This is a genomic window from Pseudomonas sp. IT-P260 (assembly GCF_949768395.1).
Taxonomy (GTDB): domain Bacteria; phylum Pseudomonadota; class Gammaproteobacteria; order Pseudomonadales; family Pseudomonadaceae; genus Aquipseudomonas; species Aquipseudomonas parakoreensis.
In genome coordinates, this window is record NZ_CATKPO010000004.1 from 1 (window position 1) to 53226 (window position 53226).

The 53226-nt window shown below is 59.3% G+C and carries 63 protein-coding genes and 1 pseudogene (1 of these 64 only partly in view); 40 read left to right on the plus strand and 24 right to left on the minus strand.

Annotated elements, in window-relative coordinates:
- The 31 genes and pseudogenes from ACM6HV_RS02880 to bfr form a co-directional block, all read left to right on the plus strand.
- Positions 1–157: pseudogene (locus tag ACM6HV_RS02880) on the plus strand (elongation factor Tu); the annotation flags it as partial.
- Between the two features lie 158 nt (positions 158–315).
- Positions 316–627, plus strand: coding sequence for a 30S ribosomal protein S10 (gene rpsJ, locus ACM6HV_RS02885; protein WP_003186070.1), 312 nt, complete (start codon positions 316–318; stop codon positions 625–627).
- A gap of 80 nt (positions 628–707) precedes the next feature.
- Positions 708–1343 (plus strand): 50S ribosomal protein L3, encoded by a 636-nt coding sequence (gene rplC / locus ACM6HV_RS02890; protein ID WP_003228738.1) that lies wholly within the window; start codon positions 708–710, stop codon positions 1341–1343.
- A 12-nt stretch (positions 1344–1355) separates the two neighbouring features.
- Positions 1356–1958, plus strand: coding sequence for a 50S ribosomal protein L4 (rplD, locus tag ACM6HV_RS02895; protein WP_003228735.1), 603 nt, complete (start codon positions 1356–1358; stop codon positions 1956–1958).
- Positions 1955–2254, plus strand: coding sequence for a 50S ribosomal protein L23 (rplW, locus tag ACM6HV_RS02900; protein WP_002555488.1), 300 nt, complete (start codon positions 1955–1957; stop codon positions 2252–2254). Before rplD ends, rplW begins: the two co-directional genes overlap by 4 nt.
- 14 nt (positions 2255–2268) lie before the next feature.
- Positions 2269–3093, plus strand: coding sequence for a 50S ribosomal protein L2 (gene rplB, locus ACM6HV_RS02905; RefSeq protein ID WP_003228734.1), 825 nt, complete (start codon positions 2269–2271; stop codon positions 3091–3093).
- Positions 3094–3109: 16 nt separating this feature from the next.
- Positions 3110–3385: a 30S ribosomal protein S19 gene (gene rpsS / locus ACM6HV_RS02910; RefSeq protein WP_003228731.1), complete on the plus strand. Its 276-nt coding sequence runs from the start codon at positions 3110–3112 to the stop codon at positions 3383–3385.
- 11 nt (positions 3386–3396) lie between these two features.
- On the plus strand, positions 3397–3729 hold the full coding sequence (gene rplV, locus ACM6HV_RS02915) for a 50S ribosomal protein L22 (RefSeq protein ID WP_003103908.1): 333 nt from the start codon (positions 3397–3399) through the stop codon (positions 3727–3729).
- 13 nt (positions 3730–3742) lie between these two features.
- Positions 3743–4429: a 30S ribosomal protein S3 gene (gene rpsC / locus ACM6HV_RS02920; protein ID WP_003176422.1), complete on the plus strand. Its 687-nt coding sequence runs from the start codon at positions 3743–3745 to the stop codon at positions 4427–4429.
- A gap of 12 nt (positions 4430–4441) precedes the next feature.
- Entirely contained in the window at positions 4442–4855 is a 414-nt protein-coding gene (rplP, locus tag ACM6HV_RS02925) for a 50S ribosomal protein L16 (protein WP_003228729.1), read from the plus strand.
- Positions 4855–5046 (plus strand): 50S ribosomal protein L29, encoded by a 192-nt coding sequence (gene rpmC, locus ACM6HV_RS02930; RefSeq protein WP_002555481.1) that lies wholly within the window; start codon positions 4855–4857, stop codon positions 5044–5046. The genes rplP and rpmC overlap by 1 nt, the downstream gene beginning before the upstream one ends.
- 2 nt (positions 5047–5048) lie before the next feature.
- Positions 5049–5315 carry a 30S ribosomal protein S17 gene (rpsQ, locus tag ACM6HV_RS02935; protein WP_003194644.1) on the plus strand — a complete coding sequence of 89 codons (267 nt, stop codon included), beginning with the start codon at positions 5049–5051 and terminating at the stop codon, positions 5313–5315.
- 23 nt (positions 5316–5338) lie between these two features.
- Positions 5339–5707: a 50S ribosomal protein L14 gene (gene rplN, locus ACM6HV_RS02940; RefSeq protein WP_002555479.1), complete on the plus strand. Its 369-nt coding sequence runs from the start codon at positions 5339–5341 to the stop codon at positions 5705–5707.
- Positions 5708–5718: 11 nt separating this feature from the next.
- A complete protein-coding gene (gene rplX / locus ACM6HV_RS02945) occupies positions 5719–6033 on the plus strand; it encodes a 50S ribosomal protein L24 (RefSeq protein WP_003186046.1) in 315 nt (104 codons plus the stop codon).
- A 20-nt stretch (positions 6034–6053) separates the two neighbouring features.
- Positions 6054–6593, plus strand: a complete 540-nt coding sequence (gene rplE / locus ACM6HV_RS02950; RefSeq protein ID WP_003210069.1) for a 50S ribosomal protein L5 — start codon at positions 6054–6056, stop codon at positions 6591–6593.
- Between the two features lie 13 nt (positions 6594–6606).
- Positions 6607–6912, plus strand: a complete 306-nt coding sequence (rpsN, locus tag ACM6HV_RS02955) for a 30S ribosomal protein S14 (protein WP_007955639.1) — start codon at positions 6607–6609, stop codon at positions 6910–6912.
- 209 nt (positions 6913–7121) lie between these two features.
- On the plus strand, positions 7122–7514 hold the full coding sequence (rpsH, locus tag ACM6HV_RS02960; protein ID WP_007966178.1) for a 30S ribosomal protein S8: 393 nt from the start codon (positions 7122–7124) through the stop codon (positions 7512–7514).
- 12 nt (positions 7515–7526) lie between these two features.
- Entirely contained in the window at positions 7527–8060 is a 534-nt protein-coding gene (rplF, locus tag ACM6HV_RS02965; protein WP_007966176.1) for a 50S ribosomal protein L6, read from the plus strand.
- A 10-nt stretch (positions 8061–8070) separates the two neighbouring features.
- A complete protein-coding gene (rplR, locus tag ACM6HV_RS02970; RefSeq protein ID WP_003186037.1) occupies positions 8071–8421 on the plus strand; it encodes a 50S ribosomal protein L18 in 351 nt (116 codons plus the stop codon).
- A gap of 3 nt (positions 8422–8424) precedes the next feature.
- On the plus strand, positions 8425–8925 hold the full coding sequence (rpsE, locus tag ACM6HV_RS02975) for a 30S ribosomal protein S5 (RefSeq protein WP_003176409.1): 501 nt from the start codon (positions 8425–8427) through the stop codon (positions 8923–8925).
- 2 nt (positions 8926–8927) lie between these two features.
- On the plus strand, positions 8928–9104 hold the full coding sequence (gene rpmD, locus ACM6HV_RS02980; protein ID WP_003176408.1) for a 50S ribosomal protein L30: 177 nt from the start codon (positions 8928–8930) through the stop codon (positions 9102–9104).
- A 3-nt stretch (positions 9105–9107) separates the two neighbouring features.
- On the plus strand, positions 9108–9545 hold the full coding sequence (rplO, locus tag ACM6HV_RS02985; RefSeq protein WP_003228720.1) for a 50S ribosomal protein L15: 438 nt from the start codon (positions 9108–9110) through the stop codon (positions 9543–9545).
- Positions 9546–10874: a preprotein translocase subunit SecY gene (gene secY / locus ACM6HV_RS02990; RefSeq protein WP_003228718.1), complete on the plus strand. Its 1329-nt coding sequence runs from the start codon at positions 9546–9548 to the stop codon at positions 10872–10874.
- Between the two features lie 27 nt (positions 10875–10901).
- Positions 10902–11018 (plus strand): 50S ribosomal protein L36, encoded by a 117-nt coding sequence (gene rpmJ / locus ACM6HV_RS02995; RefSeq protein WP_002555468.1) that lies wholly within the window; start codon positions 10902–10904, stop codon positions 11016–11018.
- Positions 11019–11148: 130 nt separating this feature from the next.
- On the plus strand, positions 11149–11505 hold the full coding sequence (gene rpsM / locus ACM6HV_RS03000) for a 30S ribosomal protein S13 (protein ID WP_008374135.1): 357 nt from the start codon (positions 11149–11151) through the stop codon (positions 11503–11505).
- 30 nt (positions 11506–11535) lie between these two features.
- On the plus strand, positions 11536–11925 hold the full coding sequence (gene rpsK / locus ACM6HV_RS03005; RefSeq protein WP_002555466.1) for a 30S ribosomal protein S11: 390 nt from the start codon (positions 11536–11538) through the stop codon (positions 11923–11925).
- An 18-nt stretch (positions 11926–11943) separates the two neighbouring features.
- Complete coding sequence (rpsD, locus tag ACM6HV_RS03010) at positions 11944–12564, plus strand: 30S ribosomal protein S4 (RefSeq protein ID WP_003176404.1); 621 nt, start codon at positions 11944–11946, stop codon at positions 12562–12564.
- Between the two features lie 22 nt (positions 12565–12586).
- A complete protein-coding gene (locus ACM6HV_RS03015) occupies positions 12587–13588 on the plus strand; it encodes a DNA-directed RNA polymerase subunit alpha (protein ID WP_003186012.1) in 1002 nt (333 codons plus the stop codon).
- A 42-nt stretch (positions 13589–13630) separates the two neighbouring features.
- Positions 13631–14017, plus strand: coding sequence for a 50S ribosomal protein L17 (gene rplQ, locus ACM6HV_RS03020; protein WP_003176402.1), 387 nt, complete (start codon positions 13631–13633; stop codon positions 14015–14017).
- Between the two features lie 239 nt (positions 14018–14256).
- The gene (locus ACM6HV_RS03025) at positions 14257–15711 is read left to right on the plus strand and encodes a catalase (RefSeq protein WP_414903484.1); all 1455 of its coding nucleotides are present in this window, start codon (positions 14257–14259) and stop codon (positions 15709–15711) included.
- A 150-nt stretch (positions 15712–15861) separates the two neighbouring features.
- A complete protein-coding gene (gene bfr, locus ACM6HV_RS03030; protein ID WP_003228714.1) occupies positions 15862–16326 on the plus strand; it encodes a bacterioferritin in 465 nt (154 codons plus the stop codon).
- 65 nt (positions 16327–16391) lie between these two features.
- On the opposite strand, the gene uvrA is transcribed toward bfr, so the two are convergent.
- Positions 16392–19226 (minus strand): excinuclease ABC subunit UvrA, encoded by a 2835-nt coding sequence (gene uvrA / locus ACM6HV_RS03035; RefSeq protein WP_003228713.1) that lies wholly within the window; start codon positions 19224–19226, stop codon positions 16392–16394.
- 191 nt (positions 19227–19417) lie between these two features.
- On the opposite strand from uvrA, the gene ACM6HV_RS03040 reads away from it, so the two are divergent.
- Both ACM6HV_RS03040 and ACM6HV_RS03045 read left to right on the plus strand, forming a co-directional pair.
- Positions 19418–20815, plus strand: coding sequence for an MFS transporter (locus tag ACM6HV_RS03040; protein WP_086794949.1), 1398 nt, complete (start codon positions 19418–19420; stop codon positions 20813–20815).
- A gap of 9 nt (positions 20816–20824) precedes the next feature.
- On the plus strand, positions 20825–21343 hold the full coding sequence (locus ACM6HV_RS03045) for a single-stranded DNA-binding protein (RefSeq protein ID WP_007966163.1): 519 nt from the start codon (positions 20825–20827) through the stop codon (positions 21341–21343).
- 80 nt (positions 21344–21423) lie between these two features.
- On the opposite strand, the gene ACM6HV_RS03050 is transcribed toward ACM6HV_RS03045, so the two are convergent.
- From ACM6HV_RS03050 to ACM6HV_RS03080, 7 genes are all read right to left on the minus strand, one after another.
- Entirely contained in the window at positions 21424–22581 is a 1158-nt protein-coding gene (locus tag ACM6HV_RS03050; protein ID WP_414903487.1) for a glutathionylspermidine synthase family protein, read from the minus strand.
- A 2-nt stretch (positions 22582–22583) separates the two neighbouring features.
- The gene (locus tag ACM6HV_RS03055) at positions 22584–23270 is read right to left on the minus strand and encodes a DUF1190 domain-containing protein (RefSeq protein WP_198758951.1); all 687 of its coding nucleotides are present in this window, start codon (positions 23268–23270) and stop codon (positions 22584–22586) included.
- Between the two features lie 17 nt (positions 23271–23287).
- Complete coding sequence (locus tag ACM6HV_RS03060; RefSeq protein ID WP_041074455.1) at positions 23288–23713, minus strand: DUF350 domain-containing protein; 426 nt, start codon at positions 23711–23713, stop codon at positions 23288–23290.
- Positions 23714–23727: 14 nt separating this feature from the next.
- Positions 23728–24375, minus strand: coding sequence for a DUF2491 family protein (locus ACM6HV_RS03065; protein WP_041074457.1), 648 nt, complete (start codon positions 24373–24375; stop codon positions 23728–23730).
- A gap of 200 nt (positions 24376–24575) precedes the next feature.
- Positions 24576–25274: a PspA/IM30 family protein gene (locus ACM6HV_RS03070; protein WP_414903490.1), complete on the minus strand. Its 699-nt coding sequence runs from the start codon at positions 25272–25274 to the stop codon at positions 24576–24578.
- 17 nt (positions 25275–25291) lie between these two features.
- Positions 25292–25960 (minus strand): YjfI family protein, encoded by a 669-nt coding sequence (locus ACM6HV_RS03075; protein WP_041074461.1) that lies wholly within the window; start codon positions 25958–25960, stop codon positions 25292–25294.
- 151 nt (positions 25961–26111) lie between these two features.
- Complete coding sequence (locus ACM6HV_RS03080) at positions 26112–26660, minus strand: cysteine hydrolase family protein (protein WP_145598391.1); 549 nt, start codon at positions 26658–26660, stop codon at positions 26112–26114.
- 99 nt (positions 26661–26759) lie between these two features.
- Between ACM6HV_RS03080 and ACM6HV_RS03085 the strand changes: the two genes are divergently transcribed.
- The 3 genes from ACM6HV_RS03085 (at position 26760) to ACM6HV_RS03095 (ending at position 29831) form a co-directional block, all read left to right on the plus strand.
- Entirely contained in the window at positions 26760–27740 is a 981-nt protein-coding gene (locus ACM6HV_RS03085; RefSeq protein ID WP_414903491.1) for a GlxA family transcriptional regulator, read from the plus strand.
- Positions 27741–27973: 233 nt separating this feature from the next.
- Entirely contained in the window at positions 27974–29083 is a 1110-nt protein-coding gene (locus tag ACM6HV_RS03090; RefSeq protein ID WP_414903492.1) for a DUF3182 family protein, read from the plus strand.
- Positions 29073–29831 carry an alpha/beta hydrolase family protein gene (locus ACM6HV_RS03095; RefSeq protein ID WP_047296890.1) on the plus strand — a complete coding sequence of 253 codons (759 nt, stop codon included), beginning with the start codon at positions 29073–29075 and terminating at the stop codon, positions 29829–29831. Before ACM6HV_RS03090 ends, ACM6HV_RS03095 begins: the two co-directional genes overlap by 11 nt.
- Before the next feature lie 26 nt (positions 29832–29857).
- Here ACM6HV_RS03095 and ACM6HV_RS03100 read toward each other — a convergent pair whose 3' ends face one another.
- The 5 genes from ACM6HV_RS03100 to ACM6HV_RS03120 all read right to left on the minus strand — a co-directional run bounded on the left by ACM6HV_RS03100 (position 29858) and on the right by ACM6HV_RS03120 (position 35239).
- Positions 29858–30829, minus strand: coding sequence for a lysylphosphatidylglycerol synthase domain-containing protein (locus tag ACM6HV_RS03100; protein ID WP_145598388.1), 972 nt, complete (start codon positions 30827–30829; stop codon positions 29858–29860).
- Entirely contained in the window at positions 30826–32100 is a 1275-nt protein-coding gene (gene clsB / locus ACM6HV_RS03105; RefSeq protein WP_414903493.1) for a cardiolipin synthase ClsB, read from the minus strand. Before clsB ends, ACM6HV_RS03100 begins: the two co-directional genes overlap by 4 nt.
- Positions 32097–32894, minus strand: a complete 798-nt coding sequence (locus ACM6HV_RS03110) for an endonuclease/exonuclease/phosphatase family protein (protein ID WP_414903494.1) — start codon at positions 32892–32894, stop codon at positions 32097–32099. Before ACM6HV_RS03110 ends, clsB begins: the two co-directional genes overlap by 4 nt.
- Positions 32891–33817 (minus strand): DUF72 domain-containing protein, encoded by a 927-nt coding sequence (locus tag ACM6HV_RS03115; RefSeq protein ID WP_414903495.1) that lies wholly within the window; start codon positions 33815–33817, stop codon positions 32891–32893. Before ACM6HV_RS03115 ends, ACM6HV_RS03110 begins: the two co-directional genes overlap by 4 nt.
- Positions 33818–34036: 219 nt before the next feature.
- On the minus strand, positions 34037–35239 hold the full coding sequence (locus tag ACM6HV_RS03120) for an MFS transporter (protein WP_222018111.1): 1203 nt from the start codon (positions 35237–35239) through the stop codon (positions 34037–34039).
- A 339-nt stretch (positions 35240–35578) separates the two neighbouring features.
- On the opposite strand from ACM6HV_RS03120, the gene ACM6HV_RS03125 reads away from it, so the two are divergent.
- Complete coding sequence (locus ACM6HV_RS03125) at positions 35579–37672, plus strand: mechanosensitive ion channel family protein (RefSeq protein ID WP_414903496.1); 2094 nt, start codon at positions 35579–35581, stop codon at positions 37670–37672.
- Between the two features lie 112 nt (positions 37673–37784).
- On the opposite strand, the gene ACM6HV_RS03130 is transcribed toward ACM6HV_RS03125, so the two are convergent.
- Positions 37785–42218 (minus strand): DEAD/DEAH box helicase, encoded by a 4434-nt coding sequence (locus ACM6HV_RS03130; RefSeq protein ID WP_414903497.1) that lies wholly within the window; start codon positions 42216–42218, stop codon positions 37785–37787.
- Positions 42219–42538: 320 nt separating this feature from the next.
- Here ACM6HV_RS03130 and ACM6HV_RS03135 point away from each other — a divergent pair, with 320 nt between their 5' ends.
- Both ACM6HV_RS03135 and ACM6HV_RS03140 read left to right on the plus strand, forming a co-directional pair.
- Positions 42539–43423 carry a sugar nucleotide-binding protein gene (locus ACM6HV_RS03135; RefSeq protein ID WP_041074483.1) on the plus strand — a complete coding sequence of 295 codons (885 nt, stop codon included), beginning with the start codon at positions 42539–42541 and terminating at the stop codon, positions 43421–43423.
- Complete coding sequence (locus ACM6HV_RS03140; protein WP_414903498.1) at positions 43416–44345, plus strand: NAD-dependent epimerase/dehydratase family protein; 930 nt, start codon at positions 43416–43418, stop codon at positions 44343–44345. The genes ACM6HV_RS03135 and ACM6HV_RS03140 overlap by 8 nt, the downstream gene beginning before the upstream one ends.
- Before the next feature lie 250 nt (positions 44346–44595).
- Here ACM6HV_RS03140 and ACM6HV_RS03145 read toward each other — a convergent pair whose 3' ends face one another.
- From ACM6HV_RS03145 to ACM6HV_RS03180, 8 genes are all read right to left on the minus strand, one after another.
- Positions 44596–45294 carry an OmpW/AlkL family protein gene (locus ACM6HV_RS03145; protein WP_041074487.1) on the minus strand — a complete coding sequence of 233 codons (699 nt, stop codon included), beginning with the start codon at positions 45292–45294 and terminating at the stop codon, positions 44596–44598.
- Positions 45295–45516: 222 nt separating this feature from the next.
- On the minus strand, positions 45517–46035 hold the full coding sequence (locus tag ACM6HV_RS03150; protein ID WP_123588906.1) for a DUF3299 domain-containing protein: 519 nt from the start codon (positions 46033–46035) through the stop codon (positions 45517–45519).
- Between the two features lie 11 nt (positions 46036–46046).
- A complete protein-coding gene (locus ACM6HV_RS03155; RefSeq protein ID WP_047296874.1) occupies positions 46047–47312 on the minus strand; it encodes an ABC transporter permease in 1266 nt (421 codons plus the stop codon).
- A 1-nt stretch (position 47313) separates the two neighbouring features.
- On the minus strand, positions 47314–48024 hold the full coding sequence (locus ACM6HV_RS03160) for an ABC transporter ATP-binding protein (protein WP_003228669.1): 711 nt from the start codon (positions 48022–48024) through the stop codon (positions 47314–47316).
- Between the two features lie 132 nt (positions 48025–48156).
- Complete coding sequence (locus ACM6HV_RS03165; RefSeq protein ID WP_414903499.1) at positions 48157–48756, minus strand: DUF2796 domain-containing protein; 600 nt, start codon at positions 48754–48756, stop codon at positions 48157–48159.
- A 156-nt stretch (positions 48757–48912) separates the two neighbouring features.
- Entirely contained in the window at positions 48913–49479 is a 567-nt protein-coding gene (locus ACM6HV_RS03170) for a hypothetical protein (RefSeq protein ID WP_414903500.1), read from the minus strand.
- Positions 49476–50435, minus strand: a complete 960-nt coding sequence (locus ACM6HV_RS03175) for a CHAP domain-containing protein (RefSeq protein WP_145598378.1) — start codon at positions 50433–50435, stop codon at positions 49476–49478. Before ACM6HV_RS03175 ends, ACM6HV_RS03170 begins: the two co-directional genes overlap by 4 nt.
- Positions 50432–51013 (minus strand): PAAR domain-containing protein, encoded by a 582-nt coding sequence (locus ACM6HV_RS03180; protein ID WP_414903501.1) that lies wholly within the window; start codon positions 51011–51013, stop codon positions 50432–50434. Before ACM6HV_RS03180 ends, ACM6HV_RS03175 begins: the two co-directional genes overlap by 4 nt.
- 125 nt (positions 51014–51138) lie before the next feature.
- Between ACM6HV_RS03180 and ACM6HV_RS03185 the strand changes: the two genes are divergently transcribed.
- Entirely contained in the window at positions 51139–51495 is a 357-nt protein-coding gene (locus ACM6HV_RS03185; protein ID WP_145598377.1) for a hypothetical protein, read from the plus strand.
- A 103-nt stretch (positions 51496–51598) separates the two neighbouring features.
- Here ACM6HV_RS03185 and trxA read toward each other — a convergent pair whose 3' ends face one another.
- Entirely contained in the window at positions 51599–52471 is an 873-nt protein-coding gene (gene trxA, locus ACM6HV_RS03190) for a thioredoxin (protein ID WP_047602506.1), read from the minus strand.
- Between the two features lie 170 nt (positions 52472–52641).
- Positions 52642–53226, minus strand: the 3' portion of a protein-coding gene (locus ACM6HV_RS03195) for a class I SAM-dependent methyltransferase (protein ID WP_414903502.1). The gene runs 72 nt beyond the window's last position; only the last 585 of its 657 coding nucleotides appear in the window; its start codon lies beyond the right edge, outside the window — the gene reads right to left on this strand; the stop codon is at positions 52642–52644.

Consider the following 53226-nt stretch of genomic DNA (forward strand, 5'->3'; position numbering starts at 1 on the left):
GCTGCCAGAAGGCGTTGAAATGGTAATGCCAGGTGACAACATTCAGATGACTGTTACCCTGATCAAAACCATCGCGATGGAAGACGGTCTGCGTTTCGCTATCCGTGAAGGCGGTCGTACCGTCGGCGCTGGCGTCGTAGCTAAAATCATCGAGTAATTCTCTTTTATAGAGTCTGCTTGATGAATTGAAAAAGCCCCCGCTCAGCGGGGGCTTTTTTATTGGGTTGACACCTATCTGGGGCGTCTATAGAATTGCGCCTCCTTTTAACGGGCGTATTGCGCCCGGTGGGAATAGCAGCCGGAGTCTGAAATCCAATGCAAAATCAGCAAATCCGTATCAGGTTGAAGGCTTTCGACCATCGCCTGATCGACCAATCAACCCAGGAAATCGTGGAAACCGCGAAACGTACTGGTGCTCAAGTGCGTGGTCCAATTCCACTGCCTACCCGTAAAGAGCGGTTCACCGTTCTGGTTTCCCCGCACGTCAACAAAGACGCGCGTGACCAGTACGAAATCCGCACTCATAAGCGCGTTCTGGACATCGTCCAGCCAACGGATAAAACCGTTGATGCACTTATGAAGCTTGATCTTGCGGCCGGTGTGGAAGTGCAGATCAGCCTCGGCTAAGACTCGGTCTTGGTCGTGTAACGCTCTGAAATGGGCGGCCATAGCGGGTGAAAGCCCCGTACACTCATGAGGTTTACAACATGACTATTGGTGTAGTCGGTCGTAAATGCGGTATGACCCGTATTTTCACCGAAGAAGGTGTCTCCATTCCGGTCACGGTCATTGAGATCGAGCCGAATCGCGTCACCCAGTTCAAAACTGAAGAGACCGATGGCTATCGTGCAGTGCAAGTCACTGTCGGCGAGCGTCGCGCTTCGCGTGTAACAGCAGCTCAGGCTGGCCACTTCGCTAAAGCGAACGTTGCCGCTGGTCGCACCACCATGGAATTCCGCCTTGAAGAAGGCGAGTACCAGGCTGGCGATCTGATCAACGCTGAAATCTTCGCCGCTGGTCAACTGGTTGATGTAACCGGTCAGTCCAAGGGTAAAGGCTTCCAGGGTACGATCAAGCGTTGGAATTTCCGCGGGCAAGATAACACCCACGGTAACTCCGTATCCCACCGCGTCCCAGGCTCTATCGGCCAGTGCCAGACTCCTGGTCGTGTATTCAAGGGCAAAAAAATGTCCGGTCATATGGGCGCTGAGCGCGTGACCGTGCAGTCCCTGGAAGTAGTGCGCGTGGACGCTGAACGCAATCTGTTGTTGGTCAAGGGCGCTGTTCCTGGCGCTACTGGCGGCAACCTGGTTGTACGTCCAGCAGCCAAGGCTCGCGGTTAAGGGGAAGCTGACATGCAATTAAATGTAAATGACGCTCAAGCGATCGAAGTTTCCGAACTGACATTTGGCGGCGAATTCAACGAGACGCTGGTTCACCAAGCAGTCGTGGCCTACATGGCCGGCGGCCGTCAAGGTAGCAAGCAGCAGAAGACCCGTTCCGACGTTCGTGGTGGCGGCAAGCGCCCATGGCGTCAGAAAGGTACTGGCCGTGCTCGTGCCGGTACTATCCGTAGCCCAATCTGGCGTGGCGGCGGTACCACTTTCGCAGCTCGTCCACAAGATCACTCCCAGAAGCTGAACAAGAAGATGTATCGCGCAGCAATGCGTTCCATCCTTGCTGAGTTGGTGCGTACTGATCGTCTGGTCGTGGTTCAGGATTTCGCTGTTGAAACTCCGAAAACCAAAGATCTGCTGGGCAAACTGAACAACATGAGCCTGACCGACGTTCTGATCGTGTCGGACGCTGTTGATCAGAACCTGTACCTGGCTGCTCGTAACCTGCCACACGTAGATGTACGTGACGTGCAAGGTTCCGATCCAGTTAGTCTGATCGCATACGACAAGGTGTTGATCACCGTGTCGGCCGTGAAGAAATTCGAGGAGCTGCTGGGATGAACCAGGAACGCGTATTTAAAGTTCTGCTTGGCCCGCACGTTTCCGAGAAGGCTACGGTTCTGGCAGACAAGAAAGGCCAGTTCGTTTTCAAGGTTGCTACTGATGCAACCAAGCTGGAAATCAAGAAGGCCGTCGAAAGCCTGTTCAGCGTGAAAGTAGAGCGCGTCACTACCCTGAACGTTCTGGGTAAGAGCAAGCGCACTGCTCGCGGTCTGGGCAAGCGTAATGACTGGAAGAAGGCAGTTATCTCCCTTCAGCCAGGCCAAGATCTCGATTTCAGCAGCAGTGCTGAGTAAGGAAGGGGTGCATCATGGCAATCGTTAAATGCAAACCGACTTCCCCTGGCCGCCGTTTTGTGGTCAAGGTGGTCAACCAGGAGCTGCATAAAGGCGCTCCTCACGCACCGCTGCTCGAGAAAAAATCGAAGACTGGTGGTCGTAACAACAATGGCCGTATTACCACTCGTCACATCGGTGGTGGTCATAAGCAGCATTACCGTATGGTCGATTTCCGTCGCAACGACAAAGATGGCATCGTCGCCACTGTCGAGCGTATCGAATACGATCCAAACCGTACTGCTCACATCGCACTACTCTGCTACGCAGACGGCGAGCGTCGCTACATTATCGCCCCTAAAGGCGTGAGTGCTGGCGACCAGCTGATCGCAGGCGCTCTGGCTCCAATCAAGCCAGGCAACGCTCTGCAACTGCGCAACATTCCAGTCGGTTCTACCGTACACGGCATCGAACTGAAGCCAGGTAAAGGCGCACAGATCGCTCGTTCCGCTGGTGCTTCGGCTCAGCTGATCGCTCGTGAAGGCGTGTACGTTACCCTGCGTCTGCGTTCCGGTGAAATGCGTAAAGTCCTGGCTGAATGCCGTGCGACCCTGGGCGAAGTCTCGAACTCCGAGCACAGCCTGCGTTCGCTGGGTAAAGCTGGTGCCAAACGCTGGCGTGGCGTTCGCCCAACCGTTCGTGGTGTTGCCATGAACCCGGTTGACCACCCACATGGTGGTGGTGAAGGTCGTACCTCTGGTGGTCGTCATCCGGTATCGCCATGGGGCTTCCCGACTAAGGGCGCGAAGACTCGTGGTAATAAGCGTACCGACAAAATGATCGTCCGTCGTCGCAAGTAAATAGAGGGATACGACAGTGCCACGTTCTCTGAAAAAAGGTCCTTTTATTGATCTTCACCTACTGAAGAAGATCGAAGTGGCGGCGGAAAAGAACGATCGCAAACCAATTAAGACTTGGTCGCGTCGTTCGATGATCCTGCCACAAATGGTCGGTCTGACCATTGCTGTACACAACGGCCGTCAGCACGTCCCAGTTCTCGTGAACGAAGACATGGTTGGCCATAAACTGGGCGAGTTCGCCGGTACCCGCACTTATCGTGGGCACGTGGCTGACAAGAAAGCCAAGCGTTAAGGGGTAAGGAAATGGAAGTAGCCGCTAAGTTGTCGGGCGCTCGAATCTCCGCCCAGAAAGCCCGCTTGGTCGCCGACCAGATCCGCGGGAAGAAGGTGGGCGAAGCGCTCAACCTGTTGGCTTTCAGCAGTAAGAAAGCCGCCGAGATCATGAAAAAAGTGCTGGAGTCGGCCGTAGCCAACGCCGAGCATAACGAAGGCGCAGACGTTGATGACCTGAAGGTCAGCACCGTTTTCGTCAACGAAGGGCGTTCGCTGAAGCGCATCATGCCACGTGCCAAAGGCCGTGCTGATCGCATCGTCAAGCGGTCTTGCCATATCACTGTCAAGGTTGCTGACAAGTAACGGAGTCGAAGAGATGGGTCAGAAAGTACATCCCATTGGCATTCGCCTGGGAATCGTCAAGGAGCACACCTCCGTCTGGTACGCAGACGGTCGGACTTATGCGGACTACTTGTTCGCAGATCTGAAGGTGCGTGAGTATCTCCAAGACAAACTAAAAAGCGCGTCCGTAAGCCGTATCGATATCCATCGTCCGGCTCAAACTGCACGCATCACCATCCACACCGCTCGTCCAGGTATCGTTATCGGGAAGAAGGGTGAAGATGTTGAGAAACTGCGTCAGGACCTGACCAAGCAAATGGGTGTGCCTGTGCACATCAATATCGAAGAGATCCGCAAGCCGGAGCTCGACGGTATGCTGGTTGCGCAGAGCGTAGCTCAGCAGCTGGAGCGTCGTGTAATGTTCCGTCGCGCTATGAAGCGCGCAGTACAGAACGCCATGCGCATTGGTGCCAAAGGCATCAAAATCCAAGTGAGCGGTCGTCTCGGCGGTGCTGAAATCGCACGTACTGAATGGTATCGCGAAGGTCGTGTGCCACTGCACACCCTGCGTGCCGACATCGACTATGCCAACTACGAAGCTCACACCACTTACGGTGTGATCGGTGTAAAGGTTTGGATCTTCAAAGGCGAAGTAATTGGTGGTCGCCAAGAAGAGCTGAAGCCACAAGCACCAGCGCCTCGTAAAAAAGCTGCTAAGTAAGGGGTACGCCAAATGTTGCAACCTAAGCGTACGAAGTTCCGCAAGCAGATGACCGGCCACAACCGTGGTCTGGCACTGCGCGGTAGCAAAGTCAGCTTCGGCGAGTTCGCGCTGAAGTCTGTTGCTCGTGGTCGTCTCACCGCTCGTCAGATCGAGTCAGCGCGTCGTGCTCTGACCCGTCACGTAAAACGTGGCGGCAAGATCTGGATCCGTGTATTCCCGGACAAGCCGATCTCCAAAAAGCCTCTCGAGGTTCGTATGGGTAAAGGTAAGGGTAACGTGGAATACTGGGTTGCCCAGATTCAGCCAGGCAAAGTCCTGTATGAAATCGAGGGTGTTTCTGAAGAGCTGGCGCGTGAGGCTTTCGCCCTGGCTGCTGCAAAGCTGCCGCTCGCCACCTCCTTTGTTAAACGGACGGTGATGTGATGAAAGCGAATGAACTTCGTGAAAAATCCGCACAGCAGCTGAACGAGCAACTGCTCGGCTTGCTGCGCGACCAGTTCAATCTGCGCATGCAGAAAGCAACTGGCCAGTTGGGGCAGTCTCATCTGCTCTCGCAAGTTAAGCGTGACATCGCTCGCGTGAAGACTGTGCTCAACCAGCAGGCAGGTAAGTGATCATGGCTGAAGCCGAAAAAACTGTCCGTACGCTGACTGGCCGTGTTGTCAGCGACAAGATGGACAAAACCATCACCGTTCTGATCGAGCGTCGCGTTAAGCACCCGATCTACGGTAAATACGTTAAGCGTTCGACTAAGCTGCACGCGCACGACGAAACCAATCAGTGCCACATCGGCGACAAAGTCACTATTCGTGAAACTCGTCCGATGGCCAAGACCAAGTCTTGGGCGCTGGTTGATGTTCTCGAACGCGCTGTGGAAGTCTAAGGGCTAGGGGTCGGAGAAATTATATGATTCAGACTCAATCCATGCTCGATGTGGCCGATAACAGCGGCGCTCGCCGTGTTATGTGCATCAAGGTGCTGGGTGGCTCCCATCGTCGTTACGCTGGTATCGGTGACATCATCAAAGTTACCGTGAAGGAAGCAATTCCTCGCGGTAAAGTGAAAAAAGGCCAAGTGATGACTGCTGTTGTAGTCCGCACTCGTCACGGCGTACGTCGTGCTGATGGCTCCATTATCCGCTTTGATGGCAACGCTGCTGTTCTTCTGAACAACAAGCAAGAGCCGATCGGCACCCGTATCTTTGGGCCAGTGACCCGTGAACTTCGTACTGAGAAGTTCATGAAGATCGTCTCGCTCGCCCCAGAAGTGCTGTAAGGAGATCCGACATGCAAAAGATTCGTCGTGACGACGAGATCATCGTGATCGCCGGCAAAGACAAAGGTAAGCGCGGTAAGGTGCTGAAGGTTCTTGCTGACAACCGTCTGGTTGTTGGTGGTCTGAACCTGGTCAAGCGTCATACCAAGCCTAACCCGATGTCGGGCGTACAGGGCGGTATCGTCGAGAAAGAAGCGCCACTGCACGCTTCCAACGTCGCCATCTTCAACGGCGAAACCAACAAGGCTGACCGCGTTGGTTTCAAAGTAGAAGACGGTAAGAAAATTCGTGTCTTCAAGTCGACCCAAAAAGCGGTTGATGCTTGAACACTGCTAGGTAGAAGACCATGGCACGACTAAAAGAGATTTACCGGAAGGAAATCGCTCCGAAACTTAAGGAAGAACTTAAGCTTTCGAACGTGATGGAAGTTCCGCGCGTTACCAAAATCACCCTGAACATGGGTCTGGGCGAAGCGATCGGCGACAAAAAAGTCATCGAGCACGCTGTTGCTGACCTGGAAAAGATCACCGGCCAAAAAGTCGTTGTGACCTACGCTCGTAAATCCATCGCTGGCTTTAAAGTCCGTGAAGGATGGCCGATCGGCGTCAAAGTGACTCTGCGCCGTGAGCGTATGTACGAGTTCCTGGATCGTCTGCTGTCGATCTCCCTGCCTCGGGTTCGCGACTTCCGCGGCCTGAATGCCAAGTCCTTCGATGGTCGTGGCAACTACAGCATGGGCGTGAAAGAGCAGATCATTTTCCCGGAAATCGACTACGACAAGATCGATGCTCTCCGCGGTCTGGACATTACCCTGACCACCACTGCCAAGAACGATGATGAAGGCCGCGCTCTGCTGCGTGCTTTCAAATTCCCGTTCCGCAACTGATTGGAGTAGGAAAATGGCCAAGAAGAGCATGAAAAACCGTGAGCTGAAGCGTCAGCTCACTGTTGCCAAGTACGCCGTCAAGCGTGCAGCGCTGAAAGCTATCATCGTTGATCTGAACGCAAGTCCAGAAGCGCGTTGGGAAGCGACCGTAGCTCTGCAGAAGCAACCACGTGACGCAAGCGCTTCGCGCATGCGTAACCGTTGCCGCCTGACTGGTCGTCCGCACGGCGTTTACCGCAAGTTCGGCCTGGGCCGTAACAAACTGCGTGAAGCGGCAATGCGTGGTGACGTTCCAGGTCTGGTTAAAGCCAGCTGGTAATCGCTGTCAAAGCCTTGATGGTTGGGGTCGCAAGAACCTGACCATCGGTGGCCTTGAATTTGAATCAAGCCCCTTTTGGGGCTTGATTCATTTCTGGGGTGTGTCTAGAATGACCGGCTCGCCTGAGCCCGTGTTTTTCGTGCCCGGAATTTCTCGGCGACAAGTAGTAGCCGCAAGGCTAATTTTTCTGTATTAGGAGCGTCTAGCCCATGAGTATGCAGGACCCGTTAGCGGACATGCTAACTCGAATCCGTAATGCCCAGATGGCTGAAAAGTCTGTCGTAAGCATGCCGTCTTCCACGTTGAAGGTGGCTGTAGCAAAAGTCCTGAAGGACGAAGGTTACATCGCGGATTTTCAGATCACCACCGACGCTAAGCCGTCGTTGTCCATCTCGCTGAAATACTTCGAAGGCCGTCCGGTCATCGAGGAAGTCAAGCGCGTTAGTCGTCCAGGCCTGCGTCAGTACAAGTCCGTTGAAGATCTGCCGAAAGTTCGTGGCGGTCTTGGCGTGTCTATCGTCTCCACCAACAAAGGTGTGATGACGGATCGTGCTGCGCGCGCTGCCGGTGTCGGCGGCGAAGTTCTTTGCACTGTGTTCTAAGGGGGGATAAGCATGTCTCGCGTCGCTAAGAACCCCGTTAAGCTGCCAGCCGGTGTCGAAGTCAAATTCGCAGGCCAACAGCTTTCGGTGAAGGGTGCCAAGGGTACTCTTGAACTGAACATCCATTCGTCCGTTGAGATCGTTGAAGAAGCTGGTGAGCTGCGTTTCGCTGCTCGCAATGGCGATCAACAGACTCGCGCAATGGCCGGTACCACGCGTGCGTTGGTAAACAACATGGTCCAAGGCGTAAGCCAAGGCTTCGAGCGCAAGCTCCAGCTGGTCGGTGTTGGTTACAAGGCGCAAGCAAAAGGTCAGGTGCTGAACCTGGCTCTTGGCTTCTCGCACCCAGTGGATTACGAACTGCCGCAAGGCATCACCGCTGAGACTCCTAGCCAGACCGATATCCTGATCAAGGGCATCGACAAGCAGCTGGTAGGTCAAGTGGCCGCTGAGATCCGCGACTTCCGTCCACCAGAGCCGTACAAAGGCAAAGGTGTGCGCTACGCGGACGAAGTCGTCCGTCGTAAAGAAGCCAAGAAGAAGTAGGGCATAGCAAATGACCGACAAAAAAGTTACTCGACTGCGTCGCGCTCGCAAAGCACGCCTGAAAATGCACGAACTCGAAGTCGTGCGTCTCTGCGTGTTCCGCTCGTCGCAGCACATCTACGCCCAGGTCATCTCGGCCGACGGCAACAAAGTCCTGGCAAGTGCCTCGACTTTGGATAAAGAACTGCGTGATGGCGCCACTGGCAACATCGACGCGGCCACAAAGGTTGGCCAGCTGGTCGCTACGCGTGCTAAGGCCGCTGGCGTCTCGCAAGTGGCTTTCGACCGCTCTGGCTTCAAGTACCATGGCCGCGTTAAAGCGCTGGCTGATGCTGCTCGTGAAGCTGGGCTGGAGTTCTAAGTTATGTCAAATAACGACCAAAAGCGCGACGAAGGCTACATCGAGAAGCTGGTTCAAGTTAACCGCGTAGCCAAAACCGTTAAAGGCGGCCGTATCTTCACTTTCACCGCGTTGACCGTGGTTGGTGATGGTAAAGGGCGTGTTGGCTTCGGCCGTGGCAAGTCGCGTGAAGTGCCTGCTGCGATCCAGAAGGCAATGGAAGCTGCTCGCCGCAACATGATTCAAGTTGACCTGAACGGCACCACCCTGCAGTACGCAATGAAGTCCGCTCACGGCGCTTCGAAGGTGTACATGCAGCCTGCTTCTGAAGGTACCGGTATCATCGCTGGCGGCGCTATGCGTGCTGTCCTCGAAGTTGCTGGCGTTCAGAACGTTCTGGCGAAGTGCTACGGCTCGACTAACCCGGTAAACGTGGTTCACGCCACTTTCAAGGGTCTGAAGGCTATGCAATCTCCTGAGTCCATTGCTGCCAAGCGTGGCCTGACTGTCAAGGAGATCTTCTGATCATGGCTACCGTTAAAGTTACGCTGATCAAAAGCATGACCGGCCGCATCCCTAACCACAAACTGTGCGTTAAGGGTCTGGGTCTGCGTCGCATCGGTCACACTGTAGAAGTCCAGGATACTCCCGAAAATCGCGGGATGATCAACAAGGCTTACTACATGCTGCGTGTCGAGGGTTAATCGATGAAACTCAATGATCTGAGTCCAGCGCCGGGTTCCCGTCGCGAAAAGCATCGTCCGGGCCGTGGTATCGGTAGTGGTTTGGGTAAGACTGGTGGCCGTGGTCACAAAGGTCAAACCTCCCGCTCCGGTGGCACCATTGCTCCAGGCTTTGAAGGCGGTCAACAGCCGCTGCATCGTCGCCTGCCGAAGTTCGGTTTCGTTTCCCTGAAAGCCATGGACCGCGCAGAAGTGCGTCTGTCCGAGCTGGCCAAAGTGGAAGGCGACATCGTCACCGTGCAGTCCCTGAAAGATGCCAACGTGATCAACGTCAACGTACAGCGTGTGAAAATCATGCTGTCCGGTGAAGTGACTCGCGCTGTCACTATCGGCAAGGGAATCGGCGCCACCAAAGGTGCGCGTGCGGCTATCGAAGCAGCTGGCGGCAAGTTCGAGGAATAAATGGCTAAGCAAGGTGCTCTCTCTGCGCTCGGCAAAGGCGGTATGTCTGAACTCTGGGCTCGTCTGCGTTTTCTGTTCCTGGCGATTATCGTCTACCGAATAGGCGCACACATCCCGGTTCCAGGTATCAACCCGGACCGACTCGCAGACCTGTTTCGACAGAATGAGGGGACCATTCTTAGCTTGTTCAACATGTTCTCCGGCGGCGCGCTGGAACGGATGAGCATCTTTGCACTGGGGATCATGCCGTACATTTCGGCATCGATCATCATGCAACTGATGACCGCCGTCAGCCCGCAGCTGGAGCAGTTGAAGAAGGAAGGTGAAGCTGGCCGTCGCAAGATCAGCCAGTACACCCGCTACGGCACCGTCGTCCTCGCTCTCGTTCAGGCTATTGGCATGTCCATTGGCCTGGCGGGGCAGGGCGTTGCGTTCACTGGTGACTTTGGCTTCCATTTCGTCGCGGTATCCACGTTTGTGGCTGGTGCGATGTTCATGATGTGGCTGGGTGAGCAGATTACTGAGCGTGGTGTAGGCAACGGTATCTCGATGTTGATTTTTTCGGGTATCGTCGCCGGTCTTCCGAGAGCAATCGGGCAGTCTTTCGAGTCTGCGCGTCAGGGTGATATCAATATCTTCGCCCTGGTTGCCATCGGTTTGCTGGCAGTAGCGATTATCGGTTTCGTGGTGTTCATTGAGCGTGGTCAGCGTCGTATCGCTGTTCACTACGCCAAGCGTCAGCAGGGCCGTAAGGTTTTTGCTGCGCAGACAAGCCACTTGCCGCTGAAGGTGAACATGGCCGGTGTTATTCCGGCTATTTTCGCGAGCAGCATTCTGCTGTTCCCGGCTTCGTTGGGTGCCTGGTTTGGTCAGTCTGAAGGTATGGGCTGGTTGCAGGACATCTCGCAGTCGATCGCTCCTGGTCAGCCGTTGAATATTCTGCTGTTTAGTGCAGGGATTATTTTCTTCTGCTTCTTCTATACGGCGTTGATGTTCAATCCGAAAGACGTAGCGGAAAACCTGAAGAAGTCCGGTGCCTTTATTCCGGGCATCCGTCCAGGTGAGCAGTCTGCACGCTATATTGATGGCGTTCTGACTCGCTTGACCATGTTCGGTGCTCTTTACATGACGGCCGTGTGCCTGTTGCCCCAGTTCCTGGTGGTTGCAGCAAACGTTCCGTTCTACCTTGGCGGGACCTCGTTGCTGATCGTGGTCGTGGTTGTGATGGACTTCATGTCCCAAGTACAATCGCACCTCGTTTCGCACCAGTACGAATCCCTGATGAAGAAAGCCAACCTGAAGGGTTACGGCAGCGGCATGTTGCGCTGAGTACCCATAAGGTTCGAGGAGTTGGTGATGAAAGTTCGTGCATCGGTGAAAAAGCTGTGCCGTAACTGCAAGATTATTCGCCGCGAAGGTGTTGTTCGAGTAATTTGCAGCGCGGAACCGCGTCACAAACAGCGCCAAGGCTGAGTGTGATTGTGCTTCAAGCCCGGCAGCTAGTGCGCTGCCGGGTTGATTATTTGTTATTACAGCGATATTATCTCGCGCCCTATTTCTTGGCTTCCGGGGCGTAGGTAGCTGTCAATTGGAGTCCCACTGAATGGCCCGTATTGCAGGCGTTAACATTCCAGATAACAAGCATACTGTTATCTCGCTGACCTACATCTATGGTGTCGGTCGCACTACTGCGCAGAAAATCTGTGCAGACACTGGGGTAAACCCAGCAGCAAAGATCAAAGATCTGAGCGACGAGCAAATTGAACAGCTGCGTGGCGAAGTGGCGAAGTTCACCACTGAAGGTGACCTGCGTCGCGAAATCAACATGAAAATCAAGCGCTTGATGGACCTCGGTTGCTATCGCGGTCTGCGTCATCGTCGCGGTCTTCCAGTACGCGGTCAGCGTACCAAGACCAACGCGCGTACCCGTAAAGGTCCGCGTAAGCCGATCCGCAAGTAATCGCCCCAGCGAATCGACAGGAATTTAATCATGGCAAAACCTGCTGCTCGTCCTCGTAAAAAAGTTAAAAAGACAGTGGTTGATGGCATCGCCCACATCCATGCTTCTTTTAACAACACCATCGTGACCATTACCGACCGTCAAGGTAACGCTCTTTCCTGGGCTACCTCCGGTGGTTCGGGTTTCCGCGGTTCCCGCAAGTCCACCCCGTTCGCTGCTCAAGTAGCCGCTGAGCGTGCTGGTCAAGCTGCGCTGGAATACGGCCTGAAAAACCTCGACGTTAACGTCAAGGGTCCAGGTCCAGGTCGTGAATCCGCAGTCCGCGCTTTGAACGGCTGTGGCTACAAGATCGCCAGCATCACCGACGTGACGCCAATCCCGCACAACGGGTGCCGTCCGCCGAAGAAGCGCCGCGTGTAATCCAGGAGATTGTAAAGAATGGCTCGTTACATTGGTCCAAAATGCAAACTCGCTCGTCGCGAAGGCACCGATCTCTTCCTGAAGAGCGGCGTGCGCGCGATCGAATCGAAGTGCAACATTGAAGCAGCACCTGGTATCCACGGCCAACGCCGCGGTCGCCAGTCCGACTACGGCACCCAACTGCGTGAAAAGCAGAAGGTCCGTCGTATCTACGGCGTTCTCGAGCGTCAGTTCAGCGGCTACTACAAAGAAGCTGCTGGCAAGAAAGGTGCAACCGGTGAAAACCTGCTGCAACTGCTCGAATGCCGTCTGGACAACGTTGTATACCGTATGGGCTTTGGTTCGACTCGTGCCGAATCCCGTCAGCTGGTATCGCACAAGTCGATCAGCGTTAACGGTCAGACCGTAAACGTTCCGTCGTATCAGGTTCGTGCTGGTGACGTGGTCGCAGTTCGCGAGAAAGCAAAAAACCAACTTCGCATTGTCCAAGCTCTCGATCTGTGTGCCCAACGTGGCCGCGTAGAATGGGTAGAAGTAGACACTGAGAAGAAGTCGGGCGTTTTCAAGAACGTTCCTGCTCGCAGTGATCTGTCCGCCGACATCAACGAAAGCCTGATTGTCGAGCTCTACTCCAAGTAAGGGCTAGAAAATAGGTGCATCCATGCAGATTTCGGTAAATGAGTTCCTGACACCCCGCCACATTGATGTGCAGGTTGTCAGTCCAACCCGCGCCAAGATCACTCTCGAGCCTCTCGAGCGTGGTTTTGGCCACACCCTGGGCAACGCGCTGCGCCGCATCCTGTTGTCCTCAATGCCCGGCTGCGCAGTAGTCGAGGCCGAGATTGACGGTGTGCTCCACGAGTACAGCGCCATCGAAGGTGTACAGGAAGACGTAATTGAAATCCTGTTGAACCTTAAAGGTCTGGCCATCAAGCTGCACGGTCGTGACGAAGTTACGCTGACCTTGTCGAAGAAGGGTTCGGGGGTGGTTACCGCTGCCGATATTCAGCTGGATCATGATGTCGAGATCGTTAACCCCGATCACGTAATCGCTAACCTGGCGTCTAACGGCGCCCTGAACATGAAGCTCACCGTAGCTCGTGGTCGTGGTTATGAACCAGCCGACTCGCGTCAGAGCGATGAAGACGAAAGCCGCAGCATTGGTCGCTTGCAGCTCGACTCTTCGTTCAGCCCGGTTCGCCGTATCGCATACGTGGTGGAAAACGCCCGTGTCGAGCAGCGTACCAACCTGGACAAGCTGGTTATTGATCTGGAAACCAACGGTACTCTGGATCCTGAAGAGGCTATCCGCCGCGCTGCAACCATCCTGCAACAGCAGTTGGCTGCGTTCGTCGACCTCAAAGGTGACAGTGAGCCAGTGGTTGTCGAGCAGGAAGACGAGATCGATCCGATCCTGCTTCGCCCGGTTGACGATCTGGAACTGACTGTACGTTCGGCTAACTGCCTTAAGGCGGAAAACATCTACTACATCGGCGACCTGATTCAGCGTACCGAAGTAGAGCTGTTGAAGACTCCGAACCTGGGCAAGAAATCCTTGACTGAAATCAAGGACGTTCTGGCCTCCCGCGGTCTGTCCCTCGGCATGCGCCTCGACAACTGGCCGCCTGCAAGTCTTAAGAAGGACGACAAGGCGACTGCCTGATCGTCGTAATCACCGAACGTAGTGTTTGGTAAGGAATGAACCATGCGTCATCGTAAAAGTGGGCGTCACCTGAGCCGCACCAGCTCGCACCGCAAGGCCATGTTCCAGAACATGGCGGTGTCGTTGTTCGAGCACGAGCTGATCAAGACTACTCTGCCAAAAGCCAAAGAACTGCGCCGCGTTGCCGAGCCGCTGATCACTCTGGCCAAGACAGACAGCCTGGCTAACCGCCGTCTGGCTTTCGACCGTACTCGTTCGAAAGCTATCGTTGGTAAGCTCTTCAACGACCTGGGCAAGCGTTACGCTACCCGTGAGGGTGGCTACCTGCGCATCCTCAAGTGCGGTTTCCGCGCTGGCGACAACGCGCCTATGGCGTACGTCGAGTTGGTTGATCGTGCTACTGCTGGCGAAGCTGTATCCGCCGAGTAAGACGTCAGTCTGAAACAAAAAACCGGGCCTAGTGCCCGGTTTTTTGTGCCCGCAAGAAATGCGCTGTTCGTACAAGCTTCTGACATTGTTCTGTTGTCACTATGTGCAGGGAAACATAATTAGTAATTATCTATCGATGGCTACAGATTAATGAATTTGTAGGTGTCACATCGATGATCAATACTTCCCAGCAAGCCGATTAGCCGGCAGTTTCAAGACTGACAGAGGAAGAAGACCGTATGAGCCAGTTCAAAACGCTTACGACCGCCAGTGGCGCACCTGTCGCTGATAACCAGAATTCTCGCTCCGCCGGCCCTCGTGGCCCGCTGCTGCTCGACGATTTTCACCTGATCGAGAAACTTGCCCATTTCAACCGTGAAAACATTCCTGAGCGTCGTGTGCACGCCAAGGGCTCAGGTGCTTACGGTACGTTCACTGTCACTCGCGATATCACTGAATACACCAGCGCCAAACTGTTTGAGTCCGTGGGCAAGCAAACCCCGACGTTCCTGCGATTCTCCACTGTAGGCGGCGAACGTGGCTCGGCTGACACCGAGCGTGATCCACGTGGTTTCGCTCTCAAGTTCTACACCGAAGAAGGCAACTGGGACATCGTTGGCAACAACACTCCGGTGTTCTTCATTCGTGACCCGCTGAAGTTTCCTGACTTTATCCACACCCAGAAACGTCTTCCGCAGAGCAACCTGAAAAGCGCGCAAATGATGTGGGACTTCTGGTCGCATTCGCCTGAAGCGCTGCACCAAGTGACCATTCTGTTTTCGGATCGTGGGATTCCCGACGGCTATCGTCATATGCATGGCTTTGGCAGCCACACCTACAGCCTGATCAATGCACAAGGCGAGCGTCACTGGGTGAAATGGCACTACAAGACCCGGCAAGGGATCAAAAACCTCGCGCCGGCCGAGGCTGCGCGTCTCGCGGGTACCGATCCGGATTACGCTCAGCGTGACCTGTTCGAGGCCATCGAGCGTGGTGACTTCCCGAAATGGCGCGTGTGCATTCAGATCATGTCGGAGGCTCAAGCTGCAGCGCACTACGAGAACCCGTTCGACGTGACCAAGACCTGGTCGCAGAAGGAGTTCCCGCTGATCGAAGTCGGCGAACTGGAGCTGAACCGCAACCCGCTGAACTACTTCGCCGAAGTCGAGCAAGCCGCATTCGGTCCAAGCAATATGGTGCCAGGTGTTGGTCTGTCGCCGGATCGCATGCTGCAAGGTCGCGTATTCGCTTACGCTGATGCACACCGCTACCGCGTCGGCACCAACCACCAGCAATTGCCGGTGAATGCGCCGCGCAGCCCGGTCAATACCTACCAGCGCGACGGTTCGATGGCGTTCGGCAGCAACGGTGGTGCAGCGCCTAACTACGAGCCCAACAGCTACGTGGAATCACCGAAGCAGGCCCCGCGTTATGCTGAGCCTTCGTTGGCCTTGAGCGGTCCGGCAGACCGTTACGATCATCGCGAGGACAGCGATTACTACAGCCACGCCGGTGCGTTGTTCCGTTTGATGAATGACGAACAGAAAGCGCTTTTGGTCAGCAACATCGCCGGTGCCATGAGCGGTGTTTCACCCGACGTGGTTGATCGCCAGTTGCAGCATTTTTTCAAAGCCGATCCGGCGTATGGAGAAGCAATCGCAAAGCTGCTTGACGTACAGCTTAACGAAGTCTAAACGAGAAGCAGAACCGCCCTCATTGAGGGCGGTTTTTGCGTTATTTAGCCAACTTTTCTCAGAACTTCTTCGCTTTTATTGCGCGAAACGGGTGACCTTCCGGTCAGCTTGGTTCAAACTACAGACTTTCAAGCAGGGAGATGTAGGGCGATGCAAGGCCACCCAGACGTTATCGATTACCTCAACACGTTGCTGACCGGCGAACTGGCCGCGCGTGACCAATATTTTGTGCATTCGCGGATGTATGAGGACTGGGGTTTCACCAAGCTCTACGAACGAATCAACCATGAGATGGAAGAAGAAGCCGGTCACGCTGACGCACTGATGCGCCGGATCCTGATGCTCGAAGGCACGCCGCGCATGCGTCCGGACGATCTCGACGTCGGTACCACCGTGCCGGAGATGCTCGAAGCCGATCTGCGTCTCGAGTACAAAGTTCGCGCCGCTCTATGCAAAGGCATTGAGTTGTGCGAGCAGCACAAGGATTACGTCAGTCGCGAGATCCTGCGTGTTCAGCTCAATGACACCGAAGAAGATCACACCTACTGGCTGGAAAAGCAGTTGGGCCTGATCAAACTCATCGGTCTCGAGAATTACCTGCAATCGCACACCTGATTGCGCAGACACAAAAAAAGCCCCTGTCACTGTACAAGTGACAGGGGCTTTTTCATGCCCTCAGATCAGGCTCGATCGCGAATCAACAATGGCTTGAGGTAGTGACCGGTGTGAGATTGCTTCATCTCGGCCACTTCCTCCGGCGTGCCGGTGGCGATGATCTGCCCACCCTTGGAGCCGCCTTCCGGCCCCAGGTCCACCAACCAGTCGGCGGTCTTGATCACGTCCAGGTTGTGTTCGATCACCACCACCGTGTTGCCGTGGTCGCGCAGGCGATGCAACACGTCGAGCAATTGCTGGATATCCGCGAAGTGCAGGCCGGTGGTCGGCTCGTCGAGGATATACAGGGTCTTGCCGGTGTCACGCTTGGACAGCTCGCGAGACAGCTTGACCCGCTGCGCTTCACCACCGGACAGCGTGGTCGCAGACTGCCCGAGCTTGATGTACGACAGGCCCACATCCATCAACGTCTGCAGCTTGCGCGCCAGCGCAGGCACCGCGTCGAAGAACTCCCGTGCCTCTTCGATAGTCATCTCGAGGGTTTCGTGGATGCTCTTGCCCTTGTATTTGATCTCAAGGGTTTCGCGGTTGTAGCGCTTGCTCTTGCACACATCGCACGGCACGTAGATGTCCGGCAGAAAGTGCATTTCGACCTTGATCAGACCATCGCCCTGACAGGCCTCGCAGCGCCCGCCCTTGACGTTGAACGAGAAACGCCCAGGGCCGTAACCACGGGAGCGCGACTCGGGCACACCGGCAAACAGTTCGCGGATGGGGGTGAACAGCCCGGTGTAGGTCGCCGGATTGGAGCGCGGCGTACGACCGATCGGGCTCTGGTCAATATCGACGACCTTGTCGAGATGCTCCAGGCCCTTGATGCTGTCATGCGCGGCCGCTTCCAGCGTGGTGGCACCGTTGAGCGCAGTAGCGCTCAACGGGAACAGCGTGTTGTTGATCAACGTGGATTTGCCGGAGCCGGAAACGCCGGTCACGCAGGTCAGCAGGCCGATCGGGATTTCCAGATCGACATTGCGCAGGTTGTTGCCGCGCGCACCTTTGAGCGACAGCGTCAGCTTCTTGTTGCGCGGCGTGCGTTTGGCCGGTACTTCGATTTTCACCCGGCCCGACAGGTATTTACCGGTCAGCGAGTCCGGGTGCGCCATGACTTCGGCGGGCGTTCCTTCCGCCACGATCTGCCCGCCGTGCACGCCGGCGCCTGGGCCGATGTCCACCACGTAGTCGGCCAGACGAATCGCGTCTTCGTCGTGCTCGACCACAATCACCGTGTTGCCAATATCGCGCAGATGCTTGAGGGTGCCGAGCAGGCGGTCGTTATCGCGCTGGTGCAGGCCAATGGACGGTTCGTCGAGGATGTACAGCACTCCGACCAGACCGGCGCCGATCTGGCTGGCCAGACGAATCCGCTGTGCTTCGCCGCCGGACAATGTGTCAGCGCTGCGGTCGAGAGACAGATAGTCGAGGCCGACGTTGACCAGAAACTGCAGACGTTCGCGGATTTCCTTGAGGATCTTGTCGGCGATCTCACCACGCCGGCCGGTCATCTTCAGCTCGCCGAAGTACTCGCAGGCATCGCCGATCGGCAGGTTGGTCACCGCCGGCAGGGTTTTCTCGCCGACCCAAACGTGCCGCGCTTCACGACGCAGACGGGTGCCACGGCAATCCGGGCAGGCCTGGGTGCTGAGGAACTTGGCCAATTCTTCGCGGACGCTGGCCGATTCGGTTTCGCGGTAGCGACGCTCAAGGTTCGGCACGATGCCTTCGAACGGGTGCGAACGTTTGACGATGTCGCCGCGGTCATTGAGGTACTTGAAGTCGACATTCTGTGAGCCGCTGCCGTGCAGGATGTGCTTCTGCTGTTCGGCGGTCAGTTCGTTGAATGGCTTCTCCAGGCTGAACTTGTAGTGCGAGGCCAGTGAGCCGAGCATCTGGAAGTAATAGACGTTGCGCCGGTCCCAGCCGCGAATCGCGCCCTCGGCCAGGGTCAGTTCACCATTGACCAGGCGCTTGATGTCGAAGAACTGCTTCACGCCCAGACCATCGCAGGTCGGGCAGGCGCCAGCCGGATTGTTGAAAGAGAACAGCTTCGGCTCGAGCTCGCTGATCGCGTGGCCGCAGATCGGGCAGGCAAAACGCGCGGAGAAGATCATCTCTTCGCCCGGCTCATCGTCCATCGGCGCTACCAGGGCAATGCCGTCCGCCAGCTTGAGAGCGGTTTCGAACGATTCGGCCAGACGCTGCTGCAGGTCGGCACGGACCTTGAAACGGTCGACGATGACATCGATCGAGTGCTTCTTCTGTTTGTCCAGTTTTGGCAGCTCATCGAGCTCGCAGATGCGGCCGTTGACCCGCGCCCGGACGAAGCCTTGGGCGCGCAGCTCTTCGAAAACCGACAGGTGTTCACCTTTGCGTTCGCGAATAACCGGCGCCAGCAACATCAGCTTGCTGCCCTCCGGCTGCGCCAGCACCAGGTCAACCATCTGGCTGACGGTCTGCGCTTCCAGCGGAATGTCATGATCCGGGCAGCGTGGCGTACCGACGCGTGCATACAGCAAACGCAGGTAGTCGTAGATTTCGGTGATGGTGCCGACCGTGGAGCGCGGGTTGTGCGAGGTCGACTTCTGCTCGATGGAGATGGCCGGCGACAAACCTTCAATGGTGTCGACGTCGGGTTTTTCCATCATCGACAGGAACTGTCGGGCGTAGGCCGACAGGGATTCGACATAGCGGCGCTGACCTTCGGCGTACAGCGTGTCGAAGGCCAGGGACGACTTGCCGGATCCGGACAGGCCGGTGATGACGATCAGTTTGTCCCGTGGCAGGGTCAGGTCGATGTTCTTCAGGTTGTGGGTACGGGCCCCACGTATCAGGATCTTGTCCAAAGTGGCCTCGCTCGGCGGGCGTCGAAAACGTAGGAGTATACGGGCAAATACTGGATGGATGCACACTATCAAACGAAGGGTTTTTTGCCTTGCATGAAGAGAGTTTCATCTATACGCGTCATAGCGTCGCGATATACCCCGTCTTTCGATGGGACTGGTAGAATCGCCGCCGGTTCACACGAGGTTTTTCCATGCACGATCCCCACAGCGAACGCATGAGTGGCAGCGAGACCCGCGCAGCGAGCGGTCTGGCCCTGGTGTTCGCCTTCCGTATGCTTGGCATGTTCATGGTGTTGCCGGTCCTGGCGACCTACGGCATGGACCTGGCGGGAGCGACCCCGGCCCTGATCGGGCTGGCGATTGGCGCTTACGGCCTGACCCAGGCGATTTTCCAGATTCCGTTCGGGATCATTTCCGACCGCATCGGCCGGCGTCCGGTGATTTTCCTCGGGCTGGTGGTCTTCGCCCTCGGCAGTGTGCTGGCGGCTCAGGCCGATTCGATCTGGGGCGTGATTGCCGGACGCATCCTGCAGGGGGCCGGGGCGATTTCTGCGGCGGTGATGGCGTTGCTTTCCGATCTGACCCGTGAACAACACCGCACCAAAGCCATGGCCATGATTGGCATGACCATCGGTCTGTCGTTCGCCGTGGCGATGGTGGTCGGGCCGTTGTTGACCCGGGCCTTCGGCCTGTCCGGACTGTTTCTCGCCACCGGCGGCATGGCGCTGGTCGGCATCCTGATCATTATGTTCATGGTGCCGAAATCCACCGGGCCGCTGAGCCATCGTGAATCCGGCGTAGCGCGTCAGGCCTTGATGCCGACACTCAAGCATCCGGATCTGTTGCGCCTGGACCTCGGCATCTTTGTGTTACATGCCATGTTGATGTCCAGCTTCGTTGCCTTGCCGCTGGCACTGGTGGAAAAAGCCGGGTTGCCCAAGGAGCAGCACTGGTGGGTCTATCTCACCGCGCTGCTGATCTCTTTCTTCGCCATGATTCCGTTCATCATCTACGGCGAGAAGAAACGCAAAATGAAACGAATTTTGCTTGGCGCCGTCCTGACGCTGATGCTCACTGAGCTATTCTTCTGGCAGTTCGGTGACAGCTTGCGGGCGCTGGTGATCGGCACGGTGGTATTCTTCACCGCGTTCAATCTGCTGGAGGCTTCGTTGCCGTCGCTGATCAGCAAGGTTTCACCGGCAGGCGGGAAGGGCACGGCGATGGGCGTGTATTCCACCAGCCAATTCCTCGGTTCGGCACTCGGCGGGATACTCGGCGGCTGGCTGTTTCAGCATGGCGGTCTGTCGGTTGTGTTCCTTGGATGTGCCGGTCTGGCTGCCATCTGGCTGGCCTTTGCTGTTACCATGCGCGAACCTCCCTACGTGACGAGCCTGCGCTTGCCGTTATCGCCCGAGGCGATCCGCGAAGCGGGTCTGGTCGAGCGCCTCAAGGCCCTCGTAGGGGTAACAGATGCAGTGATAGTTGCTGATGAAGCAGCTGTTTACATCAAACTGGACAAAGAATTAGTGGATCGCGACACCCTCGAACGCCTGGTGAACAACCCGGCCGAGGCTGCTTGCGAAGCCTAGGAGAACGTTATGGCCCGTGGGGTTAACAAAGTCATATTGGTCGGCACTTGCGGCCAGGATCCCGAAGTTCGCTACCTGCCTAACGGTAACGCCGTGACCAACCTGAGTCTGGCAACCAGCGAACAGTGGACCGACAAGCAAACCGGTCAGAAGGTCGAGAAGACCGAGTGGCACCGTGTTTCGATGTTCGGCAAGGTTGCGGAAATCGCCGGCGAATACCTGCGTAAAGGTTCGCAGGTGTACATCGAAGGCAAGCTGCAGACCCGCGAGTGGGAAAAAGACGGTATCAAGCGTTACACCACTGAAATCGTGGTCGACATGCAAGGCACCATGCAACTGCTCGGCGGCCGTCCACAACAGGGCGACCAGCAAGGCGGTGGCAACAACTATCAGCAGCAGGCGCCACGCCAACAGGCTCCGCGTCCGCAGCAATCGGCTCCGCAACAGCGTCCGGCCCCGGCTCCACAGCAGGCCGCACCGCAACCGGCTCCGGATTTCGACAGCTTCGATGACGACATCCCGTTCTAATTGGATGCTGCATCCACGCTGAATAAAAAAGGCCCGTCGTTCAAAACGACGGGCCTTTTTTGTGGGAGCGGATGCGTGCCTCAGTCGAGGATCACGTGCGGCAGAAACCGGCTCGAATCCTTGGTGATCAGGCTGTTGTCCTCCCGCACGCCGATCCCCGCCGCCTGATCACCAATCACCCAAGAGCCGATCAGCGTGTAGCTGTCGTCGAACTTCGGCAATGGCGCAAATTCCTGCAGGATGAATGGCGCATCGGTGTAGGGCCCGTCTTCTTTGACGATCAGACCTTCTGCCGTGTGCAGTTCGATATTGGCGCCTTCCCGGGAAAAGTACGGTTTGCGCACCCATCCCTTGGGCACCGCACTGGCCGGATTCGGATCAAGATGCGCCGCCAGCAGGTTCGGGTGGCCCTTGTGCAGTTCCCATAGCAATGGGAGTGCGCCTTTGTTCGACAGGATCGCTTTCCACGCCGGTTCGAAAAACTGTGTATCGCACTCGGCAATCGCCGCACCGAACGGCTCGTGGAAGATGAATTCCCAGGCGTGCAGTTTGAACAGGTGCGGGATCCAGCGATCCTCAAGGTCAACGAAGCGACCCTCGGCGTTCAGACCGATGTCTTCGATGTCGATGTGCCGGGATTCGATGCCGACCTTTTCCGCAATCAGCCGCAGGTAATCGGTGGTGCCCTTGTCTTCGACCGAGTCTTTCATCGAAGCGAAGTAGAACGGGCGCTTGAGTTGCAACTCGGCAAATGCCTGATGCAGCTTGGTGTCGATGCTGTTGAACTGGTCGGCGTGGCGCGGCAGCATTCCGCGCTCGATGCACTGCTCCAGCCAGCCCCACTGAAACGCCGCTGCCTCATAAAGGCTGGTCGGCGTGTCGTAGTTGAGCTCCAGCAGTTTGGCAGGGCCATTGCCGCTGTAGGAAAAGTCCATGCGTCCGTACAGATGCGGATGACCTTCCAGCCAGGAAGTACGAATCATGTCGTAGTACGGCGCCGGGATGCTCAGGCGATCCAGCAGCTCTTCGCTGTGCACCACGCGGTCGACCAGATCCATGCACATCTCGTGCAGTTCGGTGGTCGGTTCCTCCAGATCGTTTTCGATCTGCGCGAGCGTGAACTGGTAGTAGGCGCTTTCGTCCCAGTACGGCTCGTCGTCGATGGTGTGGAACAGAAAGCCGAGGCTTTCGGCTGTCTGTTTCCAGTCTGGGCGTTCGGCGCAGTGGATCTTCTTCATGGTCAGCTGCTCGAGCGTCCGGAACTGCTGCCCCAGCCACCCCAACCGCTGCGAGCGGAAGACTGGCTGCCGAAGCCGCCACGGGAGGTCGACGAGGCGACGTTCACCGGTTTGCTTTTGCTGCTCTCGTAGTCCGGTTGACTGCGCGGCACCGATTCGATTTTGCGGTACTGCGTCGAGGTGTTGTAGGGCTGACGCGTGTCGCGATCGCGGTAAACGGTGCGGTTGGCGTTGTTGCTCATCGCATTGCCGATCAGCCAGCCCGTGAGCCAGCCGTTGCCGCCGCCACCAGAGGCGTGGGAAGTGCTTTGCGCGTTCTGCGCAGCCGCTGCTTCACCGGCAGGCATCTGCGCGTTGGCAAGCGCATTCAGGTCCTGCGGGGTTTCGCCGTTCTGCGGTACCTTGAAACCGCCGAGTTTGGGCACGAAGCGGCCGTCGGAGTTCTTCTGGCACCAGTCGGCGGCGAAGTCAGCGTCGCACGTGGCCTTGTCGGCGTAGGCCGGGGCAATGCGTCGGTGCTCGGTCAATGCCGCGACGTAGGCGTTGGAGCAGACATCGGCGGCCACTTCGGCGCCGACGCACTCCTCGACCGATTGGAAGCGTTGCTGATCCTGCGCGGCAACCTCGCCGGAAATCGCCAGCGCCACCGAAGCGGCGAGGGACAGTTGAACGTACTTGCTGCGTTTCATCGAAGGCTTCCTGCCGATCAGTTGGACGGGGTCATGCACGCGGCATTGAGCATGCCGACACTGATGGCCACTGCGGCCACGTAGATACCCGAAGCGATTTCACCGTTGGCGATCCGCTTGGAGGTGCCTTTGAGAACCAGGCCGGTGGCGAGGAACGCGAGCAATTGCACCACCGCCGCAATCACTGCCCACAGCACGAAATCGAGGACGTTGACCGAAAACGCGATGACATTGCTGGCCGGAATCGCAAAACCGATGATCGCGCCGGACAGGGCGATTGCGGCAGCGATGTTGCCGGAGCGGATCAGCTCAAATTCTTTGTGGGGCGTGATGCGCGTGTAGACGAACTGAAACAGCATGAACAGCAGCACGGCGCCGATCAGGTAGACGACGAAACCGACCAGCGCGGTCTTGTTCAGGGAAACGGCCAGCACTTCCAGCATGGAAAACTTCCTTTTTAAATGGTGCTCAGATCAGTCGTGTACAGCGAAATACCCAGCGAGGTGCTCAGGCTGACGGTGCCTTCTTCGTCCTGTTCGACGGAGAACAGCAGCAATTCGCGGCGATCGGTCAGGCCGGTCTCGCGCGCATAAAGCATGGAGTGGTGTTCGATGGTGTAACTCTCGTCCGGATTGACCACGTGTTCGGTCAGCGGGACCAGTTCGGTCTGGCCCAGTTCGGTGCCCCATTCGCGGCTGTACTGGACGCCGTCGTGAGTGTAGGTCGGCAGGCCGATCGGGCTTGCAGGACCGGCCAGGCGCTGGAGCTCGGCGTCACTGTTGACGGTCACGTAGTTGAGGTAGTTGAACAGGGTGACCGACTCGATCTGGTCGTCACCGGTGACGTGGATCTGCAGCCAGAAATCCTCGTTGTTGAGGTAGTAGCGATGCAGTTTGTTGGATTGGCCAAGGTCGATCCAGCCAGCGCTCCAGATTGCCTCTGCCGCCGGAACCTGCACCGAGGTGCTGCCATCAAGCAGTAAGGCCAGGGTCGAATCGAATCGCACGCCTTTGCCCTGTGCCATTCCGAGTGGGCCGCCGGCTACCGGAGCGGGCGCAGCCGGCTGCCAGTTGCTGGTGCCCAGCAAATCTTTTAACCATCCCATGGGTACATTCCTTGAGGCGGGTGGAGGTGTTCGTCGGTAAAAAAAACGTCGCTAGTGTACCGGGCCGGGCGACGAACGACACGCCGTAAACCATGTGGGAGCGAGCCTGCTCGCGAAAGCGGAATATCAGATGACATTAATGTCGCCTGACACACCCTCTTCGCGAGCAGGCTCGCTCCCACAGGTTTTTGTGTTGGTGCTTACTGAGTCGACTTTTGCTTCAGACGCTCAAGAATCGCATTGGCGCTGCCCTCGTTCGGCGTGATGCCGGCGTCGCGCAGTTTGCGCTCCAGGTCGTTGCCGGTCGAAGCGTCGGCCAGTTCGTCGGCGGCGCTCAGCTCGGCAGCGCGTTGCTGCTGCTTGGCCTGCAGACGGTTCAGGGTGCCGACGGCGGTTTCCAGTTTGCCGTTGGCGCCGCCGCTGGCGATGGACGCGCTGACCTGCGCCTTCTGCACGCTTTCACGGGCCTTGGCCATGTCCACCTGCTGGCGCAGGCTCTTGATCCGCGACTCGGCCTTGGTAATGTCCTTGCGCATGTTTTCGGCGTAGGTGCCGAATTCGTCGCTCTGGGCTTTCTCGGCGGTCAGGTCGTTGGTCAGGGTCGAAATCGCTTCGGCCACTTCCATGGCCAGGTCTTCGCGGCCGGCGTTCAGCGCGGCAACCGCCTTGGCTTCCAGGTCCTTGATCTTGGCGTCGTACTCGCTCACGCGGTCGGCGGCCAGCTTGTGCTTGGCCATGATGGTGACCAGCTCGCGGCGGGCGTTCGACAGCGCTGTATCAGCGTCGCGGATCTCCTGGTCGAGGATGCGCAGGGCCTGCTGGTCGACGATCGCTTCGCCGACTTCATTGGCGCCGCCGCGCAGAGCGGTGAACAACTTGCTCCAGATGGACTGAGTCATTGGATATTCCCTGTTGATTACTTGAAGAAGTGTTCGAAGGCTTCGCTCGCGCGTTGCACGTTGTCGACCAGAGTTTTCACCTCGGTGACGACGTTGGTCAGGCTCGAGTCGGCGCTGAGAGCGCCAAACATGTTGTAAACGGTCTGACCGTTGGGCATCGACTCGATACCGATCGACGACAGCGGGAACATTTCCCGGCTGCGCAGCACGGCGTCGTTGAAGGCGCGCACGTCAGTGATCGAATCGATGTCCACCAGCACGGTGTCGACGATGATCTGCTGGCCGGCCACGGCGATGTGAATCGGCAGACCGCCGAATTCGTTCATTTCCAGCTTGATGCTGGGTTCGGAGCTCTGGATCAGAGACAGCGTGATCTCGTGCGAAGCCACCTCGTCCAGTGCCTTGAGGGCGTTGAAGAGGCTATCGATGTTCCAGTTGTTGCCTGCGCTCATGTAATTCTCCGACATGAATGAGCCAGCCAGAATCGGTTGGCGTAGCTGTTGCTCCATCTGCTTGAGCAAGCTTCGGTTTTCCGGAAGCACCCAAGTTTCGTGTTTCACATAACCGGCAGCAGCCAGGCCCGCGCGCATCTGCTTCATGTAGAAGCTCGACGGTTTTTTCGCGGACGGTTTCGAGCGCTCTCCCTTTGGGCTCTCTGACGCAACAGTGGGGGAGCGGCTTTTCATGGCAATGACTCCGTTATGAACATCTCACGCGTGAGCCACACTACAACCAATTCAAAGTGCCATCAATGGCTCACGCGTGAGATTTTCATGACAGACGAAAAACGCCCGCAACGTGGCGGGCGCAAGTTTTTACCGGGTGTGTCGTGATGGATCAGCGCCCCAGAAACTCCTCGGCCGAGACCACGCTGGCGTAAGCGAAACCCAGTGCCGACATGAATGCCGCGTGGACCTGAGCGGCAGGCACCGTGACCCCGTTGAATTCCAGGTCACGGCAGGCGCAGGCGTCGTGGATTACCGTGACGCCGTAGCCCAGGTCCGCCGCCGCACGGCTGATGCCGTCGATGCACATGTGGCTCATGCTGCCGACAATCACCAGATCCCTGATGCCTTGTTCATCGAGAATCGATTGCAGCGCGGTCTCCCGGAACGAATTGACGAAGTGCTTGAGCACCACCGGTTCGTCCGGACGATTGAGTACTTTGGGATGCAGTTTTGCGCCGTCCGAGCCCGGGGTGAAAAACGGTGCGTCGGCCGAAGTGAATTCGTGGCGAATGTGCACCACCGGATCGCCCGCTTCGCGGAACGCGGCGAGCAGCCGTGCGGCGTTGTCGGCGGCGGCTTCAGCCCCCACCAGCGGCCACTTGCCTTGGGGGAAGTAGTCGTTCTGGATATCGACTACGATGAGCGCTTGTCTGGTCATGGTGTGTCCTCGATGCATGGGCTGGAAGTGGATTCAGTATTGGCGCTGGCCGACGTTTCGAGGATTGGCCGGACCGACAATAAGCAGGGGAAAACTGACATGGGCGCAGAAAGGGCCGCCACGGTGGAACTGGGCGTACTGATGTACCCCGGCGTACAACTGGCGGCGGTGCATGGGCTGAACGATCTGTTTGCGGTCGCCAACCGGATAGCTGCCGAGCGTCAGGCGGCGCAGTTACCGGTGCTGCGCGTCAGTCACTGGAAAGCCGACGCCGGGCAGGCGCCGCAGCGGGTGTACGACAGTCATCCCGGCGCTGACAGTCATTTGCTGGCAGTGCTGATTCCACCGTCCCTCGGCAGTTTTTCTGCGGCCAGCGTTTCAGCGCAATGGTTGCAATGGCTACGTGATCAGCATGCCCGTGGTGCAACCCTCGGCGGTGTCTGTGTGGGGTCGATGCTGCTGGCCGAAAGCGGCCTGCTCGACGGGCGTAGCGCCACCACGCACTGGACCTCGGCCAAGGCGTTTGCCGAGCGTTATCCGAACATCCGGCTCAAGGCGGATACGCCGATTGTCGATGACGGCGACTTGATCACCACCGCCGGGCTGATGGCTTGGTCGGAGCTGGGTTTGCGCCTGGTCGACCGGCTGCTCGGGCCGAGCATCGCCAGCGGCACCGCGCGCTTTCTGGTGATGGAGCACAGCGACAGCGCCAGTGCCTGCGGGAGCAATTTTGCACCGATCCTCAGTCATGGCGACGCGGCGATTCTCAATGTTCAGCATTGGCTGCAAAGCACCGGCGCCACTGATGTTTCGCTGACCTCGATGGCAGAGCGGGCGGGGCTGGAGGAGCGCACGTTTCTGCGTCGTTTCCGTGCGGCGACCGGGTTGAAACCCACCGAATATTGCCAGCATCTGCGGGTTGGCAAGGCGCGAGAACTGCTCGAATTCACCAATGGAACCATCGACCACATTGCATGGACGGTGGGCTATCAGGACCCGGGAGCGTTTCGCGCGATCTTCAAGAAAATCACCGGGCTGACGCCAAGTGATTATCGGGCGCGGTTTGGTGTCTCGGGATAGTCCAGACACGCCATGACCTGTGGGAGCAAGCCCCCACCCACATTGAAATCTGGTGCTGCTGAAATCGTGCAAATTACCGGGCGCTGACGCCCGGTCGTGCAGATTGAAACGGGCCTGATGCCATCACGTTTTAGGCAAGCATTTGATTCACCGAAGTTTTCCACAGCCTCCCGATTGGCCTGATCTCTGCACCGTTCATCACTCCATTCACTCATCCGCTGCAAGGGGGACGCATGACCCCGACGCCAGGCAGAAAAATCGTCGTCGCGCACTCGGTGCGCGCTGGCGCGCCACACCATGAAGTGCAGACCAACAAGGCGCTGGCCCGTTGGCTGGCGCAGATTCTCGGGCTCAGATTTGCTGGCAGCTACGACCCGGAGAAACACCGCGGCCGTGATCTGTACTGGCTGCCGACGCAAACCATTGTCGGCGCCGGACAGGCACAGGCCTTGGGCATCAAAAGCGCGGATGATTTATGGGGCGGATTCGTCGAACACGATTTCATCTGCACCAAAGCCATCAGTCACGGCCTGCGCAGCCATCTGGCCCACGCGCCGCAAGGCTGGGCGCCGCAGTTCTGCGAGCGTGTGCGCGACGTGGTGCTCGATGGCTTGACCGTGTTTGCCCTGGAAGACGCGCGGCCCGCCGCCGAGCACTTGCTGTACAGCGGCCCCATTCGCCTCAAACCGATTCACGCCTGTGCCGGTCGCGGTCAGGAGGTTATCAACAGCCTCGACGCGTTCGACGAGGTCCTCGCTCGAGTGGATGCGGCAGCGTTGTTCCGCGATGGCGTGGTGCTGGAGCAGGACTTGAGCAAGGTGGTCACCCACAGCGTCGGTCAGTCATTCATCGGCGGCAAGGTGCTGAGCTACTGCGGTGATCAATACTTGACTCAGGACGCCCATGGCGAGGACGTCTACGGCGGTTCGAATCTGCTGGTGGTGCAGGGCGGCTACGATCAGTTGCTGGCGCTGGAGCTAGCGGATGACGTGCGGCTGGCCATCGAACAGGCGCGGAAGTTTGACCGGGCGGCAGACGAAGCCTATCCGGGTTTCTATGCCTCGCGGCGCAACTACGACATCGCTCAAGGCCTGGACAGCAATGGCAAACCGCGCAGTGGTGTGCTCGAACAATCCTGGCGCATGGGCGGTGCCAGCAGCGCTGAACTGGCCGCGCTGCAGAGCTTCGTCAACGCTCCGCAGATGCGGGCGATCCGTGTGTCGACCGTAGAAACCTACGGTGATCAAAGCCTGCCGGCGGACGCCATCGAAATCTATCGCGGCCCGGCCGAGAACAGCGACTTTCTCCTCAAATACGTAACGGTCAAATCCTATGACGGCTAGAAGCGAAAGCATTCAGATCGACATTGATGACGAACAGATGAGCGGGACGTTTCTCAGTCCCAAATCGAAAGTCCCCGGCGTGTTGTTTGTGCACGGCTGGGGTGGCAGCCAGGAGCGTGATCTGGAGCGCGCCAAGGGCATCGCCGGGCTGGGTTGTGTGTGTCTGACCTTCGACCTGCGCGGACACACCGGTGGCACCGGCATTCCACTGACCCGGGTGACGCGCGAAGACAACCTGCGTGACTTGCTCGCGGCTTACGATCGCCTGTTGGCGCATCCGGCGCTCGACACCTCGGCGATTGCGGTAGTCGGCACCAGTTATGGCGGCTATCTCGCGTCGATTCTCACCTCGCTGCGCCCGGTGCGCTGGCTGGCGCTGCGAGTGCCGGCGCTGTATCGCGACGAGCAATGGCATACACCCAAGCGTGATCTGGACAAGGCTGATCTGCGTGACTATCGGGCGACGCTGGTGCGTGCCGACAGTAACCGCGCCTTGCACGCCTGTTCGCAGTTCACCGGGGATGTGTTGTTGGTGGAATCGGAAACCGATGACTACGTGCCCCACGCCACGATCATGAGTTACCGCGCCGCGTGTCAGCAGACGCATTCGCTGACGCACCGGATCATCGACGGTGCTGACCATGCGCTGAGCGACCCGGTTTCGCAGCAGGCCTATACCTCGATTCTGGTGGACTGGATTACCGAGATGGTGGTCGGGGAGCGGTTGAGCATCATTCAGTCCACTTGAGCACATCCCCCTGTGGCGAAGGATGACTAGGGCTTCTTCTCGATCCGCAACGCCTTCGCCTTGGCCTCGACCAGCAGATACATCACCACCGTGATCAACAACGGCAAAAGAAAATAAATCGCCCGATACGCCAGCAATCCCGCTACCAGGCTGCCCCGCGAAACTTCGTGTTGCAGCAGCGCGACGAATACCGCTTCCAGAACCCCGAGCCCCGCCGGAATGTGGGTGATGACCCCGGCAATCGCACTGATCAACAGCACGCCAAGCACCAGCGGATAATCCAGCTTGCCCGGCAGCAAGGTGAAAATCACCGCCGCCATCAACGACCAGTTCAGCGCACCCAGCAGCAGTTGCAGGACGGCCATGCGCAGGGACGGCAGGTTGATTTCCACCCCGCGAATCGACCATTCGCGGCGCTTGGAGAACTGGCACGCGGCGAGGTAACCGGCACTCAGCAGCAGCAACAGCACGCCAATGCCCTGCAACGCATCGCTGCTGATTTTCCAGCCCGGCGGCATGCTCACCAGGCCGCTGCTGAACACCACGCCGGCAATCGTCATGTAGCCGAACCAGTTGGTGGCCAGGCTCAGACCGAGAATTTTGGCGATGTTGCTTTTGCTCACCCCCAGGCGTGAATACAGCCGATAGCGCATGGCGATCCCGCCGACCCAGGCGCTGAGATTGAGGTTGAACGCATAGCTGATGATCCCCACCGGGAGGATCTGTTTCCAGGTCAGGTCCTGGCGGATGTAGGTGCGCCCGATCAGGTCGAAGCTGGCGTAGGTGAGAAAGCTCAACAGGGTCACGCCGGCGGCGATGAGCAGTGTGCGCACCTTGAAGTCGGCCAGGGTCTGCAGCACTTCCGCCCATTCGATGCGGGTGGCAAACATCGTCAGCAACACGATCAACGCGAGGAAGAACAGCAGCGTCAGTGGGCGTTTCCAGCGACTCCATCGAGAATGCACGGCGGGCGCTGCTTGCGCTGGGGAATGGCTCATGACATGTGCCCCCGAAACGGCTTGAGCCGTGGTTTGTGCGCCGGCAGCCAACCGGCCATCGCCGGAAAATGCCGCAGGAAGTGGAACACCAGAAACCCCACGGTCATGTGCCAGATCCGTCCGCGTGGCACCTTGCTCGGGTCCATCGCCTTGCAGTGGTTGTGGCTCAGGTCTTCGAGACGCTGGAACAAGTGCTGATTGAACGCGCGATCACGGATCAGCACGTTGGCTTCCAGGTTCAGCGACAGGCTCAGCGGGTCGAGATTGCTCGAGCCGACCGTGCTCCATTCCTCATCCACCAAGGCGACTTTGCCGTGCAGCGGGCGCTGGCAATATTCGTGGATCTGCACCCCGGCCTTGAGCAAGTAGTCGTAGGTCATGCGCGCCGCCAGTTTCGCCACCAGCATGTCCGGTTGACCTTGCAGGATCAGCCGCACCTCGACGCCACGGCGCGCCGCGTTGCGGATCTCGCGCAGCAGGCGGTAGCCGGGGAAGAAATAGGCGTTGGCGATCACCACCCGGCGTTTGGCCCGGCGCAATGCGTGCAAATACACGTCTTCGATATCGGTTTGGTGCTGATCGTTGTCGCGAAACACCAGGCGCACCTGGCCGTCGTGATCGTTGAAAGCCATGTCTGCCCGGCGCTGGCGCCGACGTTGCCACCAGAAGCGTGCACGGCCTGGCCGACCACTTTGCAGCAGGGCGAAATGATGGATGTCAGCGACCGCCGGCCCCTGAACCTGCACCGCGTAATCCTGTTTCGCTTCGGGGCCGAAGTCGGCCAAGTGATCGCCGGAAAAGTTGATCCCGCCAATAAACGCGATCAGTCCGTCGACCACCACAATCTTGCGGTGCAGACGGCGGAACCAGTTGGTGCGAAAACCCAGGTGCTTGGGCGCCGGGTCGAACATCTGCAGGTGTACGCCGGCGTCGCTCAGCGCCGCGAGATAACCGGTGGTCAACTCACCACAGCCGAAGCCGTCGAGACTGACGGTGGTGCGCACGCCGCGGCGGGCGGCGTCGATCAGGATCTGCTGCAACTCTGCGCCGACCTTGTCTTCGAAAACGATGAAGGTCTCCAGCAGGATTTCACTCTTCGCCGCACGCATGGCGTCAAACACCCGGGGGAAATATTCCTCGCCGTTTTCCAGCAACTCGACGCGGTTGTTGCCTTGCCAGCTGTACTCGACATCGACAGGCCCGGGCTCGCGTACCGGCGGGTTGATGCTGATCGGTTCCACGGCGGATTTCTCCAGCGGTGCGCTGCTCATAATTCAATCTCCACCGATAACGGGGCGTGGTCGGAAAGGTGTGACCAGGGCCGGTTGGCCAGGACTTTCGGTTGGCTGGCCTTGAGGTTGCGTACATAAATACGATCAAGCCGCAGCGTCGGCAGACGCGCCGGAAAGCTGCGCGCCGGTTTGCCGTGATGCTCGGCGAACACCTCGCGCAGGCCGCAGGGTTCAAGCAACGCGTCGGCGCGCTGGCGCCAGTCGTTGAAGTCTCCGGCGACGATTACCGGTGCGTTATCCGGCAGCTGGGCCAGGCGCTCGCCGAGCAGTTTCAATTGCGCATTGCGATGGCTTTCGCGCAGACCCAGATGCACGCAGATCGCATGCACTTCGACGCCATCGCCCGGCATGCGCAGCACGCAATGCAGCAGACCACGGTTCTCGTGGCCGCTGATCGACACGTCGAGGTTATCGTGGCGGATGATCTGGAATTTCGACAGCAGCGCATTGCCGTGATCGCCCTCCGGGTACACCGCGTTGCGTCCATAGGCGAATTGCGGCCACAGGCTGTCGGCGAGGAACTCGTACTGCGGCATCGTCGGCCAGTTGCTGTAGCGCTTGGGATGATGTTCATGGGTGCCGTGGACTTCCTGCAGAAACACCACGTCGGCGGCCACGCTGCGCACGGCTTCGCGCAACTCCGGAAGGATGAAACGTCGATTGAGCGCGGTGAAACCCTTGTGGGTGTTGACCGTCAGCACGGTGAAACGGCGCACCGAGGCTTCGACACGGGTCTGCTCGTCGGTGACCCCGACCGGCTCTGGAATACTCATGTCAGCACCCCTTCGGCAGCGGGTTCGCCGGGGGCGGTGGCGAGTGTTTTATCCAGCTCAAAACAGTGGAGCAACCGGCGCGCGTCGTAGGGGGCGCGGACTTTGATGTCGTTGTCGAAATAGCAGAACACTTCGCGGGACTTGCTCGCCCGGGGCTTGAGGCGTGGCGCGATCAGGTGCGCATCGCCAGGCTGCTGACCGTGGTGCCAGGCGTCGATGCGTTTGGCCCAGTTCTGCAGCGCCGATTCGCTGTAGCCGCTGGCGTAGAGTTCTTCGGCACCGTGCAGGCGCAGGTAGATGAAGTCGCTGGTAAGGTCTTCGCGATACGGCCATTTGCCGGCGGTGTCGGCGATCACCAGGGCGGTGTTGTAGCGTTTCAACAAGCGCACGAAGTCGGGATCGATGAAGCTGTCGTTGCGAATTTCGACGGCATGGCGCAGCGGCTTCTTGCGCCAGGCTTTCAGGCTGGCGTGGCCGTGCAGGTGCGCGTCGTGCTGACGGGCGAGGGCGGCGGCCGCCTCGGTATCGTGGGGCAATAATGAGAGGAAGTGTTCGAAGCGCTCGGGGTCGAATTTGAAGTTCGGCGGAAACTGCCAGAGGATCGGCCCGAGCTTTTCCTTGAGCTCCAGCACCCCGGAGGCGAAGAAATTCGCCAGCGGTTTTTCGATCTCGCGCAAGCGCCGGACGTGAGTGATGAAGCGCGGCGCCTTGACGCTGAAGACGAAGTCGTCCGGCGTTTCGCTGTACCACTGCGCATAACGTTCGGGCCGTTGCAGGGCGTAGAACGATCCATTGATTTCGATGCTGTTGACCGCCCGTGATGCGAATTGCAGTTCGCGCTTCTGGGCCAGTCCCTTCGGGTAGAAATCCCCGCGCCACGGAGCGTAGCGCCAGCCGGAAATACCGATGTGAATCGTTGCCATGCCGCCCCTCCCGTCGTCAGTCCTCGTACAGCCTGTGTTTGTTGATGACTGTGGGCGGTTCGGGAAAGTTTCGGTGGCGTTACGGACGGTAGCCTGGAGACAACATCATCCCTGTAGGAGCTGCCGCAGGCTGCGATCTTTTGATCTTGAAAAGCAACATCAAAAGATCGCAGCCTTCGGCAGCTCCTACAGGGGGATATCGTTGAGACAGCTATTTGATCAGTGACCGGTGACGACTCGTGTAGTGCTTTCGGCATAGGTCGGACCAAGGCGATCCAGTCGCCCGCTCCAGGCCGTCAGCGCGAGCGCCACCAACACCACCAGCCCGCCGATCCACGCTGTGTGAATCAGGCCAAGGTGTTCGACGATCAGCCCGCCGCCCCATGCGCCACCGGCAATCCCCAGGTTGAACGCCGCGATGTTCAGCCCCGATGCCACGTCCACCGCCTGCGGCGTGTGATGTTCAGCCTGACGCACCACGTACACTTGCAGCCCCGGCACATTGCCGAACGCCACCGCGCCCCACACCAGCACCGTGGCCAGCGCCAGCCATGGGTTGCTGGCGGTAAAGGTCAGTACGAACAGCACGGCGGCGAGCAGGGCGAAGATGATTTTCAGGGCGCTGATCGGCCCACGCTTGTCCGCCATTTTGCCGCCCCAGATGTTGCCGGCCGCCACCGAGACGCCGTACACCAGCAGCACCAGGCTGACGGTACTGGCGCTGAAACCGGAGATGTCCTGCAGGATCGGCGCCAGGAAGGTGAAGGCGATGAACGAGCCGCCGTAACCGATCGCGGTCATGGCGTACACCAGCAGCAGGCGCGGTTGTTTCAGCACTTGCAGTTGTTGCAACAGCGACGCCGGTTTGCTGTGGGCGATGTTGTTCGGCACATACAGCAGGCTGCCGATGAAGGCGATCACACCCAGCGCCGAGACCGCGAGGAAGGTTTCACGCCAGCCGAAATGCTGGCCGATGAACGTGCCCAGCGGTACGCCGGTGACCAGCGCCACGGTGAGGCCGGTGAACATGATCGCAATCGCGCTGGCGGCTTTTTCCTTGGGCACCAGGCTGGTGGCGATGGTCGAGCCGATGGAAAAGAACACCCCGTGCGCCAGGCCCGTGACGATCCGCGCCAGCACCAGCGATTCATAACTGGGCGCCAGCCAGGCCAGCAGGTTGCCGAGGGTGAACAGCACCATCAGCGACAACAGCAACAGTTTGCGCGGGACTTTGCCGGTCAGGGCGGTCAGCACCGGCGCGCCAATGGCAACGCCCAGGGCATAGAGACTGACCAGCAGGCCGGCGGACGGCAGACTGACGCCGAGGTCGGCGCCGATGGTGGGTAGCAGGCCAACGATGACGAACTCGGTCGTCCCGATGGCGAAGGCGCTGAGGGTCAGCGCGAGCAAGGCAATGGGCATGACAGCACTCCGGTAGAGGTTTGAATGGAGCGCAGTGTCGAGGTTTGGCTCGTGCGGAAAAATACGGGGCCAGGTATTTGATATTTGCCTTGGACGCAAAGGTCAAAAGCGCTCCCCCTCACCCCAACCCTCTCCCCCAAGGGGGCGAGGGGGAAGGGAGCTGATCTCGGTTGCACTCAATATTGAGTTCGGCTGGATATTTCAGGTCGATGTAGCTCGAGAGCACAACTCGGTCGGCTCCCTCTCCCTCGGGGAGAGGGCTGGGGTGAGGGTGCTCTTGAACTTGCCTGACAATTACCGATCAGTTCCTTATAGGTTCAGCCAAGAGGGATCGCAGTTTTGATCAAGTTCAGGATCGCCATTCTGCTGGGAGCGCTACTGTTTCTCGGCGCCAGCGAACTCGAAGCCGCCGCGCTGCCGGGGGGGCCGGCTGCCGCTGAAGAGCCGGCCAAACCCGAGCCGATTGTGCAGGGCGGTCTGCTCGGTGCGATCAGTTCGAGCATCGACGACGTGCAGGACAAACTCGACCTCAATGAACATCTGGTCGATGCCTGGCGCCTGCGTGCCGACCGCGCGGCGGACGAAGTCGACAAACTGGTCAACCAGCCGTCGAACCGGTCCGGCTGGAGCGTCGCCGGGGATTTCCTGATGTTGTCCGGCGTCTGGCTCGGCGCGTTTGCGCTGCTGACCGTGCTCGGCAGCCTGCTGGCCAAGCGGCTGAGTCAGGGCCGTTGGCTGCGGACCCGCCAGCGCAGTCAGGACCTGGTCGGCTACCTGCTGCCGTACACGCTGCCGGCGCTGATCTGTCTGCCGCTGACGCTGTACGTCAGCCACTTTCTGCAAGCCTCGGTGGGACGGGCGCTGGCGCTGTGTCTGGCGTACGCCACCAGCAGCGGTATTTTCTCCACTTCAATGTTGTTGTGCGTGGTGGTGATGTTCAACGTCGGGCACAAACGGCCTGCCGCGCGGATCATCCGCGACTACTGCCCGAAACCGCTGTTCCTGATCGGCTTCCTCGCGGCCCTCAGTGACGCGTTGACCAGTCCGCAGATCGCCCGTCAGTTGGGCGGCAACATCACCAGCAGCGTCGCGGTGTTCACCGGGCTGATTGCCTCGATCATCTTCGGTCTGCTAGTGATTCGCCTGCGCCGGCCGGTGGCACATCTGATACGCAACCGGCCACTGGAACAGCGTCTGAAGCAGCCGTCGTTGCAGGAGTCGCTACGGATTTTTTCCGGGCTCTGGTACTGGCCTATCGTGTTGATGGTGCTGGTTTCGGTGGTCAATCTGATCGGCATCGGCGAGGACAACCAGAAGGCCCTGCGCTGCGCGTTGTTCACCACGGTGTTGCTGATCGGCACGGTGTTCCTCAGCACTATCCTCCAGCACCTGTTCAAGTCGCGAAAAGCCGAGGCGATCCAACGCAGCAGCGCCTACAAGGAGCGCTTTCTCAGCCTGTTGCATGCCTTGCTGCGGATCGTCATTGCGATCGCCTTCATCGATATTCTCGGGCGGATCTGGGGCGTTTCGCTGCTCGATTTTGCCCAGAGCAGCACCGTCGGCCGGGCGATCAGCAATGCGTTGAGCAGCATCGGCCTGATCTTCCTCGTCACCTGGCTGTTGTGGGTGGTGCTCGACACGGCGATTCAGGAAGCGCTGAAACCACCGGTCAGCAAACGCTCGTCGCGCCAGCCCAGCACCCGGGTGAAAACCATCCTGCCGCTGCTGCGCAACGCGATCAAAATCATCCTGGTGGTGATCTGCGCGATCACCACCATGGCCAACCTGGGGATCAACGTCGCGCCCCTGCTGGCCGGTGCCGGGGTGGTCGGTTTGGCCATCGGTTTCGGTTCGCAGCAACTGGTGCAGGATGTGATTACCGGGCTGTTCATCATCATTGAAGACACGCTGTCGATCGGCGACTGGGTGGTGCTCGATTCCGGGCACGCCGGCACCGTCGAAGGCCTGACCATCCGCACCCTGCGCCTGCGCGACGGCAAGGGTTTTGTGCACTCGGTCCCGTTCGGTCAGATCAAGGCAGTCACCAACCAGTCACGCCAGTTTGCCTTCGCGTTTTTCTCGGTGCAGTTCACCTACGACACCGATGTCGACAAGGCCATCGAACTGATCCGCCAGACCGGCGATTCGATCCGTGAAGACTCGTTCCTCAAGTACAACCTGCAAGGGCCGCTGGATGTATTTGGCGTGGACAGAATGGACTTGAACGGCGTGGTGCTGACCGCGCAATTCCGTACCGTGTCGGGCGGGCAGTATGCGGTGAGCCGGGCGTTCAATCAGCGTTTGAAAAAGCTTGTGGATAACAGCGCCGAGGTGCATTTCGCGCAGACTTATCCACAGCAGGTGTTGTTGCCCAGGCGGCAGGGTGAGGGCGCACAGGTAGCGAGCGAGGTGCCGCAGGAATCGCGGACCTGAAGCAAGTTTCTGGATAGGGCAGCTGGCCTCTTCGCGAGCAGGCTCGCTCCCACAGGAGGACGATCAAACTGTGGGAGCGAGCCTGCTCGCGAAAGGGCCGGAACTGTCGACATCAATGCCGGATCAGCTTGCTGCGCACCTGCTCCATGATCACCTGATCCAGCTCAGTCCAGAACACCTGCTTGCCGGCAATCTCGGCAGCAACCGGCACCCCATCGCGATACACCAGCCGATTACTCACCAGTGCCGGCACTTTCGCCCCCGGCAACAACGTCCCGGCCAGGTTCAGCGGATCAACCCCACACACCGCAACCAGACTGCCGTCATGCGCCCGCCGCCGTACCTCGCGCAGCAATGGAATCGCCTCGGGCAAGGCAAACTGCTCCCCCGCCAGACCACTGACAAAGCGCCCGCCGCGTATCTCGCCACGGGCTTCCAGCCGATGAAACGTGCGCAGCAATTCGCGCCAGCTCGGCAGCCAATCCGCTTCGCGCTCCAGCAGGCGCCAGAACACCACGCCATAGCGGCGCAGCAACGTCATGGCGACATGTTCGAGGGTTTCCGGTGACGCTATCTCAGCGCTTTCCTGCCGTGGCCCGCGGCGCAACAACGCCCAGCGCCCGGCATCGTCCATGCCACCGACAAACGCGCCGCGCCCGCGACGACTGCTGCGTTGCTGGCGCTTGCTCGCCGGGGTGATCAAGGCGCGCAACCCGGCGAAGCTGTCGGCGTTTACCAGGCCGGCGCCGACCAGTTCCTGCAAGGCGATTTCCAGCTCGGTGCGCAGCAGATGCGCCTCGTGAATCAGCTCATCGAAAAACAGCGCGCCGTGCTGACTCAGCGCCTCATAAACCTTTTGCGTTTTCGGCGACAGTTCACTGACCGGCGTCTGCTCGGCCAGCGCACCCCACAACCCGACCTGACTGCGCGGCAGCAGCACAATCGGCGTACTGCGCAACGCCGTGCCGCTGACTTTCTGCCGGGCGCTGAGCCGGGTCCACACCAGTTTGCCGTTGCGGCACAGGTCATCCAGCCAGCTCGGCGAATAGTCTTTCAAGCGCGCTGGAAGAATGTCGCTGTCCCACGCGGAGGCCGCTGCCGGGTAACCTTCGAACTGGCCGACAATCGCCGGCAACACCGCGCTGCCCTGACCGCGTGTAGCGGGGGAAAGGTGTTGCCAGTCGAACAGAAAACGCATGAAATCCTGCAGTGCTACCGGCTCGATTTCCCGGCGCAGACGCTTGACCGTATAGCGATGAATGCGCGCCAGCAGATGCCGTTCGCACCATTCTTCGACCGCCGACCCCGGAGTGAAATGGCCACGCAGCACATAGCCTTCGCGCTCCAGTTGCGCGAGGGCCTGATTGACCTGCGGTATCGGCAACGCGAGTGGTTCGGCAATGGCGGCTAACGGCAGCGGACCGAAGGCGCCGAGTCGGGCGCGGATCACTTCGATCAATGCGTCATCGACCGTCCAGATATCATCGAACCCGGGCAGCGCTGCTTGCGGCGGTTGCAACGTGGCCTGTGGATAAAGCGCTTGCAGACACTTCAGGCGTTCTCGCGCCAGCCACAACGAGCCAGGCTGTGGATGTGTAGTGACTGTGAGGCCGTCTTCGCGAGCAGGCTCGCTCCCACAGTTGACGGTGTTCCAACGGGCGGAACCCGGTTGAATGTGGGAGCGAGCCTGCTCGCGAAGCTTTTCTTTTGCCGTTACTGGCGGAACGGCCAAGCGGCAGGCGCGACCGCTCGCAGTCAGCGCGTCAAGCCATTCGCGCCAGTGTTCGCCAGCCTGAACTTCAAGGTCGCTGACGCACGCCAGGCTCATCAGCGCCTCGTGCATTTCATCGACGTTGGCCGGCGTCGGCCATGCTTCCTCGCGCACCGCGTTGATGGCGTCGGCGTCGAGTGCCCCGAGATCATCGGTGGATTGCGGATCGCTCCAGCGTCGGTTGATCACCGCTTGGGTGCGGCGTTCTTCCAGCGGTGCATCGTCGAGAAAGGCGTACGGCCGCGCGCTGAGAATTTCTGCCGCCAGCGGTGACGGAGCCGGCAGATCGCGGCTGATCAACCGCACCTCGCCGCGCTCCATGCGCCGCAGTAGGTTGAGCCAGCCGTCGCTGTCCATGGCCTCGTGCAAGCAATCGTCGAGGGTCTGTTCCACCAGCGGATGCTCGGGAACCTCCCGCTCGCCGGCGAGGTTTTCCAGGCAGGCGATCTGATCGGGGAACACGCTGGCGATCAGGTCTTCGCTTTTCATCCGCTGCAACTGCGGCGCGACTTTGCGCCCGCCGGTAAAACGCGGCAACGCCAGGGCCACGCCGGCATTCCAGCGCCAGCGCACGCCGAACAGCGGCGCGTCGAGAATCGCCTGAATCAGGATGTGCTCGGCGCTGTTGCTGTGCAGGTACCGCCAGACATCATCCAGTTCGAAACTGTGGCTGGTGGACAGCGACAGGACAATCGCGTCTTCGCTGGCGGCTGCCTGCAACTCGAAGTTGAACGTGCGGCAGAAACGCTTGCGCAAGGCCAGGCCCCAGGCGCGGTTGATGCGGCTGCCGAACGGTGAATGGATGATCAACTGAGTACCGCCGGACTCATCGAAAAACCGCTCCATCAGCAGCGTGTCCTGCGAGGGCAGGGCGCCGAGGGTCAGGCGAGCGCGGGCGAGATACTCCACCAGTTGTTCGGCGCTGGCACGGTTCAGACCCAGGGTTGCGGTCAGCCAGTCGAGCGCCGGTTGCAGATCGCCGGGGCGGACGCCAAGCAGTTCGTCGAGGGTCGCTTGCAGGCGCGCCACCGCCGCCGACAATTCATCGCTGCGCCCCGGGGCTTCGCCGAGCCAGAACGGAATGGTCGGCGGCTGGCCCTGGGCATCCTCGACGCGCACTTTGCCGGTTTCCACCCGCAGGATGCGGTAGGAGGTATTGCCGAGCTGGAACACATCACCGGCGATGCTTTCCACGGCGAAGTCTTCATTGACGCTGCCGATGTTCAGGCCCTGCGGTTCGAGCAACACGCTGTAGTCGGCATTGTCGGGAATGGTGCCGCCACTGGTCACGGCGGTCAGTTGCGCGCCACGGCGGCCGCGTAGCGTGCGGCTGACGGCGTCGCGGTGCAGGTAGGCGCTGCGGATGCCCTGACGACCGTTGTAGCCTTCGGCGAGCATGGTCAGCAGCGCCTGATAGTGTTTTTCGTCGAGATCGCGGTACGGCGAGGCTTGGCGGAACAGCGCCAGCAGCGCATCTTCCGCCCATTCCCGGCAACTGACTTCGGCGATGATCTGCTGCGCCAGTACATCCAGCGGCGCTTCGGGGATGTGCAGAGTGTCGAGTTCGCCACGGCGCACGCAGTCGAGCAGGGCGGCGCACTCAATCAGGTCGTCGCGGGTGGTGGCGAACAAGCGGCCCTTGGGCGTGCCGCCGACCTGGTGCCCGGAGCGACCGACTCTTTGCAGAAACCCGGCAATCGAACGCGGCGAGGATATTTGGCAGACCAGATCGACTTCGCCGATATCGATGCCCAACTCCAGCGAAGCGGTGGCGATCAGCACTTGCAGTTCGCCGCGCTTGAGTCGCTGTTCGGCGTCGAGACGAAATTCCTTGGCCAGGCTGCCGTGGTGCGCGGCCACTGCGCGTTTGCCGAGGCGCTCACTGAGGTGTCGACTCAAGCGTTCGGCCAAGCGCCGGGTATTGACGAAAATCAGCGTGGTGCGGTGTTCGCGGGCCAGTTCGGCGAGCCGGTCATAAACCAGCTCCCAGACGTCGTTAGCCATCACTGCCGACAACGGCACCGGCGGCACTTCGATGCCGAGGTCTCGGGGGCGAGCGTGGCCGATGTCGATGATTTCGCAGGGGCGATCAGTGCCGACCAGAAACCGTGCCACGGCCTCGATCGGTTTTTGTGTGGCGGACAGACCGATGCGTGTCAGCGGTTCGGCGCACAGCGCCTGCAGGCGCTCAAGGCTCAGCGCCAGATGACTGCCGCGTTTGCCGGCAGCGATGGCGTGGATCTCGTCGATGATCACCGTGCGCGTGCTGCCAAGCATTTTGCGCCCGGACTCGGAACCGAGCAGCACGTAGAGCGATTCCGGGGTGGTCACCAGAATGTGCGGCGCACTTTTGCGCATGGCGGCGCGGTCTTTTTGCGGGGTGTCGCCGGTGCGCACGGCCGTGGTGATCTGCAGTTCGGGCAGGCCCGACTGGCGCAACTGCTCGGTGATCCCGGCCAGCGGAGTTTGCAGGTTGATGCGGATGTCGTTGGATAAAGCCTTGAGCGGTGAAACGTAGACCACCAGGGTTTCGTCGGGCAGGCCGTCGGGGTTTTCCAGGCCACGGTGGACGAGGTCGTCGAGCACCGCGAGAAACGCGGTGAGGGTTTTACCGGAGCCGGTGGGCGCGGCGATCAGCGTCGAGCGGCGCTGGCGGATCAATGGCCATGCGCGGGCCTGGGCGGCGGTGACCGACGGGAAGGTGCTGCTGAACCAGGCGCTGACGGCGGGGTGAAAGCCAGCCAGGGCGGCGTCCTTGGGGATGGGCAGATTCATGCTCAAGTTATGCGGGTGGGGGCGACAATATGCAAGTACCGCTGGGGATCTTTGCTGTTCAGGGCCTCATCGCTGGCAAGCCAGCTCCCACAGTGATTGTTGTTGTTCAACAGTTTGGCAATCAACACTGAACCTTGTGGGCGCTGGCTTGCCAGCGATGGGGCCAGTTGATTCAGCACAATTCCCGGCGATCTACACTTTACGGGTGACGGTTGCGCACTAAACCCGCAAAATGCAACGATTCCGGCAATTATCGATGACGGTGTCACCCGCACCGTCGCTAAAGCCATCGTTCCAATCAGACTGGGCCTGCTGACTCTATGCGAATGCGCCTTATGTTACTGGGCGGCGGAAATGCCCTTGGGCAGGCGCTGATTCGCCTCGGTGCGGAAGAAGACATCGGTTTCCTCGCCCCCCGCCCGCCAGAAGACGGCTGGGATGCCGCGAGCCTGACGCAACTGCTCGACGATACCCGTCCGGATGCGTTGATCAACCTCGCCTACTATTTCGACTGGTTCCAGGCCGAGACCGTCAGCGAAAGCCGTCTGGCCGGCCAGGAACGCGCCATCGAGCGGCTGGCCGAACTGTGCCAGCACCACAACATCATCCTCGTGCAGCCATCCAGCTATAGGGTGTTCGACGGTTCGCGGGCGACTGCCTACAGCGAAAAAGACGAGCCGGTGCCGCTGGGCCTGCGCGGCCAGGCGCTGTGGCGCATCGAGCAAAGTGTCCGTGCGACCTGCCCGCAACACGTGTTGCTACGCTTCGGCTGGCTGCTCGATGACAGCCCTGAAGGCACCCTCGGACGCTTCCTCGCCCGCGCCGAACAGCCGGATGAATTGCTCATGGCCGATGATCGCCGGGGCAATCCGACCCCGGTGGACGATGCGGCGCGAGTGATCATTTCGGTGCTCAAGCAACTCGATTGCGCGGCGCCGCTGTGGGGCACTTACCATTACGCCGGCCACGAGGCGACCACACCGCTGGCGCTCGGTCAGGCGATTCTGACCGAAGCACGCAGCCTGCATCCGCTGGCGATCGAAGCACCGACCGCTCAGGCCCATGCCGCGCGGCCGGATGCCGCCGAGGAACCGCAGCACGCGGTCCTCGCCTGCAAGAAAATTCTGCACACTTTCGGGATCAAGCCCCGCGCCTGGCGCGCCGCGCTCCCGGCTTTACTGGATAGGTTTTATCGTCATGGCTGAAGGCCCTGTTTTAATCACCGGCGGCGCCGGTTTCATCGGCTCGCACCTGACGGATGCATTGCTCGCCACCGGCCATTCGGTGCGGATTCTCGATGATCTGTCGACTGGCAAACGCGCCAACCTGCCGCTGGACAACCCGAAGGTCGAACTGATCGTCGGTGATGTCGCCGATGCCGCGTTGGTCGCGCAGGCCATGCAAGGCTGCAGCGCCGTTGCGCATTTGGCGGCAGTCGCTTCGGTGCAGGCGTCGGTGGACGATCCGGTGAAGACGCATCAGAGCAATTTCATCGGCACCCTGAATGTCTGCGAAGCCATGCGCCAGGCCGGGGTCAAGCGTGTGCTCTACGCGTCGAGCGCAGCGGTGTACGGCAACAATGGCGAAGGCGAGTCGATTGACGAAGACACGCCAAAGGCCCCGCTGACGCCGTACGCCTCGGACAAACTGGCCGGCGAGCACTACTTCGATTTCTACCGTCGCCAGCATGACCTGGAGCCGGTGATCTTCCGCTTCTTCAACATCTTCGGCCCACGCCAGGATCCGTCCTCGCCGTATTCCGGGGTCATCAGCATCTTCAGCGAGCGGGCGCAGAAGGGTCTGCCGATCACCGTGTTCGGCGATGGTGAGCAGACCCGCGATTTCCTCTATGTCGAGGATCTGGTCGACGTGCTGGTGCAGGCAATCGACAAGCCTGAAGTGGAAGTGGGCGCGATGAACGTCGGCTGGAACCAGGCGATGAACCTCAAGCAGATGTTGCAAACGCTGCAGGAAGTGGTCGGCGAACTGCCACCGGTCAGCTATGGCCCGGCGCGCGCCGGCGACATCCGTCATTCGCGGGCGAACAACACGCGTTTGCTGCAACGTTTCAAGCTGCCAGAGCCGACGCCGATGCGTGTGGGGCTGGCGCGGTTGCTGGGACGCTAAATCGAAAAAACAAAAAAGGCGCCTTTGCAGGCGCCTTTTTTGTGGGCGGGGTATCGCTTTGACGCTTGTGCAATCCCTGTGGCGAGGGAGCTCGCTCCCGCTCGACTGCGCAGCAGTCGCAAATTCAGTCAACGCGGTTTTTCTGAAGCACCGCTTTTGCCTTGTTCAGGGCTGCTTCGCAGCCCAGCGGGAGCAAGCTCCCTCGCCACATTAGCCCGCATTCACCACCACGCGAATGTTCGAATGTTGCTTAGAACTTGTAGCCCAGACCCACCATGTACACAAACGGATCGACATCAACATTCACCTTGGCCCGGGTACCCGGTGCCACGGCGTTGTTCTCGACGGTGGCGCGAGTATCGATGTCGATGTAGCGCACCTGGGCGTTGAGCATGATGTTGTCGGTCAGCATGTAGTCGGCGCCGACCTGCCAGGCCAGGCCCCAAGAGTTTTTCGCCTTGAAGTTGCTGAAGCCGTTGGACTGGGCTTCGCTGCCGACGTGCTCGTCGTAGATCCAGGTGTAGTTGATGCCGCCACCGATGTAAGGCTGGAACGGCGATTTCGCATCCAGCGGGTAGTACACGACGCTGAGGGTGGGCGGCAGGTGTTTCAGGGTGCCGAGTTTGCCGTTGGCCGCTGGCAGCGCGGTGCCTTTGATTTTCACGTCATGCTCGAACGGCGAGGCCGCCAGCAACTCGATCCCGATGTTGTTGGTCAGCATGTAGGCGAAGTTCAGACCCAGTTGGGTGTCGCTGCTCATGGTCGCCTTGCCGCCCAGGTTGGTGCCGCTCAGCGGACCCTGATCGACTTTGACGCTGGAGCTGTCGGCCTTCGGGTTGACGGTGATCGCACCGGCGCGAACGATGATGTCACCGGCTTCGTGGGCGTGGGCGAGCGGGGCTGCGAGCGCGACTGCAAACAGCGAGGCGCTGAGCAAGGACTTGTTCATGGGAGCTCCAAAAGGACGTTAAAAATGTCTGATGTCCTATGGTACGAATCCGTCTGATACGGTCTTTTGACTCAGCTCAATGAAACAGTGATGGCGGGTTTATTTGTGGAACCTTTGCCGACCCCTTCGCGAGCAGGCTCGCTCCCACATTAGAACTCGTTCAACTGTGGGAGCGAGCCTGCTCGCGAAGACAATGGGCCGGACAGTGCAGAATTACCGGAATTACTCCGGCAGCTCATACACATAAATCTTGTCCGCCGCCATCTGATACCCGGCATCGGCCAGTTCGCTGGTGGACGCCTTGACCTGCAACGGTCCCTCGACCCAGTACGGCTGATACAGCTCGTCGAGCTTCACGCCCAGCTCGCTTTTCACATGCACGATCTGGTTCGACGGCGGTGGCGGCACGTGGATGCAGGCGCCGAAGTACGGCACCAGCAGAAACTCCGTGGTGCGTCCTTCTTCATTGACTTCCAGCGGCACGATGTAGCCCGGCAGGCGGATGTTCTGCCCGTCGAGACTTTGCACCACCGGCGCGTTGGGCATGTCCTGTTTCGCCGCTGGCGCCGACTCGGCCGAGAGCGCGTCGCCCATCTTCGACAGGTCGTGCAACGGCGTCATGTTCGGCACTTCCGGCGCGGCGTCCGGCGGGATCATCTCCGACCAGGTCAGGTCTTTCGGCGCCGCTGCCCACACGGGCAGGGCGACCAGCAACAGCAGCGCAAGCACAGCGCGGGGCATGGTGAACATCCTCATAAACGGATCGACAGGCCATCGGCCAAGGATTGGCGATACGCGCGCCAGGCCGGCACGCTGCCCATCAGCAGCGCGGCCGCCAGAATGCCACCGAGCAGCGTCCATTCATACTCGCTCGGCCACGCCAGCGGCAGATACAGCCCGTAATTGGCCTGCACGTAACCCTGCGCGGCGGCGATGCCGAGGTACAGCAGCGCCAGTCCGGCGATTACGCCGGTCAATGCCAGCGCGAAAGCTTCCAGCACCAGCAGACTCGCGATGTGCCACGGCCGCGCGCCGACCGAACGCAAAATCGCCATCTCGCGGCGGCGCTCGTTGAGGCTGGTGAGAATCGCCGTGAGCATGCCGATCAACCCGGTCAGCACCACGAACAGCGAGACCACAAACAGCGCCTTTTCAGCGGTGCTCATCAGGCTCCACAGCTCCTGCAAGGCCACGCCCGGAAGGATCGCCAGCATTGGCTCGCCACGGAATTCGTTGATTTCGCGTTGCAGGGCGAAGGTGGAAATCTTGCTGTTGAGGCCGAGCATGAACGCAGTGATCGCCTGTGGCGTCAGGTCCATGTTGCGTGCCTGATCTGCGGTGATCCGACCGTTGCCCCGGGCCGGTACGCCGTTGTGCCAGTCGATGTGAATCGCCTCCATGCCGCCGAGGCTGATGTGCAGCGTGCGATCTACCGGCGTGCCGGTGCGCTTGAGAATGCCGACCACGGTGAACGGTTTGTCATCGTGCTTGACCAGACTGATCGCCGCTACGCCGTGGGCCAGTACCAGTTGGTCGCCGAGCTTGTAATGCAGCGCTTCGGCGACTTCGGCGCCGAGCACCACTTCGAACGGGTCGGTGGCGAAGGCACGGCCGTCGGCCAGTTCCAGATGTTGCTGACGACCGTACTGGTAATGCTCGAAATAGGCTTCGGTGGTGCCCATCACCCGGTAGCCGCGATGGGAGTCGCCGAGGGACATCGGGATCGCCCACTTCACCTTCGGGTTGCTGGCGAAATGTTCGAAGCTGTCCCAACGAATGTTGTTGGTCGCGTTGCCGATGCGGAACACCGAGTACAGCAGCAGGTTCACCGAACCGGAGCGAGCGCCGACGATCAGGTCGGTGCCGCTGATGGTGCTGGCGAAACTGGCTTTGGCCTCGGTGCGCACGCGCTCGACCGCGAGCAACAGGCACACCGACAGGGCAATGGCGAACGCGGTGAGCAGAGCGGTGAAGCGGCGGTTGGCCAGGCTGGCCATGGCCAGACGAAACAGATACATCTCAGACCTCGGCAGACGTGGCGGCGCGATTGAGTTCGGCCAGGGACAGGTGACGGTCGAACAGCGGCGCCAAGCTCTGGTCGTGGCTGACGAACAACAGGCTGGAGCCGGCCTCGCGGCATTCGGCGAACAACAGACGAATGAAGTTTTCCCGGGCGTCGTAATCCAGCGCCGAGGTCGGTTCGTCGGCGATCACCAGTTCCGGCTGGCCGATCAACGCACGAGCGGCGGCGACCCGTTGCTGCTGACCGATCGACAGCGAATCGGCGCGACGGCCGAGGATGCTTTCGTCCTTCAAGCCCAGGTGAGCGAGCAGGGTGGCGGCGGCTTGGTCGACGCTGCCGTGGCGCTGTTTCGCTCGCTCGGCACGCAATCTGGAGAAGTGGCAGGGCAACTCGACGTTCTCGCGCACCGAAAGAAACGGCAGCAGGTTGAATTGCTGGAAGATGTAGCCGGTGTGATCGACACGAAAGCGGTCGCGGGCGCCGGCACCGAGTTCGGTCAGTTCCTGGCCGAGCAGGCGAATGCTGCCGCGCCCGGGCTTCTGCACGCCACCGAGCAGACCGAGCAGGGTGGTTTTGCCACTGCCGCTGGGGCCTTTGAGGAACAGGGTTTCGCCGGGCTCCAGGCGAAACGCCGGGATGTCCAGCAGCGGCGGGTGGCCGGGCCAGTTGAAGCCCAGGTCGGACAGTTCGATGAGTGCTTGGGTCATGGCACCAGTTTCATGTTTGATCACGGGCCCGTGCAGGAGCTGCCGAAGGCTGCGATCTTTTGATCCTGTTTTTAAAGGCAAGATCAAAAGATCGCAGCCTTCGGCAGCTCCTACAGGGGATATTTCAGGCAATCAGAATTTCAGGGCGGCAGCCTTGGCGGTCACTTCGGTGCCTTGCTGGCCGCTCGGGCCGATCAGTTGTACCTGAATTTTCTGTGTGGCCGGGAAGGTATTGAAGAGGTTCGCCAGATCCAGGGTCTTCAGAGCACCCGGGGCCGCGCAGCTGAATTGATAGTGAGCGTGGATTTCGCTGTGATCGTGGTGATGCGCTTCACCACCCTTGGCATCTTCGTCGTGATCATCGTCATGCTCGTCGGCAGCCGGCTTGTCGCCGAACAGCGGGCTTTCCAGTTCCTGGCTGGTGACCTTGCAACCGGCGGCGGCCGGCAGGCTGAACAGCGCCAGCGGGTTTTCCAGTTTGGCGCGGGCGGCGGCGACCTTGGCCTTGTCGGCGTCGCTGGTGGCGGCATGTTCGAAGCCCACCAGGTTCATCGCCGGGCTTTCCAGTTCCAGCTCCAGAGTCTGGCCGTCGAGTGCGGCGTTCAGTCGGCCGACGCCATGTTCGTGGGCGCCGAGGCTGCCGTGCTCGTGGTCATGATCGTGCTCATCGGCAGCATGGGCGACGGCCAGCGGCAACAGGGCAAACGGCAAAGCGAGGAGCAGACGACGCATGGCGGTCTCCGGAAAGTAAAGTGAAGAGTTTGTTATGTAATCTTATAACGAAAGTGCGCAGAGTTTGCCCGCCTGACACGCTTTGCGCAAGGTGTGGCTGCGCACCACACGGAACGTGTCCCGGGCGGTGCGCACATCAACGAGAGGTGACTTGCTTCAGAATCCGCTACCGGGATAGTCAAGCCAATACCGACCCGATAACACTTGAGTGATCAAGCCACTGTCCAGCAACTTCGGCGCATCACGTTGGAAGCGTTCACGCCATGCCGGCAGCCACCAGTAATTGATCGCTGTGCCGCGGGGTTGAACGATCAGGAGCATCACTTCGCGATCAATCCTGCCTTGGGTATAGAGCAGATGGACGTTGTCCATGAAGCCCAAGTACTGGCTGATCGGCAACTGGAACATCAATGCTGTGGTGAAGATTTTTTCACTCTGACTGAACGCGGGGCTTTGCAGAAGCTGTAACGCTTCACAGACATGTGCTTGGGGTTGTTTGGCGATTTTCTGGCCTTCAGGTGTCGACAGCACATCGAATCGATCATCCAGTTCGCGCCAGTCGACACGATCATTGCGCTCGAAGTAGTCCCGTATGAACGCTGTCAGTGGTCCGGTTGTGGATACTTCGGAGGTACAGGTCGACAGGTCGGCGGGCGACCAGAGTCGCCACGCCACGATCAGCAGAAGTGGAATGGCAAGGAGTATCCAGAGTAGTCGTTTCATTGTGGTGTGCTGTGCCTGTATCGGCGGAAAATGGTGAAGTCATGATCGCTATCAATGGCATAGCCGGATGCACGTCGGAAGCCGACATCGTTGACTTCGATTTTTTCCCAGCTGGCGGATATGCAGACACCTTGGGCAAGCACGAAGCCGACATGGCCGCTGGCGTCGGAATAGTTGACAGCATACGCACCTATGTCACCGGGCAGGGCGGAGCGTTGCACACTCCAGTTTTTAAGTAATCGATTCTCGTCGGCCCACTCTCCGGCAAGAGGCGGGCTTACTTTTGAGTATCCCCAAACGTATTTCGACTTGCCGTGCTCGATCAGCGCTACGTTGATTCCGACAGCGGTCAGCACGTCATAAACAAACAAGTTGCATTTGTTGGTATTGGCAGGGAATTCCACGCTCTTGCTTGATTCATCGACGGCTCTATGAGGCAAGGATTTTTTGCTTCTGTTGCCGGCCCATGCTGTGGAGTTTCGGTGAGAAAGTGCCTCCAGCAAGATTTTTCGCGGCAGATCCTGAATGAAAACCCTCACCGTATTGGTCGTGTTCTGACGCTTCACCCCGTATTCCACCTCGTAAAAAGTATCACCGGTGACGGCACCGCTGTTGGACAAAGGCACCTTCACCCAAGGTGACACGGCCACGATGGTCAGCAATTTGCCCTGATTCAGAGTGGCTTTGTGAATCGCTTTCGTTACTCCGCTGCCTCCGATGATCTGCAACGTGATCTCATGACTTTCGCGGCTCTTTATCGTCGATACCTTTTTTTCTTCATTACGAATGACGATTGTTTGTTCTTTATCCGTAAAAAGAGTGTAGGTAGTTGGTGTGTCTTTTTTCTGGACGATATTGCTATCAACGAGTTTTTCGTCGATCAGCAATTGAAACTGCACACCCTTGGGGGGGTGCATCAGAAAATCCTTAAAGGCCAGTTTGATTTTCGATTTCATGACGCGTCCTGTTTCAACGGTTCTTCATAGGAATAGAACGTCCATTCGGCATCTTCACCAATAAGAAGAGTGTCGTAGTCCTCAGGGTTCTCGACCTGGTGTTCGCAACCTTCTCCCGTGGTAGTGCAGGTATTGTCCTGCAGGATGGCCGTCTTTTTCTTGTCCTTGATTTTGTAGGCCAGCCCTGGTTTCTGGGTGTCGTTCAGGCGTTCAATGATCACTTGCAGATAACGACGCGAAGCCAGGGCGGCAATGGGTGGGCCCATATCGATGGGGGCCGGGCGGCCAATGCCGGCGAAGCCGCTATGTTGCTGAGTGAGCAGCTTGTTGGCCATGGGCGGGCAACCGCAGGCGACATAGTCACCCTCCAGTGCAGCCGGGCCGGCGGGCAGGATCAGCGTTCTTTCGCCAACGGCGACGATCGGCCCCTGACCGGCACTGCACGCGGGACAACTGGCAAGTTGCCCGATCGAGGCGATGATTTCGCCTTCGATACGCAGGTGTTCGTTTCCCTCGAGAATCACACCACCTGTAGAGGTGGGGCCTCCTTTCGACGCCAGTTTTCTTCCTGAAGACATGGGGGTCCTTCCCATGAAAAAAAGAAAAATGTAGCCGATAAGGCAAGCGTCGCCAGCTCCTGACACTTGGCGTTACACAAGTCCCATGGGAGCATGCAGGTCAGAAATGTGCGGGAGCGAACTCAATGTTGCGGATACGCGGAACCGTCGGCGATGTGCCGGTAGATTTGACGGTGGAACTGGATGACAGCGACTGGGGGAAGCTCGGCTCAGCCCTTGGTGCACAGCCGCAAATCGTTCAAGCGGCGGCCGTGGCGGCCTCAGCGGCTAAATCGTTGAATCAGGACGAAGCATTGTGGCAAGTCGCCCGGGATTTGCTGCGCAAGGCCGGGCAGCTCAGCGGGCCGGATCTGCTGGAGCAGCTTGAGGGATTGACTGGCAGCGCGGCCGCAGGCAAACGGCTGTTGGTACGTCTACGCCACAGTTCACAGGTGAAAGTGGCGAGCGGCGGGGATACGCCGCTCTATAGCTGGGTCGAGTAGGCCGCAAAAGATCGCAGCCTGCGGCAGCTCCTACAGGTTCATCCGCAAAATATGGAAGAACACGATCAAATGTAGGAGCTGCCGAAGCTGCGATCTTTTGATCTTAATAAAGCGCAGCGAACACTTTACGGCGGTAAGCGGTCACCAGCGGATGATCGTTGCCCAACAGTTCGAACACCTGTAGCAAGGTCTTGTGCGGCAGGCCTTCACCGTAGCTGCGGTTACGGATGAACAGCTTGAGCAAGGCCTCCAGCGCCGCTTCGTATTGCTGACGCGCCAGTTGCTGGATCGCCAGCTGATACACCGCTTCGTCGTCCTGCGGATCTTTGGCCAGACGCGCCTTGAGGTCGGCAGCATCCGGCAGATCGCGGGCCAGGCCAAGGAATTTGATCTGCGCTTTGGCGCCGGCCAGTGCAGCCTTGTGCTCATCGCTCTTGACTGCGTCGAGCACGGTTTGCGCCTCACCCAGTTCGCCGCGTTCGGTCAGGCAGCGGGCGTAGAGGATCAGCGCTTTGGCGTTGCTGTTGTCTTCGGTGAGCATCACCACCAGCGCGGCTTCTGCTTCCGCGTAACGACCTTCATCGAACAGCGCCTGCGCCTGTTCGAACGGATCGGCAGCGGCCGGCGGTGGCATCTGTACATGCGGTTCGAGCAGGGCGCGCACGGCGGACTCCGGCTGCGCACCGGCAAAACCGTCGACCGGTTGGCCGTCCTTGAACAGCACCACGGTCGGCAGGCTGCGAATGCCGAAGCGGGCGACGATGTCCTGCTCGATGTCACAGTTGACCTTGGCCAGCAGCAGTTCGCCCTGATAGCTCTCGGCAATGCCTTGCAGCATCGGCATCAACGCCTTGCACGGCGCACACCATTCGGCCCAGAAATCCACCAGCACCGGTTTGTTGAAGGAAGCTTCGATCACCGACTGGTCGAAATCGGCAGTCGTGGCGTCGAAGATGTACGGCGTTTGCTGACTCATGGGGGATCTCGTAAAAGCGTGGATGGGGCAACTATACGGCTTGGCGGGGTGTGGCCGGAAGCGGTCAGTCTTTGAGAGGTGTGTTGCCTGCCAGAATGCTTTCGCGAGCAGGCTCGCTCCCACATTTGGAATGCGTTACCCCTGTGGGAGCGAGCCTGCTCGCGAAGCTTTTAGTCACGCCGCGCATGGTAAAGACTGACATGTCTGAACTCTTCCGGCTCCGCCAGATCCGGCAAGGTCATCGCCTCAAGCATTTCGATCCGCTCATACAGCGGATGACGAAAATCCCGAACCCGCGAATCCGCCACCAGCGCCTCACGGCCACGGCTGAGAAATGCATCAAGCAGTGGCAGGTTCTCGCGGTCGTAGAGCACGTCCGCCACCAGAATCAGGTCGAAGCGATCAGCCTCGGCAAAGAAGTCCGTCGAATAACTCATCTGCACATCATTGAGTTCAGCGTTGGCCCGACACGCAGCAATCGCCAGCGGATCCAGATCACAGGCCACCACTTCCGACGCCCCGGCCTTGACCGCCGCAATCGCGGCGATGCCGGAACCGGCGCCGAAATCCAGCACACGCTTGCCACGCACCCATTCGGGAAACTCCGCGAGATAACGCGCCACCGCCAGGCCGCTGGCCCAGCAGAAACTCCAGTAGGGTGGTTCGTGGAGGGTGCGCCGGGTTTCATCCGGGCTGAATTCGCGATCCATGTTGTCGCCGTCGATCAGCCACAACTGCAAATCGGTGCCCGGTAA

Excerpts from the sequence above, each read along its gene's own strand:
- rpsJ (WP_003186070.1), top strand. The coding sequence starts at position 316 with ATGCAAAATCAGCAAATCCGTATCAGGTTGAAGGCTTTCGACCATCGC.
- rplC (WP_003228738.1), top strand. The coding sequence starts at position 708 with ATGACTATTGGTGTAGTCGGTCGTAAATGCGGTATGACCCGTATTTTC.
- rplD (WP_003228735.1), top strand. The coding sequence starts at position 1,356 with ATGCAATTAAATGTAAATGACGCTCAAGCGATCGAAGTTTCCGAACTG.
- rplW (WP_002555488.1), top strand. The coding sequence starts at position 1,955 with ATGAACCAGGAACGCGTATTTAAAGTTCTGCTTGGCCCGCACGTTTCC.
- rplB (WP_003228734.1), top strand. The coding sequence starts at position 2,269 with ATGGCAATCGTTAAATGCAAACCGACTTCCCCTGGCCGCCGTTTTGTG.
- rplV (WP_003103908.1), top strand. The coding sequence starts at position 3,397 with ATGGAAGTAGCCGCTAAGTTGTCGGGCGCTCGAATCTCCGCCCAGAAA.
- rpsC (WP_003176422.1), top strand. The coding sequence starts at position 3,743 with ATGGGTCAGAAAGTACATCCCATTGGCATTCGCCTGGGAATCGTCAAG.
- rplP (WP_003228729.1), top strand. The coding sequence starts at position 4,442 with ATGTTGCAACCTAAGCGTACGAAGTTCCGCAAGCAGATGACCGGCCAC.
- rpmC (WP_002555481.1), top strand. The coding sequence starts at position 4,855 with ATGAAAGCGAATGAACTTCGTGAAAAATCCGCACAGCAGCTGAACGAG.
- rpsQ (WP_003194644.1), top strand. The coding sequence starts at position 5,049 with ATGGCTGAAGCCGAAAAAACTGTCCGTACGCTGACTGGCCGTGTTGTC.
- rplN (WP_002555479.1), top strand. The coding sequence starts at position 5,339 with ATGATTCAGACTCAATCCATGCTCGATGTGGCCGATAACAGCGGCGCT.
- rplX (WP_003186046.1), top strand. The coding sequence starts at position 5,719 with ATGCAAAAGATTCGTCGTGACGACGAGATCATCGTGATCGCCGGCAAA.
- rplE (WP_003210069.1), top strand. The coding sequence starts at position 6,054 with ATGGCACGACTAAAAGAGATTTACCGGAAGGAAATCGCTCCGAAACTT.
- rpsN (WP_007955639.1), top strand. The coding sequence starts at position 6,607 with ATGGCCAAGAAGAGCATGAAAAACCGTGAGCTGAAGCGTCAGCTCACT.
- rpsH (WP_007966178.1), top strand. The coding sequence starts at position 7,122 with ATGAGTATGCAGGACCCGTTAGCGGACATGCTAACTCGAATCCGTAAT.
- rplF (WP_007966176.1), top strand. The coding sequence starts at position 7,527 with ATGTCTCGCGTCGCTAAGAACCCCGTTAAGCTGCCAGCCGGTGTCGAA.
- rplR (WP_003186037.1), top strand. The coding sequence starts at position 8,071 with ATGACCGACAAAAAAGTTACTCGACTGCGTCGCGCTCGCAAAGCACGC.
- rpsE (WP_003176409.1), top strand. The coding sequence starts at position 8,425 with ATGTCAAATAACGACCAAAAGCGCGACGAAGGCTACATCGAGAAGCTG.
- rpmD (WP_003176408.1), top strand. The coding sequence starts at position 8,928 with ATGGCTACCGTTAAAGTTACGCTGATCAAAAGCATGACCGGCCGCATC.
- rplO (WP_003228720.1), top strand. The coding sequence starts at position 9,108 with ATGAAACTCAATGATCTGAGTCCAGCGCCGGGTTCCCGTCGCGAAAAG.
- secY (WP_003228718.1), top strand. The coding sequence starts at position 9,546 with ATGGCTAAGCAAGGTGCTCTCTCTGCGCTCGGCAAAGGCGGTATGTCT.
- rpmJ (WP_002555468.1), top strand. The coding sequence starts at position 10,902 with ATGAAAGTTCGTGCATCGGTGAAAAAGCTGTGCCGTAACTGCAAGATT.
- rpsM (WP_008374135.1), top strand. The coding sequence starts at position 11,149 with ATGGCCCGTATTGCAGGCGTTAACATTCCAGATAACAAGCATACTGTT.
- rpsK (WP_002555466.1), top strand. The coding sequence starts at position 11,536 with ATGGCAAAACCTGCTGCTCGTCCTCGTAAAAAAGTTAAAAAGACAGTG.
- rpsD (WP_003176404.1), top strand. The coding sequence starts at position 11,944 with ATGGCTCGTTACATTGGTCCAAAATGCAAACTCGCTCGTCGCGAAGGC.
- ACM6HV_RS03015 (WP_003186012.1), top strand. The coding sequence starts at position 12,587 with ATGCAGATTTCGGTAAATGAGTTCCTGACACCCCGCCACATTGATGTG.
- rplQ (WP_003176402.1), top strand. The coding sequence starts at position 13,631 with ATGCGTCATCGTAAAAGTGGGCGTCACCTGAGCCGCACCAGCTCGCAC.
- ACM6HV_RS03025 (WP_414903484.1), top strand. The coding sequence starts at position 14,257 with ATGAGCCAGTTCAAAACGCTTACGACCGCCAGTGGCGCACCTGTCGCT.
- bfr (WP_003228714.1), top strand. The coding sequence starts at position 15,862 with ATGCAAGGCCACCCAGACGTTATCGATTACCTCAACACGTTGCTGACC.
- ACM6HV_RS03040 (WP_086794949.1), top strand. The coding sequence starts at position 19,418 with ATGCACGATCCCCACAGCGAACGCATGAGTGGCAGCGAGACCCGCGCA.
- ACM6HV_RS03045 (WP_007966163.1), top strand. The coding sequence starts at position 20,825 with ATGGCCCGTGGGGTTAACAAAGTCATATTGGTCGGCACTTGCGGCCAG.
- ACM6HV_RS03050 (WP_414903487.1), bottom strand. The coding sequence starts at position 22,581 with ATGAAGAAGATCCACTGCGCCGAACGCCCAGACTGGAAACAGACAGCC.
- ACM6HV_RS03055 (WP_198758951.1), bottom strand. The coding sequence starts at position 23,270 with ATGAAACGCAGCAAGTACGTTCAACTGTCCCTCGCCGCTTCGGTGGCG.
- ACM6HV_RS03060 (WP_041074455.1), bottom strand. The coding sequence starts at position 23,713 with ATGCTGGAAGTGCTGGCCGTTTCCCTGAACAAGACCGCGCTGGTCGGT.
- ACM6HV_RS03065 (WP_041074457.1), bottom strand. The coding sequence starts at position 24,375 with ATGGGATGGTTAAAAGATTTGCTGGGCACCAGCAACTGGCAGCCGGCT.
- ACM6HV_RS03070 (WP_414903490.1), bottom strand. The coding sequence starts at position 25,274 with ATGACTCAGTCCATCTGGAGCAAGTTGTTCACCGCTCTGCGCGGCGGC.
- ACM6HV_RS03075 (WP_041074461.1), bottom strand. The coding sequence starts at position 25,960 with ATGAAAAGCCGCTCCCCCACTGTTGCGTCAGAGAGCCCAAAGGGAGAG.
- ACM6HV_RS03080 (WP_145598391.1), bottom strand. The coding sequence starts at position 26,660 with ATGACCAGACAAGCGCTCATCGTAGTCGATATCCAGAACGACTACTTC.
- ACM6HV_RS03085 (WP_414903491.1), top strand. The coding sequence starts at position 26,760 with ATGGGCGCAGAAAGGGCCGCCACGGTGGAACTGGGCGTACTGATGTAC.
- ACM6HV_RS03090 (WP_414903492.1), top strand. The coding sequence starts at position 27,974 with ATGACCCCGACGCCAGGCAGAAAAATCGTCGTCGCGCACTCGGTGCGC.
- ACM6HV_RS03095 (WP_047296890.1), top strand. The coding sequence starts at position 29,073 with ATGACGGCTAGAAGCGAAAGCATTCAGATCGACATTGATGACGAACAG.
- ACM6HV_RS03100 (WP_145598388.1), bottom strand. The coding sequence starts at position 30,829 with ATGAGCCATTCCCCAGCGCAAGCAGCGCCCGCCGTGCATTCTCGATGG.
- clsB (WP_414903493.1), bottom strand. The coding sequence starts at position 32,100 with ATGAGCAGCGCACCGCTGGAGAAATCCGCCGTGGAACCGATCAGCATC.
- ACM6HV_RS03110 (WP_414903494.1), bottom strand. The coding sequence starts at position 32,894 with ATGAGTATTCCAGAGCCGGTCGGGGTCACCGACGAGCAGACCCGTGTC.
- ACM6HV_RS03115 (WP_414903495.1), bottom strand. The coding sequence starts at position 33,817 with ATGGCAACGATTCACATCGGTATTTCCGGCTGGCGCTACGCTCCGTGG.
- ACM6HV_RS03120 (WP_222018111.1), bottom strand. The coding sequence starts at position 35,239 with ATGCCCATTGCCTTGCTCGCGCTGACCCTCAGCGCCTTCGCCATCGGG.
- ACM6HV_RS03130 (WP_414903497.1), bottom strand. The coding sequence starts at position 42,218 with ATGAATCTGCCCATCCCCAAGGACGCCGCCCTGGCTGGCTTTCACCCC.
- ACM6HV_RS03135 (WP_041074483.1), top strand. The coding sequence starts at position 42,539 with ATGCGAATGCGCCTTATGTTACTGGGCGGCGGAAATGCCCTTGGGCAG.
- ACM6HV_RS03140 (WP_414903498.1), top strand. The coding sequence starts at position 43,416 with ATGGCTGAAGGCCCTGTTTTAATCACCGGCGGCGCCGGTTTCATCGGC.
- ACM6HV_RS03145 (WP_041074487.1), bottom strand. The coding sequence starts at position 45,294 with ATGAACAAGTCCTTGCTCAGCGCCTCGCTGTTTGCAGTCGCGCTCGCA.
- ACM6HV_RS03150 (WP_123588906.1), bottom strand. The coding sequence starts at position 46,035 with ATGCCCCGCGCTGTGCTTGCGCTGCTGTTGCTGGTCGCCCTGCCCGTG.
- ACM6HV_RS03155 (WP_047296874.1), bottom strand. The coding sequence starts at position 47,312 with ATGTATCTGTTTCGTCTGGCCATGGCCAGCCTGGCCAACCGCCGCTTC.
- ACM6HV_RS03160 (WP_003228669.1), bottom strand. The coding sequence starts at position 48,024 with ATGACCCAAGCACTCATCGAACTGTCCGACCTGGGCTTCAACTGGCCC.
- ACM6HV_RS03165 (WP_414903499.1), bottom strand. The coding sequence starts at position 48,756 with ATGCGTCGTCTGCTCCTCGCTTTGCCGTTTGCCCTGTTGCCGCTGGCC.
- ACM6HV_RS03170 (WP_414903500.1), bottom strand. The coding sequence starts at position 49,479 with ATGAAACGACTACTCTGGATACTCCTTGCCATTCCACTTCTGCTGATC.
- ACM6HV_RS03175 (WP_145598378.1), bottom strand. The coding sequence starts at position 50,435 with ATGAAATCGAAAATCAAACTGGCCTTTAAGGATTTTCTGATGCACCCC.
- ACM6HV_RS03180 (WP_414903501.1), bottom strand. The coding sequence starts at position 51,013 with ATGTCTTCAGGAAGAAAACTGGCGTCGAAAGGAGGCCCCACCTCTACA.
- ACM6HV_RS03185 (WP_145598377.1), top strand. The coding sequence starts at position 51,139 with ATGTTGCGGATACGCGGAACCGTCGGCGATGTGCCGGTAGATTTGACG.
- trxA (WP_047602506.1), bottom strand. The coding sequence starts at position 52,471 with ATGAGTCAGCAAACGCCGTACATCTTCGACGCCACGACTGCCGATTTC.